Here is a 57671-nt window from a genome sequence, read left to right as displayed (position 1 = left end):
AATCGCCGCCATGGCCGCCGGTACGGCCAACATGCTCCCCTGGGGCGGCCCGACCCTGCGTGCGGCTTCCGCGCTCCACGTCCCCGTCACCGAAGTCTTCAACCCGATGATCACCGTTCAGATCATTGGCCTGGTTACCGTTTTCATCATCTCCTACATCCTCGGCCTGCGCGAAGAAAAGCGTCTTGGCGCCGAAGGTCACCTTGAAGGCATCGACCACACCGAAGTTCACACCCGCGAACTGACCGACGATGAAAAGGCCCTGCGTCGTCCGCACCTGTTCCTGGTCAACGTTGCCCTGACCCTCGCCGTTCTGGGCGCGATGATCTCCGGCTACCTGCCTGCGGCCGTGTCCTTCATGCTCGGCACCGTGGCTGCCCTGCTGATCAACTACCCCAAGCCCGCCGAACAGAAGACCCGCATCGACGCCCATGCCAAGGCAGCGCTGATGATGGCCACCATTCTCTTCGCGGCAGGCGCCTTCACCGGCATCATGCGTGAATCCGGCATGTTGTCCGCCATGGCCCAAACCGCTGCCGGTTTCGTGTCGGAAGACTTCGCCTCGCACATGCCCGTCATGGTTGGCGCTCTCTCCATGCCGCTCAGCCTGCTGTTCGATCCCGACAGCTACTACTTCGGCGTGATGCCCGTCATCGCGGAAGTCTACCAGACCTTCGGCGGAGATCCGGTTGCCATCGGTCAGGCTTCGATCATCGGCCAGATGACCACCGGCTTCCCCGTAAGCCCGCTGACGGCCTCCACCTTCCTGCTCATCGGTCTTTCCGGTGTCTCTCTCGGCGAACACCAGCGCTTCACCATTCCGCTGGCCCTTGCGGTCTCCCTGGTCATGACCGTGGGCGCCGTGATTGTCGGGGTCTTCCCATTCTAGGTGACCGACCGTTCGACTGAAAAACAGATTGAAAGCAGAAGACAAGAAAATGAAAACCATTCGTATTGGTGCAGGTGCCGGCTACTCCGGCGACCGTATCGAGCCCGCAGTTGAAGTTGCCGAAAAAGGCAACATTGACTACCTCGTCTTCGAATGTCTGGCAGAACGCACGATTGCTATCGCGCAGAAGGCCAAACTGAACAACCCGGAAGCGGGTTACGACGCACTCCTGGAAGCGCGGATGCGCGCTGTCCTGCCCGCCTGCAAGCAGAAGGGCATCAAGCTCATCACGAACATGGGGGCGGCCAATCCTTTGGCCGCCGCCAAGAAGACCGCCGAAATCGCCGCCGAGCTTGGCATTACCGGCCTGAAGGTCGCCTGCGTGGGTGGGGATGACGTCCTCAAGGTTCTCACCGACAAGGACATCAAGATCACCGAGACAGGCTCCCCGGCCTCTTCGATGGGTGACACGCTTCTCTCCGCCAACGCCTATCTGGGCGCAGGCCCGCTGGTGGAAGCTCTGGAGAACGGCGCGGACGTCGTGATCACGGGCCGCGTTGCCGACCCGGCCCTGTTCCTCGCCCCGCAGATCTTCGAATTCGGCTGGTCGTTCGATGACTGGGACAGGCTCGCCAAGGGCACGGCCGTTGGCCACCTGCTGGAATGCGGCGGTCAGGTCACCGGCGGCTACTACGCAGAACCCGGCCTCAAGGATGTCGCGGGCCTCGCCCGTCTCGGCTTCCCGATCGCCGAAGTCACCGAAGATGGCGAGTTCGTCATCACCAAGGTTGCCGAAGCCGGTGGCAAGGTGACGACAGACACCTGCAAGGAGCAGATCCTGTACGAAGTGCACGATCCCGCCAGCTATCTGACGCCGGATGTGATCGCTGACTTCTCGCAGATCACCTTCACCGAAGAAGCGCCTGACCGCGTCCGCGTGGGCGGTGTCAAGGGACGGGAGCGTCCGGCGACCCTCAAGGCTTCCGTTGGCTATGTCGACGGCTATATCGGCGAAGGCGAGATGTCTTATGCCGGTCCGGGGGCACTCGCCCGCGGCAGGCTTGCCCTCTACATCGTCAAGGAACGTCTGTCGATCATCGGCCTGGAAGCCAGCGAGCTGAAATTCGACCTGATCGGCTACAACGCCATTCACGGCGATGTGCTCGCCCCCCAGCCGGAACCGACCGAAGTGCGCATCCGCGTCGCCGGGCGCACCGCGTCCATGGCGGAAGCCGTTCGCATCGGCAACGAAGTGGAAACACTCTACACGAACGGACCGGCCAGCGGCGGCGGCTCCACCAAGACTGCCAAGCAGGTCGTGGCCATGCTCTCCGCTCTTCTCCCGCGTGAAGATGTGACCCCCACCGTTCAGTTCGTCGAGGCCTGAAAACAATGAAACTCTATGAATGTGCCCATTCTCGCACCGGTGACAAAGGCGACATTTCGAACATCTCGCTGATCGCCAATGATGCGAAGGACTTCGACCATCTCGCCCGCCACGTGACGGCGGACAAGGTGCGCGCCCACTTCAAGGGCATCGTCCACGGCGAAGTCGTTCGTTACGAGATCCCGAGCATCGGAGCGCTGAATTTCGTCATGCAGCAGGCCCTCGGCGGCGGCGTGACCCGGTCTCTGGCTCTGGACCCCCACGGGAAGTGCCTGGCCTCTGCCCTTCTGGCCATGGAAATCCCCGAAAGGTCCTAGGACCGACCTGATCCGGAGCGGGCACACACCTCCCAGTTGTCGCTCGCTCCGGTTCTCCTGCGTATCCCAAGGAAGGATCCGATGTCTGATATCATTTCCGCTGCGGACGCTGTCGCACGGATTCAGGACGGTGCCGTTCTGATGATCGGCGGCTTCATGGGCGTCGGCACTCCCCCGCGCCTCATCGACGAACTCGTTCGCCAGGGCCAGAAGAACCTCACCGTCATCGCCAATGACACCGCCCGTCCAGGCTTCGGCATCGGCAAGCTGATCGAGGCCGGCCAGGTCTCCAAGCTCATCACGAGCCACATCGGCACCAACCCGATGACCCAGAAGCAGATGATCGACGGCGACATCGAGGTTCAACTCGTTCCCCAAGGCACGCTTGCCGAGCGCATTCGCGCGGGCGGCTACGGCCTCGGTGCCGTTGTGACCCCGACCGGCGTCGGCACGATCGCCGCCGAAGGCCGCCAGACCATCGAGCTGGAAGGCAAGACCTACCTGATCGAACTCCCGATCAAGGCCGATTTCGCTCTCGTGAACGCCAAGCTCAGCGACTATCAGGGCAACCTGATGTACGCGCTGACTGCGCGCAACTTCAATCCGCTGATGGCGATGGCCGCCGAGACGGTGATCGCGGAAGCGGAATCCATCGTCCCTGTCGGCGTCATCTCTCCCGACATGATCGTCACCCCGCACGTCGTGGTCGACTACCTGGTCGCAAAGGAGACGCGCAATGGATAGCAAGATCCTTATCGCCACCCGCGTCGCCCAAGAACTGAAGACGGGCAACCTGGCGAATCTTGGCATTGGCCTGCCGACCCTTGTCGCTTCGTATCTTCCGAAGGGCGTGGAAGTGTCGTTCCAGTCGGAGAACGGCATCATCGGCATGAGCACGCTGCCCCATCCGGGCCTCTTCGACGCGGATCTGACCGATGCCGGCGGCACGCCGATCGGCTCCGTTCCCGGCGCTTCGGCCTTTGACTCCAGCTTCTCCTTCGGCCTGATCCGCGGCGGTCATCTCGACGTGACCGTTCTGGGCGGGCTGCAGGTTGACGAGCGCGGCTTGCTCGCCAACTGGATGGTGCCGGGCAAGATGGTGCCGGGCATGGGCGGTGCGATGGACCTTGTGGCCGGTGCCAAGCGGGTGATCGTCGCGATGACCCACACCGCCAAGGGGGCTCCGAAGATCGTGAAGGAATGCTGCCTTCCGCTGACCGCTGTGCGTCGCGTCGACCTCATCGTCACGGATCTGGCTGTTATCGAACCGACCGATGAGGGTCTCGTGCTGCGTGAACTCGCCCCCGGCGTCTCCGTCAAAGACGTCCTTGAGGCGACCGAAGCAACGCTGATCGTACCGGACAACGTCCCTGAAATGGCTCTGTGAGCCTGATCTGATTGGATTGATCCAATGTTAGCTGAACAAAAAGACACATCAGTGACCGCGCAGGTCACCGTCACGCTGGAAGTATCGCTTGAATCCCTGCCGGGCCAGGAACCTCTGACCCCGGACCAGGCCCGCGACTTTGCGCGCCAGGCGGCGGAGAGCTTCACCAGCGTGAGCCGCGAACGCCTGAACGCCTTCAACCAGATCACGCAGCTGCGTCGCGCCGCGACCAGCCACGTGACCGCAGTTGAAGCAACCTGCGCCAATATCTCCATGCCGCAATTCGAAGGAAGCGCAGCCAATGACTGACGTCGTCATCACCTCCGCAGTCCGCACCGCCATCGGAACCTTCAACGGGGGCCTGTCCAGCGTTCCCGCCGCTGATCTCGGCGCGACCGTCATTCTTGAGCTGCTGAAGCGCTCCAAGCTGGAAACCGCTGACGTCGAAGATGTCATTCTGGGCAATGTGCTGACGGCCGGGCTCGGCCAGAACCCGGCCCGTCAGGCCGCACTCAAGGCGGGCCTGCCCTCCTCCTCCACCGCCATCACCATCAACCAGGTGTGCGGATCGGGCCTGCGTGCCGTGGGAATGGGCTTGCAGTCGATTGCATGTGGCGACGCCTCCGTCGTCATTGCCGGTGGCCAGGAGAACATGAGCCTCGCCCCCCATGCCATACATGTGCGCAACGGCATCAAGATGGGCCCCGGCACCATGGTCGACACCATGATCAAGGACGGCCTGTGGGACGCCTTCAACGACTATCATATGGGCATGACGGCGGAAAACGTCGCCAAGATGAGCGACATCAGCCGCGAAGCCCAGGATGAGCTGGCCGCCCGTTCGCAAGAGCGCGCCGCAAAAGCGCGCGAGAACGGCCATTTCGTCAATGAAATTGTGCCGGTCACCGTGCATAGCCGCAAGGGCGACACCGTTGTGACGGAAGACGAATTCATCCGTCCCGGCACCACCGCGGAAAAGCTCGCGGGTCTGCGCCCGGCCTTCACCAAGACCGGCACCGTGACCGCAGGCAACGCCTCCGGCATCAATGACGGCGCCGCAGCTGTCGTGATGATGAGCGCGGAAGAGGCGAAAAAGCGCGGCCTCAAGCCGATGGCCCGCGTGGCCGGCTGGGCGACCGCGGGCGTCGATCCCGCCATCATGGGCACCGGCCCCATTGCGGCCTCGCGCAAGCTGCTGGCCAAGCTCGGCTGGAAGTCCTCCGACCTCGACCTGATCGAGGCCAACGAGGCTTTTGCCGCCCAGGCAGCCGCCGTGAACAACGAAATGGGCTGGGATGCGGCCAAGGTCAACGTGAATGGCGGCGCGATCGCGCTGGGCCATCCGATCGGCGCATCGGGCGCCCGCATTCTGGTGACCCTGCTGCACGAGATGGAGCGTCGCGACGCGAAGAAGGGCCTCGCCACGCTTTGCATCGGTGGTGGCATGGGCATCGCGCTCTGCGTTGAACGCGACTGAGCGTTGGCCTTTCCAAGCTGACGCTCACGACGGCGCCGCTCCTGCCCGCGGCGCCGTCAATCTCGATTGAAACCTGCGAACTTTGGCCCTGGACCTGCCCTCAACCTGAGGAACAGGCATGGTTCGACGAGCATACGGGACCGAACGCTTCAATGAACGCACGAAACCTGCCTTCCGGGAACGATGTGGAACTGACGAGCCTCACCTTTGACGAGCTTGAGGTGGGACAGAGCGCGAGCGTGTCGCGCGACCTGACCTCGACCGACATCACTCTTTTCGCCACCGTTTCGGGGAATGTGGATCCGCTTCATTTCTCCGGAGGCAGCGCCGCCTCGCGCTTCCGCCAGCCCGTCGGGCATGGCATGTGGGCAGGCTCGCTGTTTTCCGGTCTTCTGGGCACCAAACTGCCCGGCCCCGGCACCATTTATCTGAAGCAGGAACTTGAGTTCCTCGCGCCCATGTTCCCCGGTGACACGATCACGGCGAGCGTGCGCATCGCCGACAAGATCCGGGACGAAAAGGGGCGCGAGCGCGTCACCCTCGCGTGCGAATGCACCAACCAGAAGGGCGAGCGCGTGATCGAGGGCGTCGCGGTGGTCATTCCGCCGTCCGAACATGTCAGCCAGGCGGGCGTTGGCCTGCCGGATCTGCATCTGGTCGCCCATGACCAGCTCGACAAGCTGACCGCCCAATGCGCCTCCTTCCCGCCCCTGCCGACGGCCATCGTCTACCCTTGCGACGAAACCTCGCTGCGTGGCGCCTGTATTGGCGCGCAGATGGGCCTGATCGAGCCGGTTCTTGTCGGGCCTGAAGGCACGGTGCAGGCGCTGGCGGACGAACTCGACCTCGATATCAGCTCTCTGCGCATCGTCGATGCGCAAAATGCCATCGATGCCGCCGCGAAGGGCGTGGACCTTGCCAAACAGGGCGAGGTCGGCGCGATCATGAAGGGCGCGCTTCACACCGATGAACTGATGAGCGCGGTGGTTCGCCGCGACAGGGGCCTGCGCACCACGCGGCGCATCAGCCATGTCTTCGTCATGTCGGTGCCGACCTATCCCAAGCCGCTGCTGATCACCGATGCCGTCGTCAACATCTCACCCAATGCCGACGACAAGGCGCACATCATCAACAACGCCGTCGAGCTTGCGAATGTTCTGGGGGTTGAAACCCCGCGGGTGGCGATCCTGTCCGCGGTTGAGACCATCAATCCGAAGATCCAGTCCACGCTCGATGCGGCGGCGCTGTGCAAGATGGCGGATCGCGGACAGATTACCGGCGCCATCGTTGACGGCCCGCTGGCCTTCGACAACGCCATATCGGCTGAAGCCGCGCGCACCAAGGGCATTCGCTCCGAGGTCGCCGGTCAGCCCGATATTCTGCTTGTGCCGGAACTGGCCGCCGGCAACATGCTTGTCAAACAACTCTCCTTCCTGGCGCATGCCGATGCGGCTGGAATCGTACTCGGGGCCTCTGTCCCCGTCATGCTGACGAGCCGCGCCGACAGCTTGCCTGCGCGACTGGCTTCCTGTGCCCTTGCCGTTCTGCTAGCAAACAAGAACGGCGCTCGCTGATCCACTTTATTGAGAGGGAATTCTCCTGTGACTGCATTCCAATCGCTTGAGAAAGGAGCGCTGCTTGTCCTCAACAGTGGCTCCTCTTCCGTCAAATTCACCGTCTTCGCCGTTGAGCCGGCGCAAAACAAGATCGCTCCGTTCTTTGCCGGTCAGCTGTGCGAGATCGGCACCGACGCCAAACTGACCGCCAAGACCGAGGCGGGGGAGAAGATGGCTGAGGAATCCTGGGCCGATCGCGACAAGGGTGGCGTGGCACCGCTGTTGCCGCACCTGATCTCCTGGATCGAGTCGCGCCTGCCGGAGGGCATGCCGCTGCTGGCCGCCGGTCACCGCGTGGTCCATGGCGGTTCCGGGCTGCATCATCCGGTGATGATCAACGAGCATCTGATGAAGGAGCTGGAATCTCTCATTCCGCTGGCTCCGCTGCACCAGCCTCAGAACACGGCAGCGATCCGCGTGTTATCGGAAAGCCGGTCCGAGCTGCCGCAGGTGGCCTGTTTCGACACCGCCTTTCACCACACACAGCCCTCCACCTCCACCACCTACGCCATCCCGCGCGAGCTGACGGAGGCGGGCATTCGCCGCTATGGCTTCCATGGCCTGTCCTACGAGTACATTTCCCGTCATCTCAGAGAGGAAATGCCGGACCTGGCCGAGGGTCGCGTCGTCGTTGCCCATCTGGGGAACGGGTCCAGCCTGTGCGCCCTGAAGAATGGTCGCAGCTACGACACCACGATGGGCTTTTCCGTGCTGGAGGGTGTGCCTATGGGCACGCGCTGCGGCAACCTCGATCCGGGCGTCATCATTCATCTGATGCGCGAATACAAGATGAACGTGAACGATCTGGAGCAGCTGCTCTATCACAAGTCGGGCCTGCTCGGCATGTCGGGTATCTCCAACGACATGCGTGCGCTTCTGTCGAGTGATGATCCGAGGGCGAAGGAAGCCGTCGATATCTTCTGCTCACGCGTCGCCAAGGAAATCGCACGCCTGGCCTGCGCCATGGGCGGGTTCGATGCGCTTATCTTCACGGCGGGTATCGGCGAACACTCCGCGCCGATCCGTTCCATGGTGTGCAAGCACCTCAAGTGGCTCGGTATCGAGCTTTGCGAGGAAAGCAACGCCAATCGTCAGTCGCGGATTTCGGCGGAAAATTCTCTCCCGGTTCACGTGATCCCGACGAATGAAGAGCTGATGATCGCCCAGCATACGGTCGACCTTCTGACCATGCGAAACGCCGCCTGAGGCTGTCTGCGTCGCCTGCTACGTGAGATCCGGTGGCTTTCGTGCCACCGGGTAGCAACCGTCACGGCGACATCCCCGGTGGAGCCTGGTTCCTTCAGGCGGATTGACCGCCCGTCTCTTCCACCGCCAGCAGGGCGGAGGCGGGTGTGGACATCCAGCCATGAAGCGACTGGCGCTCGCCGGGGACAAAACGAAGCTTCAGGTCATGAGGAAGGAGCGCGGCAGCATCCTGGTGCCGCCGCGCCGACATAAGCCAGCCCTGCGAACAGGGCCAAGCGCCCCTATTTCGAGGCGCGCACCAGTGCCTCCAGCAGCGAGAAATCGCCGGTGTCGAGGAAGGTGTTCAAGGCTTCGCGATAGGGCTCGATATCGAACTCGTTCCTAGCGAGCCAATCGGCATTGTAATAGGTATCCTCGTAGCGCGCGCCGCTGTCGCAGATGACCGAGACCAGCGAGCCATCGCGCTTTTCGCGCATCATCTGCCCCGCAACCCAGCACAGGCCGAAGAAGTTCGTGCCCGTTGATCCGCCGACACGGCGGAAGATGCGTTCCGACAGAACATGCATGGCGGCAAGCGAAGCGGCATCGGGGATCTTGATCATGTGATCGATCACCGAGGGCAGGAAGGAAGGCTCCACGCGGGGACGCCCGATGCCTTCGATGCGCGAGCCCTTTTCGCAGGTCTTGTTGCGGTCGCCGGTGCGGAAGCCGTCATAGAAGACGGAATTCTCGACATCCACCACGCACAGCCGCGTGTGCAGGCTGCGATAGCGCAGATAACGCCCGATGGTCGCCGACGTGCCGCCCGTGCCGGCGCACATCACCACCCATTCGGGAACCGGATGCACCTCACGCTCCATCTGCTTGAAGATGCTCTCGGCAATGTTGTTGTTGCCGCGCCAGTCGGTCGCCCGCTCGGCATAGGTGAACTGGTCGAGATAGTGCCCGCCCGTCTCCGCAGCCACCGTGCGCGCCGCGTCATAGATCTCGCAGGCGCGGTCGACGAAATGGCATTTGCCGCCGAAACGCTCGATCTCGGCGACCTTCTGGCGCGAGGTATCCTTCGTCATGACCGCAACAAAGGGCAGGTCGAGCAGATGCGCGAAATAGGCCTCTGAAACGGCGGTGGAGCCGGAAGACGCCTCAACCAGCGTCGTGCCCTGCCGGATCAGGCCGTTACAGATGCCATAGAGCACCAGCGAGCGGGCCAGGCGATGCTTCAGACTGCCGGTGGGATGCGTGCTTTCGTCCTTCAGATAGAAGGAGATTCCGCTCAGCCCGGGAAATACCGGATTGATCAGATGCGTATCGGCGGAGCGTCGCGCATCGCCTTCAAGCAGGTTCACGGCGTCGCGCGCCCAGGCACGTTCGGCACAATCGGGAAGAGGAAGGCATTCGGGAGAGAGCGGTTTCATGTCAGTTCTTTCTGGTTGGATGCCCGTCTCCTCCAGGCGAGCCGGATCAGTCCATTATCTTGGCCAGACAGCGCCGCGCACAGGTTGCGCGTGACGTTGCCTGCACCGCAGTCACAAGCATGTGTTGCCCCGAAACGCATTGAGGTTTTTCAACCTCCGCCGGATCGGGTGAGATCAATACGTCCCGGGATAGCTGCCACCGTCTATCAGCAGGCTTTGGCCGGTGATGAAACCTGCATTCTCGCCACACAGGAACGCGAAATAGGCCCCGATCTCTTCCGGTCGGCCATAACGCCCCGCCGGATTGGCAGCCGCACGCGCCGCCCAGATTTCGTCGAATGTCTGCGTTGCCCCGTCCTTGATCATGCCTTCGATGTGCTCACGTTGGGCGTCACTGTCGAAGATGCCGGGAAGCAGGTTGTTGATCGTCACATTGTGGCGCACTGTCTGGCGGGCGAGGCCTGCCGTGAACCCGACAAGCCCCGAGCGTGCGCCGTTGGAAAGACCCAGTTCGTTTTGCGGGATCTTCACGCTGCGCGAGACGATGTTGACGATGCGCCCGAAGCCACGCTCCATCATGCCGTCCACCACCGCACGCATCATCATGATCGGCGGCAACATCATCAGGTCGATCGCCTCGATCCATTCCTTGCGGTCCCAGTCGCGGAAATCGCCGGGAAGTTTGCCGCCCGCATTGTTGAGCACGATATCGGGATCCGGGCAGGCCTGCAGGACCTCCGCACGACCTTCCTCGGTGGAAATATCGGCGACAACGCTCTGCACCTTGACGCCGGTCTCGGCGCGGATTTCTTCCGCCGTCGCCAGAAGCGTCGTCCGGTTGCGCGCCACCAGCGTGACATCGACGCCCTCACGCGCCACGGCGAACGCGCAGGCCCGTCCCATGCCCTTGCTCGAACCGGTCAACAACGCCTTGCGGCCACGAATTCCAAGATCCATCAGTGTTCCTTTCGCGAGACCCTCTCAGGCCTCATTTAGGTTCGCCCGCAGCCTCGATCCGCACCAGTGCGCTCAGCGCCGCGCAGGCCTGGGCGAGTTGCGACGTGCGCCGATCCGCCGTCAGCACATTCGGATTTCCGTTCTGCTCGGTCCCGTCCGCACCGGGCTCAAACCACGCCCCCGTGGGCATGACGAGAACCCCGGGCCTGAGGCTCTCGTCGATATGGGCAATGGCGAGGCAGCTCCCGCGCGCGTTCCACAACCGGACCCGCTGGCCTTCGCATAGCCCGCGTGTGCGGGCATCCTCAGGCGCGATGCGCACCCGCGCGGGGCCATCTTGTTCGTGCGCCTGATAAAGCTGGCTGTGAAGCTGCCTGGCGGGCTGGTTGGTCACGAGATGGAACTCGTCTTCCCCCGCACTGCCCAGCCATTCCTTCGGCTCCAGCCACGCGGCATGGGGCGGGCAATCGTCATAGGCAAAGCCCGCGATCGTTTCCGAATAAAGCTCGATGCGGCCAGACGGCGTCGCAAGCGGATGGGCGTCGGGATCGGCTCGGAAGTCCGACAACAGAACCTCAGGCTCCTCAGGCAGCGGCACACGCCACAGGCCTTGCGCCCACAACGCCTCAAGATCGGGGACGGCAACGCCTTCGCGCACACCGCGTTCCTCAGACGCCCACCACAGCCGCGCAAGCCAGCCCGCCTCGTCCAGGCCTTCGTCATAGGCGGCCCGGCACCCGAGGCGGTCGGCCAGCGCGCAGAAGATATCGAAATCGTTGCGCGCCTCGCCCACTGGCTCGATCAGCTTCGGCATCGCAAAGACATGCGGATCGCGGGAGGTGCCGCCGATGTCGTTGCGCTCCATACTCGTGGTCGCGGGCAAAACGATATCGGCACGGCGCGCCGTGGGCGTCCACCACGGTTCATGCACGATGACGGTTTCAGGGCGCTGCCACGCCTCCTCCACCCGCCCCAGATCCTGTGCGTGATGGAAGGGATTGCCGCCCGCCCAATAGACGAGCCGCACATCCGGATAGCGCACCATGCGCCCATTGAAGGCGATTTCCTTGCCCGGATTGAGAAAGGCGTCGGCGAAGGAAGCAACCGGAATCGCCATGCCGCCGGTATTGGGAAGGCCCGGCATGGACGGCACGTAGCCGGAGCGCGCAGTGGCGCCGACCGAATTCATCGAGCCATAGCCGAAGCAGAACCCGCCGCCGGGGAGCCCGATCTGACCGAGCATCGCGGCCAAGGCGATCAGCGCCCAGAACGGCTGTTCGCCATGATCGGCGCGCTGCAGCGACCAGGCCGACGACAGCATCACCCGACCCTGCCGGATCGTCTCCCAAAGGGTCTGCAGTTCCGCAAGATCGAGCCCGGAAATCTCCGCCGCCCATTCAAGCGTTTTCGGCTGACCGTCGCTCTTGCCGGTCAGATAGTCGATGAAGATATCCGCCCCGACGGTGAACCGGTCGAGGAAGGCGCGATCGGCACGGCCCGTGCGCACCGCCTCATGCGCCAACGCCAGAATGATCGCGGTGTCAGAATTGGGCCGAGGCCGGATCAATGTTGCATCGAGCCCCGGCGGCACGTCGTCGGCCAAAGGCGAGACGATGACGAACTTCACCCCGCGCGCCTGTGCCTTTTCGATCTCTTGCGGGATGTGATGATGCCCGGCTCCGCCCGACGTCACCCGCCAGTTCTTCGGGTTGAGACCGCCAAAGGCGACGACGGCATCGCCGTCGCTGGCAATCGTGGACCATGCGGTGGCGGCCTTTGAGACGGCATCCGCGGAGCCCACCACATGGGGCAGGATCATGTGCGCCGCGCCCCAGCTGTAATTGCTGATCTGGTCGGTGAAGCCTCCGGCAGCCGACAGGAAGCGCCGGATCTGCGTGCGCGCATGGTGGAAACGCCCCGCGCTCGACCAACCATAGGAGCCGCCAAAAACCGAGGTCGGACCATGATCGCGATAGACGCGGGACAGCTCCCCGGAGACAAGATCAAGCGCGGTCTGCCAATCCACCGGCACGAAGTCCTCGCGCCCACGCCCCTGCCCGCCTGCCGCGATCCCGTGTTGGAGATAGGAGCGGCGGACATGCGGACGGTCGATCCGCTTATCGGAATGAACCATTTCTGGCAGGGCGCCGATCATGTCGGGATCGGCGCCGCTGCCGGGCAGCGGGACCGCCCTCGTCAGACGGCCATCCGCAACCGTCGCCCGGAACGGGCCCCAATGGGTGAGTGAGATACGGTCTTCGCGTGTCATGGGATCAGGCCGCCGCCGCCGTGGCAGAAACCTTGAAGCCGTATTTCTTGTCCAGCCCCAGATCCTTGACGGCCTTCAGACCGGCATTGAGGATTTCCGGCGATGCGGGCTGAAGCGGCTTGCGCAGCGGGCCTGCGGGAAGGCCAACCGCCTGCATCAGCGTCTTCATGGAGACCGGATTGATCGTGGAATAGGCGTAATGCAGCATCGGCAGGTTGGTGAGCCACGCCTCGCGGCAGGCAAACGCATCCTCGCCCGTCTCCCACGGCTTGGAGATGACGGCCATTTCCTGCGGAATGATGTTGCCGGTCATGTTGGCCGTGCCGTGGCCGCCCAGCGCCATTGTCGGGATGACGAGGCCGAGATTGGGCGAGCAGCAGCACATGATCGACATGTCGGGCTTTGCCGCACAGACCTGCGCCACCTGGCCCACGCGCGTGGTGGATTCCTTCAGCACCACCATGTTCGGATGCTCGGCGAGCTTCAGGAGGTTCGTCCAGTGCAGGTCGGTCTTCACCCGCGGCGGGTTGTTGTAGAAGCCCATCGCCAGATCGGTGCTGTCCAGCACTTCCATCGCATAATCGGTGATGGCCTCGTTGTCCGCGCAGATATAGGCGGGCGCGGCCAGGATCGCGCCATCGGCGCCTTCCGCCTTGGCGTAGCGCGCATACTCGATGGAGGTCGCGGTGTTATTGCCGGTAATGCCGTAATACATCAGCATGTTGCCCGGCTTCATCTTCGCGGTCTCGGTGATGATCGCCTTGCGCTCATCGGCCGACAACATGGAAACCTCGCCCGTGGAGCCCATGATCAGGACCGCCTCGGTGCCGTTTTCCGCATGCCAGTTCAGCAGGGTGCGGAAGCCTTCGAAATCGATGCTTCCATCTTCGTTCATCGGCGTCACAAGCGCCACGAACGAGCCTTTGGGTTTGATATGTGCCATGGAAATCAGCCTCCGGAAGGAATGAGGTCGGGCACCAGAAGCTTCGGCAGCCCGAGGATGATGTCAGGGAAGACGAGAGACAGCAGGCCAACCAGAATGGTCAGCGCGCAAATGGGAGCGGCCGCGATCATGGAGCGCCCGAGAGACGCCCCGCCGATCTGGTTGGCGACCAGCAGGCAGATGCCATAGGGCGGGGTCACCAGGCCGACAGACAGGATGATGGTGCTGAGAACCCCCATGTGAATGGGGTTCATGCCGGCCGTGTCGCCCAGCGCCTGAATGATCGGCAGGAAGATCAGCGTCGCCGAAATCGGGTTGAGGACCATGCCCACCAGCAACAGGAAGCCGATCAGCAAGAACATGATCATGTAGCTGTTGTCGGTGACGCCCAGGATGAAGTTCACAACGATCTGCGAGGCCCCGAGATAGGCGATGAGCCAGCCGAAAATACCCGCACCCGCCACCGTGAACATCGGGATCGCGAAGTCGATCACGGCGGAGGAGAGCATGTTCGGAAGATCGCGGAGCTTGATGTCGCGATAGATGAAAAGCGACAGGAACAGCGCCCACAGCACGGCCCCGATCGCGCCTTCGGTTGGCGTGAAGAGACCGGCGATGATGCCGCCCAGAACGATGATCGGGATCATCAGCGGTGGTGCGCCGCGCACCAGCACCCGCGCCAGCTTGCGCGCACCCGGAAAGGGATTGGCCGGAAAGCCGTAGCGCACCGCGAGGATGTAGGTGTAGAGCATCATGAACAGCCCCACGAGGATGCCCGGCACCACGCCGCCGACAAAGAGCGCCCCGATGGAGACATTCCCGAACGCGCCATAGACGATCAGGATGATCGACGGCGGAATGATCACGCCGAGCGTGGAGGACGCCGCCGTCAGCGCCACGGCGAAGGGCGCGGGATACCCCGCCTTTTTCATGGCCGGGATCAGGATGGAGCCGACGCTCGCCGTGTCGGCAGCCGCAGAGCCCGACAGGCTCGCAAAGACCATCGAGACGAAGACATTCACATGCCCCAGCCCGCCGCGAATGTGGCCGACCGCGCCGTCGGCCACTTCCAGAAGCCGCGTGGTGATGGAGCCCGCATTCAGGATGCGACCCAGCAGCATGAAGAAGGGAACGGCCAGCAGCGTGAAGCTGTCGATCCCCGCGAACATCTGGTTGACCACCGAGACGAGCGGCAGGTCCTGCAGCACGATCACGAAGGCCGAGGACAGGATCAGCGCGAAACCGATATTCACCCGGATCGCGATCAGGACGAAAAAGGAGAGCAGCAGAACGACAAGCGGGTTCATGCGTCCCTCCGAATGATCAGGTCCTTGGCGATTTCGGCAAGAAACAGAAGCATGACCGCTCCGCACAGAGGAATGGGAAGGTACATCCAGAAGCGCGAGATCCCCACCGTCTGAATGGGGGCCGAGGAACGGATGACGGCCAGCTCCCAGCCATGGATCAGCATGATAAGCGCGACAAGGACGCCGCCGATCAGGCCCGTCCAGCCGGTAAACGCCTTGACCAGAGGCTTGTCCATCGGGAGCAGGTCGACCGTGTAATGGGACCCGGAACGAAGCCCCGCCCCGGCCCCGAGGAAGATCAGCCAGGTGAAGAGAAGCTGAGCGACATCGCCCGTCCAGATCATGGGTTCATGCAGAATGTTGCGCGCCAGAACCTGAAGGCCGACGGTCGTGATGAGGGCGGCGAACGCGACCCACGCAAAGACGCGCAAGATCGCTGCCATCCAGTCGCAGAGACGATGGAGATACATTGTCATCTTCCATTGAAGGCCCGCTCCGGGATGGAGCGGGCCCTTGGAGGCATCACTTCTTCAGGAGGGCGTATTCTTCGGCCAGGCCGAGTTCATCGGCCAGCTCGACCTGGATCGGGGCGATCTTCTCGATGAAGGGAGCGCGGTCCGGACGGGTCACTTTCACGCCATGCTCATTCGCCAGCTTCTCCACGAGGCTGGTGTCATAGGCGATGGCCTTTTCCACGCCATAGGCATTCGCGGAGATCGCCGCATCCTCGACAACCTTCTGCAGGTCTTCGGGAAGCTTGCCCCAGGTACGCTGCGAGATCGACGTGTGGTTGATCTGGATCGTGTGTGCGGTCAGGGCCAGGTTCGGCGCGACTTCGTAAAGCTTGGAGCCGGTATAGCCCGGCAGCGAGCTTTCCATCGCGTCCGCAACCCCCGTCTGCATGGCGGCATAAAGCTCCCCCCACGCAACGGTGACAGGCAGCATGCCGAAGGCCGACCAGGTCTTGGCATCCATCGGGGACGGCGGTGTGCGCATCTTCAGGCCCGACAGATCATCCGGCGCATTTACCGCGACCTTGGCGGTGGACATGTTGCGCGTGCCCGAAGCGCCCAGCGCCAGCAGCTTCATGCCTGCGCCATTGCTCTCGAAGATCTTGGCGAAATGCGCATGCACCGGCGTGCCGGGGCCAACCTTGTCAAGCACGGTGTCCATGCTGTCGAACAGGTACGGCATGGTGAAGATGGAGAATTGCGGGATGACCGGCACGGCATTGGAAACCGTGGAGATCATGACGTCGATTGTGCCAAAGCCCATTTCGCCGATGACGGCAGGGTCCTGACCGAGCTGACCGGAATCGAAGATCTGAACCGCGATGCGGCCCGCACTCTTCTCTTCAACCTCCTTTTTGAAGGCATCGGCCATGTCGTTATAGGGATGCGGCGACTTCACCAGCGTGTGGACGCGAAGGGTGTAATCCGCCGCAAATGACGCTGCGTTAGTAAAAGCCAGACCGACGATTGCGGCCGACATGGACAGGAGCGTACGACGTGCAATTTTCATTGGTTTTCCCCGGGTGGTGCCCTTGTTTATGGAAAGATCATCCAAAGAGAGAGCGATAGAATCAAATATAAAAACCACAGGGCATTATGCGCAAATGTTATGGATGGTTATCCCATAGTCAGTTCGTGCCTTTATAGTCGCCACAAATTCTGAAACGAAACGTTCCCCTACCCGCGAAAGTGGAACGTCTGATGGTTTTAAAACTTGGAAATCAAAAGGGATTTTCGGCTCGAAGGGCACCGCGGTGACTGCTGCGCCGAAAATGCCGGGAGAGATCGGATCGACGATCGCAATCCCAATTCCCTGTGCAGCAAGACCGCATGCGGCATAGGAAGGGCGGGTTTCCGACACGATTTTCGGCGCAATCCCGGCTTCCGCGAACTTCTGGCTCATGTAGCTCCATGTCACCGTTCGGTAGTTGAGCGCGATCAGCGGCTCATCCTTGAGGTCTTGCGGACGTAGCGCGGAACGTGTCGCGAGCGGATGATCCGGCGCCATCACGCAGACGCAGTCGGTCCGAAACGCCGCCAGCACATCGAGATTGGGCGTGTTGGAGTAGCACTGGCCGATCCCCAGATCGATCTGGTGCGAGGCGAGTAGATCCAGAATGCGCGGCGAGGTGTGCACATCATGGTTGATGGAGAACCCGCGCGAGGCATCGCTCAGCCGCCGGATCACCCGCGGCAGGATCTCGAAACTGACCATCGGCATGGAGGCGACCTTGAAGGAGACGCGCTTCAGGTCGCGGATCTGTTCGGCGACGCTTGTCAGACGGTCCAAGCCGTAAAACATGCGCTCCACTTCCTGAAAGAAGTCATGCGCCTCCGGCGTCGGCTGAGCCTTGCCGCCCAGCCGCATCAGCAACGCAAAGCCGACCGAGCGTTCAAGATCCGCCACCAGACGGCTGACCGCCGGTTGCGAGACATTGAGCGCATTGGCCGCCGCGGTGATGGAGCCATAGCGCATCACCATCCGGAAGGCATTTATCTGTTTCTGGTTCACGTCGTCATCCAGACCTGGGCGAGCCGCATCGCATTACGACACGGACTGGAGAGCGCGCGCAAGCGCGCAGCAACGTCCAAAGGCAAGATAGATAAGGCCGCGGCAAGCAATTCTGAATGCACAAGACGCAGAAGCCCCCAAGCTTGACGGGAAGATTCTCAACGAGAGGGTGTGATCACGAAAACCACACTCGCGAATAGTCATAACTTGGTATTTTTGCCATGAAACAGCGTTTCGGGATGCCCCGAGCAGAACCGAGCGCATGCCCTGCTTCCATGAAAAAGCAGTGCGTTAAAACACCCCCATGCGACTTAATACCGTGTTACGCCTTCTTCACGCTGGGAAATACGGTTTAGTCTGCGAGAGTCGGTCTGGCTAAGGGAGATGAATGTGAAACGACTTTATATCATTGGCACTTTCGATACGAAGGCGCCAGAACTGCAGTTCGCAGCCGACTCCGCCCGGGAGGCAGGTGTTGAGGTCGTCCTTGTCGACGTCAGCACCCAGAAGACGCTGGGAGGCGCGGATGTGACCGCCGCCACCGTCGCCTCGTTCCACCCCGAAGGCGAAAAGGCAGTGCTCGGCCTGACGGATCGCGGCGTCGCGGTTGCAGGCATGGCGGATGCGCTGTCCGCCTTCCTCAAGACCCGCGACGACATTGGCGGCGTCTTTGGTCTGGGAGGCAGCGGAAACACCGATCTGGTGACCCACGCGATGCGCACCTTGCCGATCGGCACGCCGAAGCTGATGCTGTCGACCGTCGCCTCCGGCAACACAGCGCCCTATGTCGGCCCCAATGACATCGCGATGATGTATTCCGTCGTCGACATTGCCGGTCTCAATGCCATCTCGCGGCGCGTCATTGCCAATGCGGCCAACGCGGCCGCCGGAATGGTGAAGGGCAAGGTCCCTTCTCACGAGGCGGACAAGCCCGCCATCGGCATGACCATGTTCGGCGTCACGACCGATTCCGTGACCCAGGCCCGCAAGCATCTCGAAGACCGCTTTGACGTCGCCGTCTTCCACGCCACCGGCATCGGCGGCCAGTCGATGGAAAAGCTGGCCGAAAGCGGGTTTCTGCAGGGCATGCTCGACGTCACGACGACCGAAGTGCCCGATCATCTTGTTGGCGGCGTCTTTCCCTGCACCGACGACCGTTTCGGTGCGGCCATCCGCACCAAGCTTCCTTGCGTGATCTCGGTCGGCGCGGTCGACATGGTCAATTTCGGCGCGATGGACACGGTGCCGAAGGAGTTCCGCGACCGCAACCTCTATGTCCACAACGCGCAGGTGACCTTGATGCGCACCACGCCGGAGGAAAACCGCGCCATCGGCAAGTTCATCGTCGAACGTGTGAACCAGATGGAAGGTCCGGTGCGCTTCTTCCTGCCGCTGAAGGGCGTTTCCGCCATCGACGCGCCGGGCATGCCCTTCCATGACCCGGAAGCCGATGCGGCCCTGTTTGACGCGATCCGCGAAGGCTGGGTGGATGCGCCCAACCGCCAGCTGATCGAACTCGACAACAATATTAATGACAGCGCGTTCTCCGACGCGCTCGCCAACGCGTTCCTCGAACTGATCAAGTAGGATCAAGCCATGACAGAGATGTCCAGAACCGCCATTCTCGCCAAGCTGAGAAAGAAGATTGCCGACGGCCTGCCGATCATCGGCGGCGGCGCGGGAACCGGTCTTTCCGCGAAATGCGAGGAAGCCGGCGGAATCGACCTGATCGTGATCTACAATTCCGGCCGCTATCGCATGGCCGGACGCGGCTCGCTCGCCGGTCTGCTCGCCTACGGAAACGCCAACGACATCGTCAAGGAAATGGCGATCGAGGTACTGCCGGTCGTCAAGCACACGCCCGTTCTGGCGGGTGTGAACGGCACCGACCCCTTCATGATCACCGACCACTTCCTCGATGAGCTGAAGCAGCTCGGTTTCGCAGGCGTCCAGAACTTCCCGACCGTCGGCCTGATCGACGGCACCTTCCGCGCCAACCTGGAAGAAACCGGCATGGGCTATGCGCTGGAGGTCGATATCATCGGCGCCGCGCACAAGAAGGACATGCTGACCACGCCCTACATCTTCTCAGCCGAGGATGCCCGGGCGATGACGGAAGCGGGCGCGGATATCGTCGTGTGCCACATGGGCCTGACCACCGGCGGCGCCATCGGCGCGGAAACGGCCGTCACGCTTGAGGATTGCGCGGAAAAGATCGCCACCTGGGCGGATGCCGCCCGCAGCGTGCGCGACGACGTCATCGTGCTGTGCCACGGCGGCCCGATCTCCATGCCGGACGATGCGGCCTACATCATCAAGAACGTGCCGGGCGTCGACGGCTTCTACGGGGCAAGCTCCATGGAGCGCCTGCCGACGGAAGTCGCCATCAAGGAGCAGATCGTCAAGTTTGGCGAAATCCGCCGCTGACACGCGTCTGAACCGAAGACCGACAAGGCCGCCGGGATATCTCCCGGCGGCTTTTTCTTTTCTCAGGCCGATCAGTTCTCCCCCAGACGCCGGTTCAACCCCAGCGCGATCAGCGTGCACAACGCGCCCGACAACAGATAAAGCCCCGCCATCGCGATCCCGAAGGTGCTCGCCAGATAGAGCGCGGCAAAGGGCGCAAAGCCCGCTCCGAACAGCCAGGCGAGATCGGAGGTCAGCGCCGCACCCGTGTAGCGATAGGCGGCCGAAAACCGCGAGGTCACGACGCCCGAGCACTGGCCGAAGGTCAGGCCCAGCAGCCCGAACCCCACCACCATGAAGATCACGTCGCCCGGCCCCGCAAGGTCCAGCAGCCCGGGCGCAAGTGCGCTGAAAAGCGCGATACCCAGCGCGCAAAGCCCCAGAAGCCGCCGCCGTCCGATGCGGTCGGCGATCCAGCCGGAAGCCAGCGTCGTCGCAAGCCCGACAAGGGCGGCGGTCGCCTCCACCGAAAGGAAGGCCGCCGTGTCATGGCTGGAATAGAGATGGATCCAGGAAAGCGGGAATACCGTCACCATGTGAAACAGCGCGAAGCTTGCAAGCGGCGCGAAGGCCCCGACGACGATGAAACCACCCTCGCGCCGCACCGTCTCCACCACCGGCCTGGGCTGAAGCGCCCGCAATTCGTAGAGACGACGAAACGCATCGGTGTCGACGATCCTGAGCCGCGCAAACAGCGCCACCACATTCAGCGCGAAAGCCACAAAGAACGGAAAGCGCCAGCCCCATGCGTAGAAGTCGGCGGGCGAGAGCTGACTGAGGAGATAGGCGAAAAGCCCGCTCGCCACGATCAGACCCAGCGGCGCGCCCAGTTGCGGCACCATCGCATACCAGCCGCGCTGGCCCTTCGGTGCGCTAAGCGACAGGAGCGAGGCAAGCCCGTCCCAGCTCCCGCCGAGCGCCACGCCCTGCCCGATGCGCAACAAGGCCAGCGCTAGGATCGCGAAACCGCCCGTCGTGGCATAGCTCGGCAGAAAGGCGATGCCCACCGTAGAGGAACCAAGCACCAGAAGCGCAAGCGTCAGCTTGGTCACCCGGCCATGGGCCCTGTCGAGCGCCATGAACAGCGCCGACCCGAGCGGCCTTGCAACAAAGGCAACTGCAAACAGGGCAAATGAAAACAGCGTGCCCGTCAGAGAGTCGACGAAGGGAAACACGTATTGCGGGAAAACAACAACCGAAGCGATTGCATAGACGAAGAAATCGAAGAATTCGCAGGTGCGACCTATCACCACACCCACCGCAATGTCGCCCGGTGACACAGAACCGGGCTGTCCTGCCCCCTGATGGGGCGTTATCGCATTGTCCCGCATAGGGATTTCTAGTGTCATGCCCCGTTCTCCCTCCCGGTATTCCATTGCCGCCCCTCATGGACGCGACCAGTATCGAACGCTGCGTGAGGGCATGCAACCATCTGTTTGGGCCCTTCTCGGGGCATTTAAGCGGCCCTATAACAGCGCGACAAACCGTCACGATTGAGATTTGTCAAAGACGGCCCGCACCAGCCCTGCCTGCCCGCCGCCTGACCTGTCGCCAGATCCGCCCTCCCGACGGATCTCCCGATACGTCAAGAGCGACCCGCCCGCCGGACATGCCTGCCGCCTTCTCAAAACCGAACAGCGAGTAACGTCTTGAGCCGGTTTCGCGCCCTTCTCGTCCTGCCCGTCCTCTCACTTTTGGGCGGCTGCAATCTCGTCATCCTTGATCCCGCAGGCGACATGGCCATGCAGCAGCGCGATCTGATCGTGCTCGCCACCGTCTTGATGCTGGTGATCGTCCTGCCGGTCATGGCCCTGACAGTCTGGTTCGCCTGGCGCTACCGGAAGGGCAACGACGCCCCCTACGAGCCCGACTGGGATCATTCGATGAAAATCGAACTTGTGGTGTGGGCGGCCCCGCTCGCCATCATCATCGCGCTCGGCTCCGTCACCTGGGTCGCCACCCATATGCTGGATCCCTACCGTCCGCTTGACCGCATCGCCGCCGGAAAACCGGTGCCGGAGGAGTCCAAGCCTTTGGAAGTGGAGGTCGTGGCGCTGGATTGGAAGTGGTTGTTTTTCTATCCCGAATACGGCGTGGCCACCGTCAACGAGCTGGCGGCCCCCGTGGACCGGCCGATCACCTTCCGCATCACCGCATCCTCGGTGATGAACTCCTTCTTCATCCCCGCGCTGGCGGGGCAGATCTACGCCATGCCCGGCATGGAGACGAAGCTGCACGCGGTGGTCAACCGCGCGGGCGTCTATGACGGGCTTTCGGCGAACTACTCCGGTGCGGGCTTCTCCGGCATGCGCTTCAAGTTCCATGGCATGAGCGACGAGGCCTTTGCGGACTGGATCGCGAATGTGCGCGAAAAAGGCTCCGATCTGACCCGACCGGTCTATGAGCAACTGGAACGCCCGAGCGAAAACGTGGCGCCGATCTACTACGCCGGCTTCCCGGACGATCTCTACAACCGCATCCTGAACATGTGCGTCGACCCGGCCAAGATGTGCATGGGCGAGATGATGGCGATCGACCGCGAAGGCGGGCTCGGCCTTGCCGGCATCCACAATGTCCTGCCGCATGACAAGGGCAGCGCCGATGCCGAAAAGCCCAGCGCCATCCTGGCCCCGCGCCCCGGATATCTCGCCAGCCTGTGCACGGATGACGACCCCTTCGGCCTCACCGCTGGCTTTGCCGGCTCAGCCTCGCCGGAGGCACCCAACCTTCCGGCCACCCCGATCTCCGCGAACTCGGTCCCCGTTACGGCCAAGCCCGCCAATATCTGAGCCCAGCCCCGGTTTCACGATCAAAGAATGCAGGCAAGCATGATTGACCAACCAGTCCAGACATCGTTCCTCCTCGGGCGCTTGGGCCTCCACTCCCTGCCGCTTCACGAGCCCATCGTCGTGGCGACATTCGCCGTCGTCGCCCTTGGCGGGCTGACGGTGCTGGCGGCGATCACACGCTTCCGGCTTTGGGGCTATCTGTGGCGCGAATGGTTCACCACCGTGGATCACAAGCGCATAGGCATCATGTACATGATCCTCGGCCTGATCATGCTGCTGCGCGGCTTCGCCGACGCCATCATGATGCGGCTGCAGCAGGCCATCGCCTTCAACGGCTCGGAGGGCTATCTCAACGCCCATCACTACGATCAGATCTTCACCGCCCACGGTGTGATCATGATCTTTTTCGTGGCGATGCCCTTTGTCACCGGCCTGATGAATTACATCGTTCCCCTGCAGATCGGGGCCCGCGACGTTTCCTTTCCCTTCCTGAACAATTTCAGCTTCTGGATGACGGCGGGCGGCGCGGTTACGGTGATGGCCTCGCTCTTTGTCGGCGCATTCGCACGCACCGGCTGGCTCGCCTATCCGCCGCTTTCCAATATCGGCTACAGCCCGGATGTCGGCGTCGACTATTACATCTGGGCGCTCCAGATCGCGGGCGTGGGGACGTTGCTGTCGGGTGTGAACCTGGTCGCGACCATCGTGAAGATGCGCGCACCGGGCATGAAGCTGATGCAGATGCCGATCTTCACGTGGACGGCGCTTTGCACCAACGTGCTCATCGTCGCCGCCTTCCCGGTCCTCACCGCCGTTCTTGGCCTTCTCACGCTCGACCGTTATGTCGGCACCAACTTCTTCACGAACGATTTCGGCGGCAACCCGATGATGTACGTGAACCTGATCTGGATCTGGGGCCACCCGGAGGTCTACATCCTAATCCTGCCGATGTTCGGCGTCTTCTCCGAGGTCACCGCCACCTTCTGCGGCAAGCGGCTTTTCGGCTACACTTCCATGGTCTACGCCACCATCGTCATCACGGTGCTGTCCTATCTCGTCTGGCTGCACCACTTCTTCACGATGGGGTCGGGGGCCAGCGTCAACGCCTTCTTCGGCATCACCACCATGATCATCTCCATCCCGACAGGGGCGAAGATGTTCAACTGGCTCTTCACCATGTACAAGGGCCGCATCCGCTACGAATTGCCGATGATGTGGACGGTCGCCTTCATGCTGACCTTCGTCCTCGGCGGCATGTCGGGCGTCATGCTGGCGGTGCCGCCTGCCGACTTCTCCCTCCACAACAGCCTGTTCCTGATTGCCCACTTCCACAACGTGATCATCGGAGGTGTGCTCTTCGGCGCCTTCGCCGCGATCAGCTACTGGTTCCCCAAGGCCTTCGGCTTCAAGCTCGATCCCTTCTGGGGCAAGCTCTCCTTCTGGTTCTGGGTGGTCGGCTTCTATTTCGCCTTCGTGCCGCTCTATGTGCTGGGCCTGATGGGCGTCACCCGCCGCATGCGCGTCTTCGACGATCCCTCGCTGCAGATCTGGTTCGTCATCGCAGGCATCGGCGCGATCATGATCGCCATCGGCATCGCCTGCTTCCTCATCCAGATCGCAGTCTCGGTGATGCGCCGCAAGGAGCTTGCGGACACGACCGGCGACCCTTGGCAGGGCCGCACGCTGGAATGGGCGACCTCTTCGCCCCCGCCGGATTACAACTTCGCCTTCACCCCCGTCGTCCATGACCACGACGCGTGGTGGGACATGAAGAAACACGGCTACCAGCGCCCGCTCACCGGCTACAAGCCGATCCACATGCCCGCCAATACCGGTGCCGGGATCGTTCTGGCGGGCCTGAGCGTCGTCACCGGCTTTGCCCTCATCTGGTACATCTGGTGGCTCGCGGCGCTCGGCTTTGTGGCGCTGCTTGCCACCGCCATCGCCCATACCTTCAACTACAAGCGCGATTTCCACATCGACGCCGAAACGGTGACGAAGACGGAAAACGACCGCACGCGCCTTCTCGCGCAACAGGGGTAATGACATGAACGCAATGCAAAGCGTCGCGCAGAACGCCCCCGCGCGCGCCTACCATCTGGAGCATGAGCCGGTTCATCCCGAAGGCAGCTCCACGCTTCTGGGCTTCTGGATCTACCTGATGAGCGACTGCCTGATCTTCGCAGTCCTCTTCGCAACCTATGGCGTGTTGGGCACTGCCTATGCCGCAGGCCCCGCGCCCAAGGATCTGTTCGATCTCCACCTCGTGGCGATCAACACCTCCATGCTGCTGTTTTCCTCCATCACCTACGGCTTTGCCGTGATCGCGATGCAGAACCGGGCCCACCGCAGCACGCTTTTCTGGCTCGGCCTGACCGCCCTCTTCGGCCTCGCCTTTCTCTCCATCGAGCTCTACGAGTTTTCCGAGCTGATCCATCTGGGCGCAACGCCCCAGCGCAGCGCCTTCCTGTCGTCCTTCTTCGCGCTGGTCGGCACCCACGGCCTGCACGTCGCCTTCGGCCTGATCTGGCTCTTCACCCTGATGACCCAGATCACGCGCCACGGCCTGATCGAGGCCAATCGCCGACGCCTCATGTGCCTGAGCATGTTCTGGCACTTCCTCGACGTCGTCTGGATCGGCGTCTTCACCTTCGTCTACCTGATGGGAATGCTGCGATGAGCGCCGATCCGCACGCCATGGAACACCACGGCCACAGCCCCGATCACGGGCCTCACGACACCGCCCCCTCCCATGCCACCACCCGCGGCTACATGACGGGGTTTGTCGCGTCGCTCATCCTGACGGCGATCCCGTTCTGGCTGGTGATGAGCGGGATGCTGGACAAACAGGCGACGATCTTCGTCATCATGGGCATGGCCGTCATCCAGATCTGCGTCCACATGGTCTTCTTCCTCCATATGGACGCAAAATCGGAAGGCGGCTGGAACCTGCTGGCGCTCGCCTTCACGATCATCATCGTGGCGATCACGCTCGCGGGCTCGCTGTGGGTGATGTACCACCTCAACACCAACATGATGCCGACGCACGACATGAGGCAGTTGCCGTGAGCATGGCCGGGGCTGCCGATCGGCGCGCGCGTGAGGCGACGGGGCCGCACCGGCGGTCCCGCGCAACGCTTGCGCTTGTGGGAAGCCTCATCGTTCTCGGCATGGTCGCAGGCGCCGCGCTCGGCGTCTGGCAGGTCAAGCGGCTTGGCTGGAAACTGGCCCTGATCGAACGGGTGGAGGCCCGCATCCATGCCCCCGCCGTGCCCGCACCAGGTCCGAAAGACTGGCCGGCAATCACCCGCGACACGGCCGAGTACCGCCACATCTCCGTGACAGGGTACTTCGACGATGCCCGTGAGACGCTGGTGCGCGCCACCACGGATCTGGGCTCCGGCTATTGGGTCGTCACACCCTTTGAAACGGAACGCGGCTTCACCGTTCTCGTCAACCGCGGCTTTGTCCCGCCGGACAGAAAAGCCCCAGCCTCACGCCCTGCCCCGGCAGGCAACGGCCTCACCACGCTTTCCGGCCTCCTGCGCATGAGCGAGCCGGGCGGCGCCTTCCTGCGCGAGAACGCACCCGATGACGAGCGCTGGTATTCCCGCGACGTGGGCGCGATCGCCAAGGCACGCGGCCTTGGACACATCGCGCCCTATTTTCTGGATGCCGACGCCGTCGCCTCGCCGCCCGGGACTTACCCCATCGGCGGCCTGACCATCGTGCGCTTTCACAACAACCATCTCGTCTATGCGATCACCTGGTTTTCGCTGGCGTTGATGTCGCTGGGCGCGGGCCTCTATATCCTGCGCGAGGAGCGCCGCGCCGCACGGCGCTGACGCGTTACAGCGGCAGGCGCTTTTCAACGATGCGCGCCATCACCGAAGCCCCGACCGGCAGCATGTCGTCATCGACGATAAAGCCGGAATTGTGCAGCGGCACACCGCCCTTGTGGCCGATCCGGCAATAGGCGCCGGGCACCACGGCGAGCATGTCAGAGAAATCCTCGCTGCCGGTGATCAGCTTGTCCGAAACCGTAACCCTGTCCTCGCCCAGAATATCGCGCGCCGCATCCACATAGGCGTGCGAAAGGGCCTCATCGTTCTTCAAGACCGAGAATAACGGCGTGACCTTCGCGTCGATCTCGACGTCGAAGCTGCGGGCGAGACCGGCGCAGATGTCTTCCACCCGCGCGTGCATCATGTCCCGCACCTCCTCGGAGAAACAGCGGATCGTGCCGGCAATCGTGGCCTTGTCCGGCACCACGTTGAAGGCGGAGCCCGCATGGATCTGGGTCACGGAAAGAACCGCCGGATCGGTCGGCCGCACGTTCCGGCTGACCACCGATTGCAGGGCCTGCACAAGCTGGGTCGCGACCATGACCGGGTCATGTGACTGGTGCGGATGGGCGGCGTGGCTGCCAACGCCATTGATGGTGATCTCGAAGATACTCGCCCCGGCCATTTCCACGCCCGGCTTGATCGCGAAGGTGTTTTCATCCGCCATCGGATCGTTGTGCATGCCGTAGATCTCGTCGCAGGGAAACTTCTCGAAAAGCCCGTCCGCGATCATGGCCTTGGCCCCGCCGCGCCCCTCTTCCGCAGGCTGGAAGATGAACACCACCCGACCGTCGAAATCCCGCGTTTCGGCCAGATAGCGCGCCGCGCCCAGCAACATGGTGGTATGGGCATCATGGCCGCACCCATGGAAGCGACCGGGATTTTGCGAGGCGTAGGGAAGGTTCGTCAGTTCATCCATCGCCAGCGCATCCATGTCGGCGCGCAGGCCGATGGAACGCGTGCCGCCGCCCTTGCCCTGCAAAACGCCCACGACCCCGGTCTTGCCGATGCCACGATGGACCTCGATGCCCCATGAGGTGAGCATTTCCGCGACAATTGACGAGGTGCGCTCTTCCTCGAAGCCGAGTTCAGGATGGGCATGGATATCGCGGCGCACCGCGGTCAGTTCATCGGCATAGGTCTCTATCAGCGGCAGAACGGGCATGTCTTTACTCCATGGAAGGTGAAGGTCGCGCCTCCTGCTCTTCGGCAGGTTGAAGCGCACGAAAATTGGCGAAGTCCCATCCCCGGCCCGGGGCGGCTTCGATCAGTTGACGCGTATAGGGGTTGCGGGGCCGCGCCAGAACATTGGCCGCCGTATCATGCTCCACGATGACCCCCTTTTGCATCACAATTACTTCGTCGCAGATTTGCGCGGCAACGCGAAGATCATGCGTGATGAAGACAATGGCGAGGCCGAGCTTCTTCTGAAGCTGATCCAGCAGATCGAGCACCTGCGCCTGAACGGAGACATCGAGCGCGGAGACCGCCTCGTCCGCCACCAGCACATCAGGCTCCATGGCGATGGCGCGGGCAATCGCGATGCGCTGGCGCTGGCCACCGGAAAACTGGTGAGGATAGCGATCCGCCGCATCCTCCGGCAGACCGACCAGAGCCAGCAGCTCGCCCGCCCGCGCCAGGGCTGCCCCCTTGTCCATGCCGCAATTGAGCAGCCCCTCCATGAGGCTCTGCCCGACGCTCCAGCGTGGATTGAGCGAGCGGAACGGATCCTGAAAGACGATCTGGATGTGTTTGCGATGTGGCCTCAGCCTGCGCCGCGAAAGCCGGGCGATCTCGGTTCCCGCAACCCGGACCGAGCCCTCGCTCGGATCGATCAGCCGCAGGATGCAGCGCGCGACTGTGGACTTGCCCGAGCCGCTTTCGCCGACAATGCCGAGCGTACGCCCGCGCGCGATGGAAAAACGCACATCGCGCGCCGCCTGTGTCGCCGCCTTTGCCGAAAACCAGCGTCCCCGACCATAGAGCTTTCCAAGACCGTCCACCTCCAGAACCGGCGGGCCTTCGGCTGCGGCGCGCGCAGGACGCGGCGCAAGGCTTGGCACGGCTTTCAGCAACGTGCGGGTATAGTCTTGCTCCGGGGCGCGCAGGAGTTGGCCCGCGGGCGCGCTTTCCACGATCGCGCCGTCGCGCATCACATGCACCGTGTCGGCGATCTCCGCCACCACGCCCATGTCGTGAGTGATGAACAGAACCGCGGTGTCGTGCTTTTCCTGCAGTTCCGCGATCAGGCTCAGGATCTGCTTCTGCGTCGTCACGTCGAGCGCGGTTGTCGGCTCGTCGGCAATGAGGAGCCGCGGCTTCAGGATCAGCGCCATGGCGATCATGATGCGCTGGCGCTGGCCACCGGAAAGCTGGTGCGGATAGGAGGCATATATGCGCTCCACCTCCGGCAGATGCACCTGATGGAGAATGTCGTGAACCCGCCGCGTCTTCTCCCGCTTCGGCAAACGCATATGCGCGTCGAGCACTTCCTCGATCTGCGCGCCCACGCGCATGACCGGATTGAGCGCGGTTCTGGGTTCCTGAAAGACCATCGAGACCAGACTGGCCCGCACATCGCGCATGGCCTGCGGCCCGAGCCCCAGCAGGTTCCGCCCCTGAAGCAGGATCCGCCCGTCGCTCGCTTCAAGGGTCTCCTTCGGCAACAACCCCATGGTGGCGAGCGCGGTGACCGACTTTCCCGATCCGCTTTCGCCCACCAGACAAGCCGTCTCGCCCGCCCGGATCGTCATCGAAACCCTGTCGAGGATGGGGCGCGCACTCGCATCGCCCGCAAGCCGTACGCTCAGATCCGCGATTTCCAGAACCACCGGCCGGTCGTGGAGAGTGCGGGACTTGAACACCATCGTCACGCCTCCCGCTGTCTGAGCCGCGGATCGATCAGATCGCGCGCGGTGTCGCCAAGAAGATTGATCGCGAGAATACAGACCGACAGCATCAGCCCCGGCCAGAAGATCAGCATCGGCTTGATCTGAAAATAGAGCCGCCCCTCCGCCATGATGTTGCCCCAGGTCGGGATTTCGCTCGAAACGCCCGCCCCCAGAAAGGACAGGATCGCCTCCACAAGGATGGCGGAGGCACAGATATAGGTGCCCTGCACGATGAGCGGGGCCAGCGTGTTGGGCAGCAGGTGCTGGATCAGGATCTTCGGCATGGAGGATCCAAGCGCGATCGCCGCTTCCACATAGGGCTCCTCGCGCGCCGAAAGCACCACGGATCTGACCAGCCTGACCACGCGCGGTATCTCGGAAATCGTGATCGCGGCAATCACCGACCACAGGCTCGGCCCGTTCAGCGCGACGAAGGCGATGGCCAGCAGGATGGAGGGGATCGCCATGAGGCTGTCCATGATCCGCATGATGATCGCGTCGGCCAAACGGAAGAAGCCAGAGACAAGCCCGATGGCGAGCCCCAGCATCACGCTGACCAAGGCTGCCCCGACGCCGATGAAAAGCGACACCCGCCCCCCCATCATGACGCGGGAAAAGAGGTCGCGACCGAAATTGTCCGTGCCCAGAAGGTGCGCCGGGCTTGGCCCCTTGAGCCGGTGCAGCGCGTCTATGGCAAGCGGATCATGCGGAATATAGAGCGGCGCGCTCACCGAGGCCGCGATGATCAGCACCAGCACGCCCGCCGCGATCAGCGGCGCGGCGCCAAGGCGCGAAGCCCTCGGCAGCGACAGGGCGCCGAGCACGATCTGCATGCCGGAAGCGGGCTTGGGGGCGGCGCCCATCAGTATCGGATTCTCGGATCAACAAGGCTGTAGGAGAGGTCGATCAGCAGATTGACCAGCACATAGAGCGCGCTCATCAGCAGGATGATGCCCTGAATGACCGGATAGTCGCGCGCCAGAACCGCATCGACGGTGAGACGCCCGAGGCCGGGAATGTTGAAGACGGTTTCCGTCACCACCACACCGCCGATGAGCAGCGCGAAGCCGGAGCCGATGACGGTGAGGATCGGCACCGCCGCGTTTCTCAGGCCATGGCGGAAGAGGACATGCCTCTCGCTCACCCCCTTGGCGCGCGCGGTGCGGATATAATCCTCGCCCAGAACCTCCAGCAGGCTCGCCCGCGTCATCCGGGCGATCAGCGCCACATAGATGGCGGCCAGCGTCAGGCAGGGCAGGATCGCGTGGGCGAGAAACTTGCCGAAATCCGTGCCCGGCGCGGTGTAGCCCTGCACCGGCAACCAGCGCAATTGGATGGAAAAGGTCTGGATCAGCACATAGCCGATGACGAAAACCGGCACGGAAAAGCCCAGCACCGAAAGGCTCATCACCGTGTGATCCACCCAGGAACGATGCCGCCACGCCGCCACCACGCCCATCGGCACCGCGATCACGACGGAGAGAACGATCGTCAGGAGGGCGATGTTGAGGGTTGGCCAGATACGTTGGCCGATCATCTGCGTCACGGGGGTGTTGGAAATGAGCGAGATGCCCAGATCCCCCTGCAACAACTGCCCCACCCATGTGGCGAATTGCTCAGGAAGCGGCTCGTTGAGCCCCAGCGAGGCGCGGATCCGTCCAAGCTGGGCGGGGGTCGCCGCATCGCCCGCGAGAATCGCCGCCGGATCGCCCGGCGTCAGCCGGAGCAACAGGAAGACGAACACCCCCACGATCGCCATGACCGGGATCACTGCAAGCACACGTCTCACGAAATAGCCAATCATCGACCTGAGGGTCCTCGGCAAGGCGCCAGCGCATGAGGGAACGGAAGAAGACTGCGCACTTCTGATCCTCTAACCAGAAAAGACCGCAGCGATAAAGGCCGGAACCGCGGGACGAGCCGGGCGATCCCCATGAGCCCCGCCCCCCCTCTGGCCAGAAGCACCCTCTTACTCCAGCTTGTCCATGCCCCAGAACACCGGCACCGGCGCGGGGATCATGTTGACGAGCTTGCTGCTGCGCCCCTGCGGCGAGAGCAACTGGCCAAGCGGGATGTAATTGACCACGTCCATCGCATGCGCCTGGATCTTGTGCGCGATCGCCTTCTGCTCTTCCGCGGTTTTCGCCGCGATATAGTCCTTGCGCAGAGCCTCCAGCGTCTCATCCGTGGGCCAGCCGAACCACGCATCCTCGCCACGCCCGTTCAGCATGGGATTGATCAGGGGCGTGCCGATCTCCGGCACCGACCAGTTGGTGAAAAACAGGTTCCAGCCCCCTTCCGAGGGCTTCGCCCGGCTGGCGCGGCGCGCCACCAGCGTCTGCCAGTCCATTGCCTGCATGTCGACGGTGAACCCCGCCTCGCGCAGAGCCTGCGCCGCCACGATGGGCTGCGCGGCGATCATCGGGATATTCGTCGGCTGCATCAGCACGACCGGTGTGCCGTCATACCCGCTTTCCGCCAGCAGCTTCTTCGCACCCTCGATATCGCCGCCGGTGATCAGTGTCTTTGCCCCGGCCTCGTCTTCCAGCGGCATGCCGCAGCCGAAGATCGCGCCGCAGATGCGGTAATAGGCCGGATCGCCGATCAGCGTACCCATGATATCCTGCTGGCTCAGCGCCATCATCGCCGCCTTGCGGATCTTCACGTCATTGAAGGGCGGGTAGAGAAAGTTCATCCGGCCAATGGCCTGAAAGCCCAGGGTGTCGCGCACCTCCACGGCGACCGCGTCATGGCCTTGGACGAGCGGCAGAAGGTCCACGGGGATCTGTTCCACATAATCCACCTCGCCCGCCAGCAGCGCGTTGATGGAGGTCAGGGCGTCGGGCATGGTCACCCAGGTCACCTTGTCGACGTGAACGACCTTGCCGCCCGCCATCCAGCTTGCAGGCTCCGGACGCGGCACATAGCCATCGAATTTCTCGTAACTGACCCGGACGCCCGGCTGGTATTCGCTTTCAACGAACCGGAACGGGCCGGAACCGATGAAGTCGGTAATCGCCTGGTCCGCCGGGGTCGCGGCCACGCGCGCGGGCATGATGAAGGGCGGGATCGCCGATTGTTTGGCCAGCGTGTCGATCAGTGGCGCGTAAGGTTCTTTCAGCGTCCACACGATCGTCCTGTCGTCGCGCGCCTCAAGGCTCACGGTGACATCGAAAATCAGCTGCCCGCCGGAATCGCGCTGTCCCCAGCGCTCCAGCGAGGCGACCGCGTCGCCGGCCGTAACCGGGGCCCCGTCATGGAACATGAGGCCGTCGCGCAGGGTGAAGGTATAGACGAGCCCGTCGGGCGAAATGGTCCAGTCCGCCATCTGCGGGCGGGCGGTGAAGGTGTCGTCCTGCGCCACCAGCACGTCATAGATCATGTAGGCATGATCGCGCACGATATGCGCGGTGGTGATGATCGGATCCAGTGTGCGAAGGCCGGAATTCATCACCGCGGTGACGACTTTTTCCTCCGCGCGGGCAGCCTGAGTGCAAACCGCGCCCAGCATGGTCGCTGCGAGCACCCCGGCCGCGACCTTGCGCGCCATTCGCCGCAGTGAAGGCCTCCCGACCGGACCCGCCTTTGTCTGACACATGTCCATTATACCCACCATTCATGTCTGCATCCGAAAGGAGACGGCTTGCGCCGTTCTTGCGAGAATTACCAGCCCCTTGCCACTTACGGCAACCAAAGTGCCGGTATTTGGCCGATCCCGAGCCGGTCAAGACAGGTCACGAAACCCTGCCGACCGCAAGGGCCTGGCCAATCGAATCGAACTGCCGCAACAAAACGGAGCCGACAGAACATATTCGGCGTGTACCGCCCATCGCAGCCGGCGAGACGATCGTGCACAGGGTCGGCACCAAAGGCCCGCAAGACAGCCGCCCGTCTCACCGGCTATGTTCGCACCTTCTTGAAGCCTTACGGGCACCCCGTCCCCGTGCTGAGACCCGCCAGGAGGGAGCATTTGGCCCCATGATCGACAAGCTTGAGATGTTCATCGCCCTGGCGAAACAAAAGCACTTTGGCCATGCGGCGGAGGAATGCCGCGTCACCCAACCGACCCTGTCCGCCGCTATCAAGCAACTGGAAGACCAACTCGGCGTCAAGCTCGTCCAGCGCGGATCGCGTTTTCAGGGTCTGACGCCGGAAGGCATGCGGGTGCTGGAATGGGCCCGCCGCATCGTCGCCGACAGCCGTGCCATGCAGGAGGAGATGCAGGCCGCCCGCTTCGGGCTCACCGGCTCGGTACGCATCGCCGTGGTTCCGACCGCGCTTTCCATGGTCAGGGACCTGACCGCCCCATTCTGCACGCGCCACCCGGATGTCCGCGTCACCGTTCTGGCGCGCTCTTCGGTGGAGATCCTGTCGCTTGTCGTCAATCTGGAGGTCGATGCCGGGATCACCTATCTCGACAACGAGCCGCTGGGCCGGATGACCTCCGTCCCCCTCTACAAGGAGCACTATTCCTTCGTCAGCACGAAAGGCGGCCCGTTCGCCGACCGCGAAAGCATTACATGGTCAGAGGCCTCCCGTGCTCCTTTGTGCCTCTTGACCGAAAGCATGCAGAACCGGCGGATCATCGAGAAACACCTCAGTGACGCTGGGGTAGAAGCCGCTCCGACACTTGAATCGGACAGCATCATTGCCCTTTTTACCCACATCCAGACGGGCAAATGGTCGAGCATCATGCCATCCAGACTGGCGGAGACCTTCTCCCATATGCCCAACCTGCGCGCCCTGCCGATCAGCGATCCAAATTCCTCTCATATAATTGGAATTGTTGCCAATTTCCGCGAACCGCACACCCCTGCGATCTCGGCATTGCTGCAACAGGCGCGGGCGATCTCGGCCGTGTGAGGCGGCGCTTGATAGATATGTGCAATCGCTCAACGGCACAGCTTTATTGAACGAGGGTGCAGCGCACCGGCATAGTCAGCGAAATATTACATAATTGACGACCACCGGAGACGCCCCATGCTGCATCAGCCCCCGACGGATCGGGTCACTGAACGTGTGACCCAAATCGTTGCTGAGCACGCAGATCGAGAGGGTCCGCTGCTGCCGATCCTGCATGATGTGCAGGAAGAACTCGGCCATGTTCCGGAAGAAGCCGTCGCCGCGATCGCCGCCGCCTTGAACCTCTCGCGCGCCGAGGTGCACGGAGTGGTGAGCTTCTATCATGATTTCCGTGCCCGCCCGGCGGGCCGCCACGTCATCAAGATCTGCCGCGCGGAGGCCTGCCAGTCCATGGGAGGAGACGCCCTGTCGGAACGCGCCCACGCCCTGCTCGGCATCGGCTGGAACGAGACGTCCGCCGACGGCTCGGTGACGCTCGAAGCCGTCTACTGCCTCGGCCTGTGCGCCTGCGCGCCTGCCGCAACCGTTGACGGCAAGCTTGTCGCCAGGCTCGACGAGAAACGGCTCGACGCCATCGTCGAGGAGGTGCGCGCATGACAACCCGGATCTTTGTCCCCCTTGATTCCGCCGCCATTGCGCTGGGCGCCGACGATGTCGCCGCAGCCATCGCCCTTGAGGCCCAAAAGCGCGGCCTCGATATCGAGATTGTGCGCAACGGCTCGCGCGGCCTGTTCTGGCTGGAACCGATGGTGGAGACGGAAGCCGATGGCGTGCGCATCGCCTACGGCCCGGTGCAGCCCGACGATGTAGCAGGCCTCTTCGATGCGGGCTTTGAGACCGGCGGCGACCATCCGCTCAGCCAGGGTCCCACCGAAGAAATCCCCTATCTTGCGCGACAGACCCGCCTCACCTTTGCCCGCTGCGGGATTATCGACCCCCATTCACTGCGCGACTACGAGGTCCATGGCGGGCTGAGGGGCCTTCGCAAGGCCGTCAAGATGAAGCCGGAAGAGATCGTGGAGACGGTCACCCGCTCGGGCCTGCGCGGGCGCGGCGGCGCCGGGTTCCCGACCGGCATCAAGTGGAACACGGTGCTTCAGGCGCCCGCGGATCAGAAATACATCGCCTGCAACGCCGATGAAGGCGACAGCGGCACCTTCGCCGATCGCATGATCATGGAGGGCGACCCCTTCATTCTCATCGAGGGCATGGCGATTGCTGGCCTCGCCATCGGCGCAACCAAGGGCTTTCTCTACACCCGCTCGGAATACCCTGATGCCATCCGCATCATGAACGAGGCGGTGGAGATCGCGCGCAAGGCGGGCATGCTGGGCCCGGATGTGCTGGGGTCCGGGCGCGCTTTCGACATGGAAATCCGCATGGGTGCGGGCGCCTATGTCTGCGGTGAAGAAACCTCCATGCTCAACTCGCTGGAAGGCAAGCGCGGCATCGTGCGCGCCAAGCCGCCGCTTCCCGCAATCGAGGGCTTCCTCGGCAAGCCCACCGCCGTCAACAACGTGATGACGCTGGCCAGCGTGCCCATCATCCTGGATGAGGGCGCGGAGTTCTACCGCGATTTCGGCGTCGGCAAATCCCACGGCACCATCGCCGTCCAGATCACGGGCAATGTGCGCCATGGCGGGCTGTTCGAGACCGCGTTCGGCCTGCCGCTGCGCGAGCTGGTCGAGGATATCGGCGGCGGCACGGCAACGGGTCGCCCGGTCCGCGCAGTGCAGGTTGGCGGGCCGCTGGGCGCCTATTTCCCGACCTCCAAGTTCGACACGATTTTCGATTATGAATCCTTCACCGAGGCCGACGGCCTGATCGGGCATGCGGGCATCGTCGTCTTTGACGATACGGTCGACATGCTGAAACAGGCACGTTTCGCATTTGAATTCTGCGCCATCGAATCCTGCGGCAAGTGCACGCCCTGCCGCATCGGCCCCATTCGCGGCATGGAGGTTCTGGACCGCGTGGCCGCCGGGGAGGATGTCGAGGGCAATATCGAGCTGGCGCTGGAGCTTTGCCAGACGCTCAGGCTGGGCTCCCTCTGCGCTCTGGGAGGCTTCACGTCCTTCCCCGTGAAGAGCGCGATCAACGATTTCCCGGAGGACTTCCGTCCCCGTTCGATTCAGGAGGCGGCGGAATGAGCAAGACCATGGACCTCATCAAGGAAAAGAACTTCGGCACGCCCGAGGTCAAGTCCGACAAGACCGTCTCACTGACCGTCGACGGGTTCGAGATCACCGTTCCCGAGGGCACCTCCGTGATGCGCGCCGCCTCCGAGGCCGGCATCGAGATCCCGCGCCTTTGCGCCACCGACATGGTGCAGTCCTTCGGCTCCTGCCGCCTGTGCCTTGTCGAGATCGACGGGCGTCGCGGCACACCATCCTCCTGCACCACGCCCGTTTCCCCCGGCATGGTGGTTCATACCCAGACCGACAGGCTGAAGAAACTGCGCCGCTCGGTGATGGAGCTCTATATCTCCGATCATCCGCTCGACTGCCTGACCTGCGCCGCCAATGGCGATTGCGAATTGCAGGACATGGCGGGCGCGGTGGGGCTGCGCGACGTACGCTTCGGACAGAAAGGCGCAAACCATGTCTTTGCGCGCGAAAGCGACGGCAGCGACAATTTCCGCTGGATGCCGAAGGACGAGAGCAACCCCTATTTCACCTACGACCCGTCCAAGTGCATCGTGTGTTCGCGCTGCGTGCGGGCCTGCGAGGAGGTTCAGGGCACTTTCGCGCTGACCATTGAGGGCCGCGGCTTTGACTCCCGCGTTTCCCCCGGCATGCACGAGAGCTTCCTCGGCTCCGAATGCGTCTCCTGCGGCGCCTGCGTTCAGGCTTGCCCCACCGGGACCCTGCAGGAAAAATCGATCATCGAGATCGGCCAGCCGGAACACTCCGTCGTCACCACCTGCGCCTATTGCGGGGTGGGCTGCTCCTTCAAGGCGGAGATGCGTGGCGAGGAACTGGTGCGCATGGTTCCCTACAAGGCCGGCGAGGCCAATCGCGGACATTCCTGCGTGAAGGGCCGCTTCGCCTATGGCTACGCCAACCATGGCGACCGCATCCTCAACCCAATGATCCGCGAAAAGACTTCCGATCCCTGGCGCGAGGTCTCGTGGGAAGAAGCCCTCACCCACATGGCGAACGAGTTCCGCCGCCTGCAATACCAATATGGCCGCGAGAGCATCGGCGTGATCACCTCCTCGCGCTGTACCAACGAGGAGACCTACCTCGTGCAGAAGCTGGCGCGCGCGGTCTTCGGCAACAACAACACCGACACCTGCGCCCGTGTCTGCCATTCGCCCACCGGCTACGGCCTCGGCCAGACCTTCGGCACGTCGGCGGGCACACAGAATTTCGACAGCGTGGAACACTCCGACGTGGTGCTGGTGATCGGCGCCAACCCCACCGATGGTCACCCGGTCTTCGGCGCCCGGCTGAAAAAGCGGCTGCGCGCGGGCGCGAAGCTCATCGTCATCGATCCGCGCCGCATCGACCTGGTCAGAAGCCCTCATATCGAGGCGGCCCATCACCTGGCGTTGCGCCCGGGCACCAACGTGGCCGTGCTCACCTCGCTTGCCCATGTCATCGTCACCGAGAAGCTCTACGACGAGGCCTTTATCCGCGCGCGCTGCGACTGGGACGAGTTCCAGGACTGGGCGGATTTCGTCGCCGACCCGGCCCACAGCCCCGAAGAGGTGGCGAAGCTCTCCGGCGTTCCGGCTGAAGAAATCCGGGCCGCCGCACGGCTCTTTGCCACCGGCGGCAATGGCGCGATCTATTACGGCCTCGGCGTGACCGAGCACAGCCAGGGCTCCACCGCCGTGATGGCGATTGCGAACCTCGCCATGGCGACCGGCAATATCGGGCGGCCCGGTGTGGGCGTGAACCCGTTGCGCGGCCAGAACAACGTGCAGGGCTCCTGCGACATGGGCTCCTTCCCGCATGAATTGCCGGGCTATCGCCATGTCTCCATCGACGCCGTGCGCGAAACCTTCGAGGACGTATGGGGCGTCACTCTCGACAAGGAACCGGGGCTTCGCATCAACAACATGCTGGATGCGGCGGTCGATGGCTCCTTCAAGGGCATCTACATTCAGGGCGAGGACATTCTCCAGTCCGATCCCGATACCCACCATGTCGCGGCGGGGCTGGCGGCGATGGAATGCGTCGTCGTCCACGATCTCTTCTTGAACGAGACCGCAAACCACGCCCATGTCTTCCTGCCCGGCTCCACCTTCCTGGAAAAGAACGGCACCTTCACCAATGCGGAACGCCGCATCAATCGGGTGCGCAAGGTGATGAGCCCGAAGGCGGGCTATGCCGACTGGGAGGTGACCCAACTCGTCGCCAACGCCATGGGCGCGAACTGGTCCTACAGCCACCCCAGCGAGATCATGGCCGAGATCGCCGCGACCACGCCTGGCTTTGCCAATGTGACCTACGAGATGCTGGATGAACGCGGCTCGGTGCAATGGCCCTGCAACGACGCGGCCCCGGAAGGCACACCGGTCATGCATGTGGACGGGTTCGTGCGCGGCAAGGGCAAGTTCATCCGCACCGAATATGTGGCAACCGACGAGCGCACGGGCCCGCGCTTCCCGCTGCTTCTCACCACCGGACGCATTCTCTCCCAGTACAATGTCGGCGCGCAGACCCGACGCACGGAGAACGGGGTCTGGCACGACGAGGACCGGTTGGAGATCAATCCGATCGACGCGGAAATGCGCGGCGTGAAGGATGGCGACTGGGTGCGCATCGCGAGCCGCTCCGGCGAGACGAGCCTGCGCGCGCTCATCACCGACCGGGTCGCCGCGGGCGTGGTCTACACCACCTTCCATCACCCGGCCACACAGGCGAACGTGGTGACCACCGACTATTCCGACTGGGCCACCAACTGCCCGGAATACAAGGTCACAGCGGTGCAGATCTCGCTTTCCAACGGCCCGAGCGACTGGCAGGTGGAATATGAGGAGCAGGCCCGCAAGGCCCGCCGCATCACCCACACGCTGGATGCCGCCGAATAGGTGTGCTGACATGAACAGGCGTCGGGGCACCGTTCCGCCGCCTTTCATTTCCCGGAAATCGCGCCCCCGCCCAGCCAGGGCCGGGCATGCGGGTCCGGGATCATGACAAGACGCCCCATCGAGGGAGAAAGACCGGTATGTCGGCAACAAAGCTCGTCTATCAGGCCAACCAGATCGCCACCTTCTTCGAAACCCAGCCGAGCGAAGACCAGGCCGCGGGCGTCGCGGCCCATATCAACAAGTTCTGGGATCCGCGCATGCGCCGGCAGCTTGCCGAGATCCTCGCAGCCGACGACAGCACCCTCAATCCGCTCGTGATCCGCGCTGCCGCACAAATCCATTTCCCCCACGCCGCAAGCTGAGCCGCACCGCCCCTCCCCCCGCTTCTCCTGCTGCCCGATCGCGCGCTGCGGTCTGACGGCTGCGTCTTGCCGTCGGAAAGCCCCGAGCCCCCATGCCATCTGCATGGTCAGGGGCCATCTGCGCACCGTTGCCTTTTTTTTGACTTTTTTGGGAACCGGATGCCCGCTGAGGGCGTTTGGGCAATGAAGGCGAAAAGGATCCGGCAAATCACATCCGGTTTTCCCGACGCCTGAGCGCGCCCCTGTCAAAGGGGTGTGAGACAAGGCTGGGGCAAGAGAAAGAAATGCTGAAATATCGAATGCCACAGATCCTGACGGCTCTGTTGGCGTTCATGTGCGCATGTGCAGGCCAGGATTGTCAGCCGCGGGCCGCCGACACAGTATCCTTGCGGCAACACCGATCCTGTACTCGCCGGAGATACCGGGAAATGTTGCTTTGTACAATCGCACAAAACCGAAGCATCTGGCGCGCAAGGCAGGTCTTTGGAACGGGCGCTCGGCAGATCGCCTCCTGTTAAACATGCGGAATACGGTAACGGGTGCATTTTCTTGTTCGCAGCTCCACCCCAATGTGCATCAAGACACTCAGGAAGAAAGTAAAAATAATGAAAAAAACACCCTCCTCGATATTTCCAAAGATATACGAGACGATAAATCAGTATTTTCTCTTTCCCGACACGTATCACGCGGATTCACGGGGATTCAATCGCCATACAAGGCTCGACAGTCTGGCGATATGACACCGAATTTGCCGTCGAAGAAACCTTCTCTATGGTTTCAATTTCTGTTCAGGCAGGCTACTAAGATCACATGAGTGTAAAACTGATCGTCAAAAAACTCTCCAAGCTCTTCAACGACCCGAAGGGTGAGGGGTTAAAGCGCCTCCAACGCGGTGAATCGAAAGAACATATTTTTCGCGAAACCGGTGTTGTCGTTGGCGTCAACGATGTCAGCTTCGAGGTTCAGGAAGGCGAGATCTTCGTCATCATGGGCCTTTCGGGGTCAGGCAAGTCCACCCTGGTGCGCATGCTCAACGGCCTCATTCCGCCGACATCTGGTGAAATCTGGATCGACAAAGACGACATCGCGTCCTGCGGCAAATCCCGCCTTCGCGACATTCGTCGCCGCAAGATCACCATGGTCTTCCAGCATTTCGCCCTGTTTCCGCACAAGACCGTCGGCGAAAACGTCGCCTACGGGTTGAAGGTCAAGGGCGCCGGCAAGGACGAGCGTCGCCAGACGGCGATCAACGCGCTCGCCAAGGTCGGCCTTCAGGATCACGCCGACAGCCTGCCTTCGCAACTTTCCGGCGGCATGCAGCAGCGCGTGGGTCTGGCCCGCGGACTGGCAACCGATCCTGAGATCCTTCTCATGGACGAACCCTTCGGGGCGCTCGATCCGCTGATCCGCCGGGAGATGCAGGAAGAGCTGGTCGTTCTTCAGAAGGAACTCAAGAAGACCATCATCTTCATCACGCACGATCTCAACGAGGCGCTGCTTCTGGGGGATCGCATCGCGATCATGAAGGACGGCTCCTTCGTGCAGGTCGGCACCGCGCAGGATATCGTTTCCGAGCCCGCCGACGATTATGTCCGCGCCTTCGTGGCCGACATCGATCGCAGTCGCGTCTACACCGCCTCCGACATTCTGCAGGAAGCCTCCCAGGTTCCCTACACGGCGACCGCCGCAGATGTTCTGAAGGTCATGGATTCGAACGAGATCGAGACCATCCACGTGGTGCAGAAGGGCAAGGCCATCGGCTTCGTCACACGCCACGACGCAAGCTCGGTCGATCCGAATACCCCGGTCCGCAAACTGATGCAGGCCGAGCCGCCTTCGGTGAACGAGGACGTCTATCTGAACGAGCTGTTCTCCGCCGCCCAGAGCGGTGTGCCCGTTGCAGTGACCGACGAGAAGGGGCGCCTGCTGGGCGTGATCGCACCTGAATCCATCTTCGAGCACCTGATCCCCGATGAGGATCCGGCAGAAGAAGAAACGGACGATGCAGGATCCGCAGAGACTGCGGCTCCCCAAGCGACCACCCTCGCCGATGCAGGCGAAACCGAAAAAGAAGAAGGGAGGGCGTGATGATCAGTCCCCACGATCTCGTCACCATTCCGTTCGACGACTGGATGAACACGTTCGTGCGTGGCTTCCTGGTCCCGTACTTCCGCCCGTTCTTCCGCGCTCTTCAGGTGCCGGTCACCGAGGTTCTGAACACCCTCGACGCCTTTCTGTCGTGGGTGCCGATGGTCGTCGTCACCGCGGTCTTCGCCCTCCTGGCCTGGCGCATCGTCAGCCGCAACATGGCGATCCTCGCCATTATCGGCCTGGCCTTCGTCGACATGATCGGCCTGTGGCCGGAAACCATGACGACGCTTTCGATGATCATCACCTCAGTGCTGTTCTGTACGGTCATCGGCATTCCGGTGGGCATTCTGGTCGCGCGCAATGACCTTGCGTGGAAGATCGTGCGCCCGATCCTCGACGTCATGCAGACGGTCCCGAGTTTCGTCTATCTGGTGCCAATCGTCATGCTCTTCGGCGTCGGCATGACGCCGGGCATCATCGCGACCATCATCTTCGCCCTGCCGCCCATCATCCGCATGACCAATCTCGGCATCCGCAACGTGCGCGCCGACCTGATCGAGGCGGCGGAAGCCTTCGGATCCACCTCATGGCAGATGCTGTGGGAAGTGCAGATCCCGCTCGCCATGCGCACCATCATGGCCGGTCTCAACCAGACCCTCATGCTGGCGCTGTCCATGGTCGTCATTGCCGCGCTTATCGGCGCGGGCGGACTTGGCCTCGTCGTCAATACCGGCCTGGGCCGTCTGAATGTCGGACAGGCCATGTCCGGCGGCGTTGGCATCGTCATTCTGGCCATCATTCTGGACCGCATTACCCAGGGTTTGGCGGAACCGCGGACAGGCGGCTCGTCGCTGCGCGATGCGCTGATGTCCTTCTTCCGGGGCCAGAACACGGAAGCTGCACCTTCGGCGACAGCCGGGGCCGCGGCGCCACAGGACAAGGCGGCCTAAGGGCCGTCTTCCGCCGGGCCCTTGCGCCCGGCACACCGAGGGCCGTGTATCCGTGGGAGGGTCCGGCCCCGCATTCCCATTCCAAAGACGGAGAGACATATGCGTCATCTAATGCGTTCCCTGACAGCCGTGGCCGTGATCGCGGCCGGCCTTTCGCCGATGGCTGCCATGGCCGAAGAGCCCGGCGATGGTGTCACCGTGAAGATGTCTCAGGCGACCTGGGATACCGGCTGGTTCCACGCCGAGATCTACAGCCAGCTCCTTCAGAAGCTCGGCTACGACGTGAAGGGCCCGACCACGCTCGACGCGCCCGCCTTCTACCAGTCCGTCGCCCAGGGCGACATGGACCTGTGGGTGAACGGCTGGTTCCCGCTGCATGAGACCTACAAGGACACCATCGACCAGGGGGCCGAGATCGTCGGCGCGGTCGCCAAGGGCGGTGCTTTGCAGGGTTACCTCGTCGACAAGAAGGCGATCGACGAATTCGGCATCAAGTCGCTTGAGGACTTCAAGCGCGACGACGTCAAGAAGGCGTTCGACCGCAATGGCGACGGCAAGGCCGACCTCGTGGCCTGCCCCCCGGGCTGGGGCTGCGAGGTGCGTATCTCCGAGACGCTCGACAAGCTCAAGCTGACCGACGACATCAACCAGATCAAGGCCGGTTACTCCGCCTCCATGGCTGATGCCATCGCCGCCTATCAGGCCGGTGAGCACGTGCTGTTCTACACCTGGACGCCGAACTGGACGGTGAACGAGCTGTCCCCGGGCAAGGACGTGATGTGGATCGAGGCCACCACCGACGACAGCATCGAGATGCCGGAACCGGCTGTCGGCCTCGAAACCTGCGTCGCCGACCCCTGCACCATGGGCTTCCAGGCCAACGACATCGTGCCGGTCGCGAATTCCGAGTTCCTGAAGGCCAACCCGGCCGCGAAGAAGCTGCTTGAGGAAGTCAAGATTCCGCTCTCGGACATCTACGCGCAGAACTCCGCGATGAACGATGGCGACGACGACGTGAAGGCTCAGGCCGCCGCGTGGATCGAAGCCAACAAGGCTGCCGTCGACGGCTGGCTGGAAGCTGCGCGCGCCGCCGCGAAGTAAGCCGGACTTCGGCTGAGCCTTTTCAGGCAATGACAGGACCGGGCGCCCCGTGCGCCCGGTCTTTTTGTTTGGGAAGAGGTGTGCGGGAGGTCAAAAGCGGCGCGGGACAGGCCCTCCCTCCTGTAACCCTTCGCGTGGCGCGCGCAGGGCGCGTCGCGAAGGATCGGCTGGCCGCACCGCTTCCGCGCCCTGCCCTTTATCGGTCGATCACCACATCGGAGGTCGGGCGGGAACAGCACAGCAGGACCTGGCCCTGATCGATCTCGCGCTGGCGGATGCCGCCGCCATGCTTCATGTCCACCGAACCGGAGATCATGTGGCTCTTGCAGCTTCCACATAGCCCACGCGCGCAGGAGGATGGCAGCTTGAGGCCCGCCGCGCGCGCCGCGTTCAGGATGGTCATGTCCGGCGCGCATTCCAGCACATGGCCGCTGCGCGCAAGCTCCACGCGGAACGTATCGTGCTGCACCTCCTCCATCGCCTGAAACTCTTCCAGCGCGATGTCCTCGTCCTGTGCCGCAAAATCGAAGCTCTCCTGATGGTAGCGCTCCATGTCGAAGCCAAGCTCGCCCAGCATGATGCAGACCGCTTCCATGAAAGGAGCAGGCCCACAGCAATAGATGTCGCGCTCATCGAGATCGGGCGCGATGAGCTGGAGCATCACCGGCGACAGTCGCCCGGTCAGTCCTGGCCAGCTCTTTTCGGCGGAGAGGTTTTCGCAGATCAGCGCCAGCCGCATCCCGTCCTGCTGGCGCGCCATCATGTCGAGTTCCTGGCGAAAGATGATGTCGGCGGGACTGCGCGCTGCATGGACAAAGATCATGTCGCGATCCTCGCCCAGATCCGTGCTGGTGCGCGCCATGGACATGAGCGGCGTGATCCCGCTTCCCGCCGAAAGAAGCAGCCATTTGCGCGGCGAGGCGAGATCGGGCGTGAAATCACCCATCGGTCCCGTGGCGCTGATTTCCATGCCGGGTTTCAGATTGTCGTGCAGCCAGTTGGAGGCGATGCCTCCGGGCACACGCTTCACCGTGATGGAGGCCCGGAAAGGCCGCGCGGCAGACGCCGAGATCGTGTAGCAACGCTGGATCGTGCCGCTTGGGAGGGGAAGGTCGAGCGTCAGGAACTGGCCCGGCCTGAAGCGGAACTGGGCGGGTGTGCGCGGCGCAAAGACAAAGGTCTTCACGTCGTGGGTTTCCTCGCGCACCTGCCGACAGACGAGCACCTCGTCCACATCCGCGTCCCACACGGGCAGCACGGTTTCCATATCGCCTTTGAACGCTGGCGGGGTCTGCATGAGCATGACGGTCTGATCCTCATTTCCACGCGCGGGCCATGCCGGCCCTGTCGATTGCCCCGTCACTCTGCCGCCACCGTCTCATCGACGCGGGTCAGCGATTGTCCAAGCCCTGCAGCGATGCGCCCGGCGTACCACTGGCAGAAGCTCTCCACGAAACTTTCGGTGAATTGCGAATAGGGCCCAGCTTCATAGGCAGGCTGCGCGATGCCGCTATGGGCCAACGCCACCAGATCCGCATCCTGCTGGTTGGTCATGGTCCACACGCGGGTGAGGTTTTCCAGATCGTAATCGACCCCTTCCACCGCATCCTTGTGAACGAGCCACTTCGTGCGCACCAATGTACGGTCCGGACCGAGCGGCATGCACATGAAGGTGACCGCATGGTCGGCCATGAAGTGGTGCCAGGAATTGGGGTGCGTCCAGAAGGAAAGCCCGCCGAGCCGCCCATCTGTGAAGGAGCCGAGCAACTTCTTGCAGGCGCGGCGCGTATCGAGTGTGTGGGATTCGCCCGCCCCCATCAGCACAAGCCGCTGCGTGCGATAGCCCGTCACTGCGGCAAGGTTCTCAAGCTCCTGCGAGGGCAGCCCCATCTTCGCCCAGCGCGCATAGGCAACATCAAGCTCGGCCTGATATTTGGCGACATCCGCCTTGCGATAATCGTCGAGTTCATCGGGGGCGAAGCCGAAGCCGTATTCCTGCAAAGGCACCGTCAGCTCCGGATGGTTGCCCGCGCAGTGATAGCACTCGCGGTTGTTCTCCATCGTCAGCTTCCAGTTGCCGTATTCAATCAGGTCCCAGGAGTGGGCAACCTTCGAATTGGCAAGATCATGCGGCGCGATATAGGGCGAAATGTCTTGCGCCATGCGGTCGAAATCATCAGGAGCCTCATCGGCCAGACAGATGAAGATCAGCCCCGCCAGCGTGCGCAGGTGAACCGGCTTCAGCCCGTGGCAGGAGCGGTCGAAATCCGGCCCCATATGCTCGGCGAAAAGCAACTCGCCCGTCTCGCCATAGGTCCAGCCGTGATAGCGGCACACGATGTTGCCAACCGTGCCCTTCGGTCCACTCAGAAGCCGCGCGCCGCGGTGACGGCAGACATTGTGGAAGGCGCGGATTTCACCGTCCTCGCCGCGAATGACGAGAACCGAACTCGCCCCCACCTCCACGGTCATCACGTCGCCCGGTTCCGGCACATCGGGCGTCACGCCCACGAAGATCCAGTGACGGTAGAAAATCAGGTCCATGTCGAGATCATGCACCGCCTGGCTCTTATAGAGCGGCGCATCGAGACTGTAGCCGGGCATGCGCCGACGCAACATGTCCATGATCGCGTGTGCGTCCGTCATGACGATCATTCCCTCCCTGACAGGGCTTCCACGGCCACGGGCGGAACACATCCGGCGAGGCTGACCGGCGCATGGCTCGGGCCGCAGGAGAATCTGCAATCCGCTGATTGTCTGCTTCGCAGAAAGGCCCGGCGTACTGATTTGCGACAGAGAGTTTTCTCAAACCGACAAGATTACGCAGAACCCCGGAAGCCGCCGCGTCATTTTTTCGTGTCGGCGCTCCTGCTGTCCTCTTCGGGACCAAGAAAACGATGCGCGACGAGATAGTCATAAAGGGCGGCTGCGGCTTCATCGGGCGTGGGGCGAACCATCACCTGCCCATCGCCTGCGCGCGCCTCCGTCATCGCCTTCATGCGCTGCGCTGCCGAGGCGCCTGTGGGAAGTCCCATGCGCTTGGGGCGTGCGCGCCAGGGTTCCGTCTCGCACATGGTGAGGAAACCGTCCGCCACGCTTTCAACCGCATGGGGTTCGATGATCCCGCGCCGCGCCCGCGCAAAGGCAGGCGCACGCGGTTCCGGCGCGGCGGCATTGACCGGCAACACCGCGGGAAGGCGCAGTGTGACCTGCCTGCGCCGGCCGCGCGGCAGGGCCTGTAGGACGGTGACCTCATCGCCCAGGCTCACTATTCCGGCCACATCGGCAACGAGCGAAGCCCGCAGCGCTTCGGCCAAGAGATAGGGCACCATTCCGCTGCCCTCGCCCGCCTCTGCGCGCAGGCCAGTGAGAACGATATCCGGACGGATCGCCTCCAGATGGGCCTTGAGGGCAGGCACCGGATCGTCCCCGTGCGCCACATCCAGCACATGAAGCCTGTGCAGTCCCATGCCGAGATAGTCGCGCAAGGCATCCGCTGACGGATCGCCCGCGTGAACAGCATGGATTTCCGAAGGCCCCCAAGTAAGATCGACCGCTAGACCGAGCGCCAGTTCCAGCGCCTTCGCATCGAGCTCCGCGCGGCGCGCACGACCGTTTGCCGGATGCCGACCAAGGGAAAGAAAAACCGCGATCCTCATTCCGCTCTCCCCCGTTTTGACGTCAGAAGCCGGATAAGCGCGGGCATGACTTGTTGAGCATCCGCAACGATGGCGAGATCCGCGCGCTTGACCATGTCCGCATGAAGATCGGTGTTGACCGCCACGACGCGGCCCACCCTCTGAATGCCCTGCAGGTGCTGCGGCGCGCCCGATATGCCGAGCGCGAAATAGCAACCAGCGGTCACCAGCGTACCCGAGGCCCCGACCTGCCGCTCACGCGGGAGATGTCCCTGATCGCAGACAACCCGGCTCCCCGCGCGCGTTGCCCCCAGCAATCCGGCAAGTTCGGCGAAGGCGTCCCAGTCCGTCACACCATTGCCGCCACTCAGCAGAAAATCGGCCTCTGCCAGCGCAACCGTATCGGGATCCACCGGCACGGCGTTCGCCTCCACGATGCCCTTTTGAACGGCCTCACACTCCGGCCCCTCGATCTCGCGCGCCTCATGCGGCGCGCCTTCGTGACGGGCGAAGGCATCGACGGCAATCGTCAAGAGCCGGGGCACCTCGACGCTCAACGCATCACGTCCCCCATTGGCCCTGCGGATCGCGCGGCCCTCGCGGATATCCTCAACGCCTGCGAAGAGCCGCTCGCCCAGCCGCGCCGCGACACGGCGCGCGATATCGCCATCGTCCTGCGTCTCCGCAAAGAGCACATGGGCCGGCTTCAGCGAGGCGATGGCGGCAAGCACCGCGCCAGCGCGTGCTTCCGGGTCAAAAATCTCGGGCTCGGGCCCCGAAAGCGGCATCACCCGGTCCGCCCCGGCTTGCGCCCAATCCTCCGCCTTGAAGGGAGAAGCGACACAAACCGCCCCACCGCCCGCATCGGCGATCGCGCGCGCCGCACCGATCATCTGCCGGTCGATCTCACGAGCCCTGGCAATCACCAGGACATGAAAGACCGGGTCCGCGATGATGCGCGGTTCCGGCGCGACCTTGACGGCCAGATCCTCGACATGCCTTGCGCCGGTTCCCGGCAAACCACCGCCTTTCCGGGCGATGCGAAGCCGAGGGCTTTCCGCCACCGTCGCAGCCTTGCGCTCCGCCCGCGGATTTCGGCGCGGCCGCCCCTCGGGCCTTGCAGCCGTCAGCCCGTAACGCGGGCGGGCCTTTGCCGGCAGAAGCTTCGCCGCCCGCTCGGCCCTTGGGTCACGGCGCTTTCTCATGTCGCCGCCTCCAGCACCAGTTCCGCGATGTCGCGCACCTCCGGGCGTGGCTCCACCACCCCTTCCAGCATGGCGGTACAATTGGGACAGGCAACCGCCACGCAGTCTGCCCCTGTGGCGCGCGCCTGATCCATGCGCTGATCGGCGATGCGGAATTCGCCCTCGATATCGGTGACCGGGGCCCCGCCCCCGCCGCCGCAACAGCGCGAAAAGAGGCCGGAATGCTCCATTTCCCGCCGCTCCAGCCCCAGTGCATCCAGAAGCCTGCGCGGGGCCTCCGTCTCCCCGTTATAGCGGCCCAGATAGCAGGGATCGTGATAGGTCACCGTGCCGGAAAGCGGCTTCAGCACCAGCCGCCCGCACTCGACCAGATCCGCCAGAAAGGCTGTGTGATGAAGCACCGGGCGATCCAGTCCGAAGGCCGGATATTCGTTTCGCAGGCAATGGAGCGCATGTGGATCCATAGTCACGATACGGTTGAAATCGAGCCCCGCCAGTTGCGCGATGGTGCGGACAGCGAGCCCCTGGAACGTCGCCTCGTCCCCGAGCCTGCGGGCGAGGTCTCCACAATCAAGCTCATCCGCCCCCAGGACCGCGAAATCCACCTCAGCCAGCCGCAACAGCCGGATCAGCGCGCGGAGCGAACGTTGCCCGCGCAAGTCGAAGGCCGCATCGCCCAGCCACAGGAGCACGTCGAACGTCCCGGCTTTCGCAGCAAGCGGCAGGCGGAGATCGGACGCCCAGTCGATGCGGCGGGCGGCTTCAAGTCCGCCGGGATTGTCCGCATGGCGCAGCGCCTCCAGCACGTCAGATGCCTTGCCGGGAGCCGCACCCAGTTCCAGTGTCTGAAACCGGCGCAGATCGACGATCGCATCCACATGCTCGATCATCATCGGACAGGCCTCCACGCAGGCCCGACACGTGGTGCAGGCCCAAAGCGTATCGGGGTGGATTGCCGCGCCGTCGCCCACCAGCGCCTGGTCAGGGCCGCTCGTCCCGCGGGCCCGCCCCCCGGGATGGCCATGCCCCGCATAGTCCGGCGCCCCATGCGAAAGCGCGCCCGCAATATCCTGAATGAAGGCCTTCGGGTTCAGCGGCAGGCCCGCCGCATAGGCCGGGCACAAGGTCTCGCAGCGCCCGCACTGAACGCAAGCCTCAAAGCCAAGCAGCCGGTTCCAGGCAAAGTCGCGCGGCACCTCCGCCCCGAGCTTCTCCGCCTCCAGATCGAGCGGCAGCAGCGCACTCTGGCGCTCGCCACCCTGATCGGAAAACCGTGAAGGCCGCGGATGAACGACCAGATGCAGCGCGCCGTTGAGCGCATGTTTCAGCGGCCCGCGCCCGATGCCCAGGAGCAGATCCGCCGCACCGACAAGCCCGATGCCCGCGAAGAGGAGCGGCACAAATTTCGGCAGCCCCCCTCCAAACGTGACATTGAGCGCGACGACCAGAAACCCCAGGGAATAGGCCAGCAGCGCAATCGGCAACCAGGCGAAGCCGCCGCCGGAAAGCTCACCGGGTCGCAAGACCTGTCGCCGCCAGCCGACCATCGCCGCTCCGCAGGTCATGGCGCAAAGCGACACCGCCACGATCCCCCAAAGCCAAGCTCCGCCAACTCCCGGCACCCCGGCAAGACACATCAGACCGAGCGAGGCCAGAAAACCGCCTGCCGTAAGCGCATGAAAGCGCGCATTGAAGGGCTTTCGCGCCACCACATCATGCACATCCGTGAGATAGCGGCGCGGCAACGCCTTCAATCCGGCGGTAAGATCGACATGGGCAGCTGCGCCCGCCTGCCAGCGCCGCGAGGCATGAAGCGCCAGCATCGCCGCACAAGCCAGAACGATCAGAAGGCCAAAGCTGGCGAGCGCCGCCGCCATGCCTCAGAGGTCCTTGCAAAGGCGCGCCGCATCATAGATCGCGGCATGGATGTTGCGGCTGGCGACCGCATCGCCGAGCCGGAAAAGCGCATAACCGCCCGACCCGTTGAGCCCGGCAACCGCAGGCTGCGGCTTTCCCGCCAGAAGCGCATCGATATCCATCTCACCGCGATTGACGGAAGCCTCCTTCAATTCGTGATAGAGACCGTCTTCCGGCAGCGTCCCGTATTCAACGACGATCTGATCGACGAGCCGCTCCTCCTCCTCGTGCGTGAATTCGTTGCGTAGCACCGCAACGCGCTTGTTTCCTTCCGCGTAGATCTGCACGAGGTTGAGGTTCGGCGAGAGGATCACCCCCGCACGGTAAAGCTCGCGCAGGTGAATGGGCTGGTTGGTGCCGCCGATTTCCTCCCCCACCATGCGGTCCAGCGTGGCGATCTCGACAAGCGCGCCCTTCTTCGCCAGCACCTCCGCGCAGGACGGCGCCTGATGCTGGCCGGTGCCGTCATAAACGAGAATGCTCTCGGCAGGCTCCACCTCGCCGCTCAACATCTCCCACGTGGTCTGGGCAAGCTCAGCGCCCGGAATGGAACCGCGATTGGCCGTCCCGCCGGTGGCGATGAGCACCACATCCGGCGCGAATTCGGCGATTTGCGCGGCATTCGCCTCCGTGCCGAGACGAAGATCCACGCCCTTTTTCTCAACCTGCTGGGCGAGCCAGCGCGTGATCCCCGTCAGCGCCTCGCGCCATGTGGCCTTGGCCGCAATGGAGACCTGACCGCCCGGAGCGGCGTTCTTTTCAAACAGCACCACCTCATGCCCGCGATCCGCCGAGATGCGCGCCGCCTCAAGCCCGCCCGGACCGGCACCGACAATGGCAACCCGCAAGGGCTTTTGCGCCTTGGCGATCACATGCGGCATGAAGGCTTCGCGCCCCGTCGCCGCGTTCTGGAGGCACAACGCATCGTTGCCCGCATAGATCCGGTCGATGCAGTAGCCCGCGCCGACGCATTGGCGGATATCGTCGGCGCGCCCCTCCATCAGCTTCTTCACGATATGCGGGTCCGCGATATGGGCGCGCGTCATGGCGACCATGTCGATATGGCCCTCCTCGACGGCCCGCGCGGCTGTCGCAAGATCGGTAATGCGCTGGGCATGGAAAACAGGCACGCCCACCTCGCGCTTGATCGCGCTGGCGAGTGCCAGAAAAGGAGCAACGGGGAAGGACATGTTGGGCAGCGAGATTGCATGCGCAATGTGATCGCGCGCCTGCCCGCCGATGAGATTGACGAAATCCACCAGCCCGCGCTCCGCGAGCGTGCGGGCGATGGTCAGGCAATCCTCGTGGCTGAGGCCGTCATCGATCAGTTCATCGCCCGACATGCGAATGCCGATGATGTAATCCTCGCCCACCGCCTCGCGCGCCGCGCTCAGCGCCTCGATGGAAAAGCGCATCCGGTTCTCCAGGCTGCCGCCATACTTGTCGGTGCGCTTGTTGGTGGCCGGGCTCCAGAACTGGTCGATCAGATGGCCGTGGGCGGCGGAAAACTCGCACCCGTCGAGACCACCTTCCTTGCAGCGGCGCACGGCCTGGGCAAAGTCGGCGATGATGCGGGCGATATCGGTGTCTTCCATCTCCTTCGGCACGGAGCGGCTTGCCGGTTCGCGCTCGGTGGAGGGCGAGACCGTCGCCAGCCAGTTCTCCGTATCCCAACGGGTGCGCCGTCCCATATGGGTGAGCTGCACCATGAGCGCCGCACCATGGGCATGGATGCGGTCGGAGAATGTGCGGAAATGCTCGATCACGCTGTCATCGGCGACCGAGATCTGGTTCCAGGGTGTCGCCGGACTGTCGGGCGAGACGGAAGACGACCCGCCGAACATGGTGAGCCCGATGCCGCCGCGCGCCTTTTCCTCGTGATAGAGCTGGTAGCGCTCCTGCGGCTTGCCGTCCTTGCCGTAAGACGGCGCATGACTGGTGCTCATGACCCGGTTGCGGATCGTGAGCCCCTTGATGGTGAGCGGACGCAGCAAGGCGTCATGGGCAGCGGACATGAACGGTTCCCTCCTCCTCACACAAGAGTTTGAAAGCCCGACCGCGGCCCGTCACATCCCGTTGCGACAGTTCCTGCGCAAAATGCGACAGGATGACGTTCAGTCAGCGATATTCCGCCATCGCGTCTTGAAGCCAGTGCCACAGATATTCGGCAAAGGAGCGCCGGGGCATGAGATCGAATGTCGGGGCCTCATCCACCTGATGCAGGATCACGCCGGCCCTGACGACAAGCGTCTGTGCACACTGACCGGGCCCGAACTGCGAGGGATGCAGATCGAGGCTGCAGCCCTTGGCAAGAAGCAGCCGCGCGGGCACACCGGATAGCCGGAATTGCGCGCGGTTGCCGGTCACATCCGTCACCGCGCAATGAAAGGCGGAAAGCGCGCCGCGCAGCTTCGCGACCAGATCGCCTTCGCTGCCGGGTTTCCCCAGAACCAGCCATTCATCCGGCCCGAGCCAGAGAACGGTGATCTCCTCGCCCGTCACGCTGCGGTTGGGCTCCAGCGGCAAGGCACAGCCAAGCACCCCACGCACCGTGTCCAGAAAGGCCTTGTCCCCGGGATCTCCGCGAAGATTGATCTGCGCCGGAACGGGCATTTCCCACACTGTCAGCGGACCGGCCTCAAGGGCCGCTTCCGCCGCACCGAAAATCCGAGCCATCGCGCCTGCGCGCGGCAATGTTGCTGCATCAACCATCGAGGCGCGTTCCTTCCCTATCGAAGAAGACCGGATCCACAACCTTGCAAGTCACGGTCTTGTCGCCGAGCGGAGCATGGACGGTCTGATCGCTCCGGTTGCGCCCGTTCTTGATCAGGGCAAGCGCAATGGAGCGGCCAAGCGTGGCGCTGTAATAGCTCGACGTCACATGGCCCAGCATGGGAACCGGCGGTGTCCCATCGGCCAGCTCGGTGATCTGGGCGCCCTCCGGCAGAACTACCTTCGGGTCGTCCGTTAGGAGACCGACGAGGTGCTTGCGGTCGCTTCGCGCCGTATCTGGCCGCGCAAAGGATCGCTTGCCGATGAAATCGGGTTTCTTCTTGGAGACGATCCACTCCATGCCGAGATCGAAAGGCGTGACGGTTCCGTCCGTTTCCTGCCCCACGATGATGAAGCCCTTTTCCGCGCGCAGAACGTGCATCGTCTCCGTGCCATAAGGCGTCAGATCGTATTTCTCGCCAGCGGCAAAGATCGCCTCCCAAAGCGCCATGCCCATATGGGCAGGCACGTTGATTTCGAAGGACAACTCGCCGGTGAAGGAGATCCGGAAAATGCGGGCGGGAAGCCCCGCAACCGTCGCCTCTTTCATCGACATGAAGGGGAAGGCTTCCCTGGAGAGATCTAGATCCGGGGCCAGTTCGGCCACCAGATCGCGCGCCTTGGAGCCTGCGATGGAGGCGGTCGCCCACTGCTCGGTGACGCTGGTGAGATACACCTTCAGATCAGGCCATTCGGTCTGGAGATAATCCTCCAGCCGGTCCATCACCATCGCCGCATTGCCCGTGGTGGTGGTCATCAGGAAGTGGTTTTCGCCGATGCGGCTTGTCACGCCGTCATCGTAGATCATGCCGTCTTCCTTGCACATCAGGCCATACCGACACCGCCCGACACCGAGCTTCGACCAGGCGTTGGTGTAGACGCGATTGAGGAATTCCGCCGCATCCGGGCCCTGAATGTCGATCTTGCCGAGTGTGGAGGCATCGAGAATGCCGACCCCGTTTCGAACCGCGAGGCACTCCCGGTTCACCGCCTCGCGCAGGGTCTCGCCCCCGCGCGGATAGTACCAAGGGCGCTTCCACTGCCCCACATCCTCGAATTTCGCCCCTCTGGCCACGTGCCAGCCATGCATCGGCGTGACACGGGCGACATCGGAAAGATCGCCCACATCGCGCCCGGCCAGGGTGCCATAGGTCACCGGCGTATAGGGTGGGCGGAAGGTCGTGGTGCCAACCTGCGGGATCGGACTTGCAAGCTCCCTCGACAGGATCGCCAGCGCATTGACGTTCGACGTCTTGCCCTGATCGGTGCCCATGCCGGTTGCGGTATAGCGCTTCAGGTGCTCGACGGAGCGATAGCCCTCGCGCGAGGCGAGCTTCACATCCGTGACGGCGACATCGTTCTGAATATCAACGAAATGCTTGGCTTTGCCGAAGCCCACCGGCTTCAGACCCGGCACGATCCAGAGGGGATGGATCGGAGCCGCCTCCGGTTCCTCGGCAATGGCGGGCAACGGCGTCTCGTCCGCAGGCGAAAGCCCGACCGCTTCCACAGCGGCGCGCCCCGCCGCGCGGCCCTCGCTCAAGGCACCCGCAAGTGTGAACTCGCCGCGACATGCGCCGACGGAAACCTCCTCCTGCACGGAGCGATCCGGCACAAAGCAGGTCTTTTCCGCGTCATAGCGAACCTTGCCGCCCGACTGGGACATGAGATGCACCGAGGGTGTCCAGCCTCCGGAAACGGCGACGAAATCGCAGCCGATCCGCTTCACGGGCCCGCCGATGGTCTCGCCATCTGAGGAAAGCGCCGCAACATCGACGCCTTTCACCCGCTTGCGCCCCTGAACGCCCGCAATCACATGCCCCGCCAGGACCCGAAGCCCCGCGGCTTTTGCTTCCTCGACAATCGCGCCGGTGAGCCTTGCGCGCACATCGATCACCGCCGCGACCCGGCACCCTGCGCGCGCCAGATCGATGGCCGCGCGATAGCCGCTGTCATTGTTGGTGAAGACGACGCCGCAATCGCCCGGAAGCGCCCCGAAGCGGTTGGCATAGGTGCGCGCAGCGTTGGCGAGCATCACACCGGGGCGGTCATTGTCGGCAAAGATCAGCGGGCGCTCATGGGCACCGGTTGCGATCACCACGCGCTTGGCCCGAACCTTCCAGAGCCGCTGGCGCGCGCCCTTCGTGCCGCGCGCCAGATGGTCGGTCCGCCGCTCGCTCAGGATCAGATAATTGTGGTCGAAATAGCCGGTCACCGTGGTGCGTGGCAGAAGCTGCACGTCCGAATAGGAGGCGAGCTCGGCGCGGATCTTCTCAACCCATTCGGTAGCCTTCATGCCGTCGATCTGCGTGTGCTGGCCCAGAAGATCGCCGCCGAATTCGCCCTGCTCGTCGGCAAGGATCACCCGCGCGCCCGCCTTCGCCGCCTCAAGCGCCGCCATCAGTCCTGCCGGCCCCGCCCCCGCTATCAGCACATCGCAATGGGCGTGCATCTTGTCGTAAATGTCCGGGTCGGCCTCGGTGGGGGCAACGCCGTAGCCAGCCGCCTTGCGGATCATCGGCTCGTAGAAGCGCATCCAGAAGCTTCGAGGATGCATGAAGGTCTTGTAGTAGAAGCCCGCCACGAAGAGCTTGGAGAACAGCCCGTTCACCGCGCCGATATCGAACTCGACGCTCGGCCAGGCGTTCTGGCTGGAGGCGATCAGCCCGTCATAAAGCTCGATCTGGGTGGCGCGGATATTGGGTTCGGAAAAAGCCCCCGTCTCAAGCTGCACCAGCGCATTGGGCTCTTCGGACCCTGCGGAATAGATGCCGCGCGGGCGGTGATACTTGAAGCCGCGCGCAACCAGATGCACACCATTGGCGATGAGCGCGGAGGCCAGCGTGTCGCCCGCATAGCCCTGATAGCGCTTGCCGTTGAAGGTGAAGCTCATGGGGTGCGAACGGTCGATCCGCCCGCCTTCCGTCTTGCGGAACCGCGCCATCACTTGCCCTCCTGAACGGGCGTGCTATCGCAGTGATAGACCCGCTTGATCTGATAGGTGAGCGTGTCCCGCTCCACATTGAACCAGCGTCGGCATCCGTGGGCGTGGTTCCAGCGCTCCTTGTGCGCGCCCTTGGTGTTGGTGCGCATGAACAGGAACTCCGCCCATTCCGCATCGCTCAATTGCGACGGATCTTGCGGGCGCGCGATATGCGCCTCCCCGCCATAGGAAAACTCGATTTCATCGCGCGGCCCGCACCAGGGGCATTGGATCAGCAGCATGTCACGTCCCCTCAGTGCGCCACGGCGGCAGCGCCGTGTTCGTCGATCAGATAGCCGGTGGTGAAGCGGTCGAGCGCAAAGGGCGCGTTGATCTCATGCGGCTCATCGCGCGCGATCGTGTGGGCGAAGACCCAGCCCGATCCCGTTGTCGCCTTGAAGCCGCCGGTCCCCCAGCCGCAATTGATGTAGAGATTGTCGACCGGCGTCTTTGAGATGATCGGGCTTGCATCCGGACACACATCCACGATGCCGCCCCATTGGCGCATCATGCGAAGCCTTGAGAAGATCGGGAACAGCTCCAGAAGCGCGCCCATCTGGTGCTCGATCATGTGGAAGGAGCCACGCTGGCCGTAACCGGTATAGGCATCGATCCCCGCCCCGATAACCAGTTCGCCCTTGTCGGACTGGCTCACATAGACATGCACCGCATTCGACATGACCACGCAGTCGATGACCGGCTTGACCGGTTCGGAGACCAGCGCCTGAAGCGGATGGCTTTCAAGCGGCAGGCGAAATCCCGCCATCTCCGCCATCACGGACGAATTGCCCGCCGTGACGATGCCGACCTTCTTCGCCCCGATGAAACCCTTGGAGGTCTCCACACCGGTAACCTTGCCGCCCGCGCGGCGGATGCCGGTCACCTCGCAATTCTGGATGATGTCGACGCCGCGCGCGCTCGCCGCCCGCGCCAGCCCCCAGGCCACCGCATCATGGCGCGCGGTACCGCCGCGCCGCTGCAGGGTTCCGCCCATAATCGGGTAGCGCACATCCTGCGAGATGTTGATGACGGGGCAGAATTCCTTCACCTCGTTCGCATCCAGC

At 63.3% G+C, this 57671-nt stretch carries 49 protein-coding genes (2 of these 49 cut by a window edge); 24 read left to right on the top strand and 25 right to left on the bottom strand.

Features of this window, described 5'->3' with window-relative positions:
* The 9 genes from ABGM93_RS18050 to ABGM93_RS18010 all read left to right on the top strand — a co-directional run.
* Positions 1-889, top strand: partial view of a citrate:proton symporter gene (locus tag ABGM93_RS18050; RefSeq protein WP_321501823.1) — the 3' portion only. It extends 422 nt beyond the left edge of the window; 889 of the gene's 1311 nt are visible here — the last part of the coding sequence; the start codon falls outside the window, past its left edge; the stop codon is at positions 887-889.
* Positions 890-938: 49 nt separating this feature from the next.
* The gene (locus ABGM93_RS18045; RefSeq protein ID WP_321501821.1) at positions 939-2276 is read left to right on the top strand and encodes an acyclic terpene utilization AtuA family protein; all 1338 of its coding nucleotides are present in this window, start codon (positions 939-941) and stop codon (positions 2274-2276) included.
* Positions 2277-2281: 5 nt separating this feature from the next.
* Positions 2282-2593: a hypothetical protein gene (locus ABGM93_RS18040; protein ID WP_321501819.1), complete on the top strand. Its 312-nt coding sequence runs from the start codon at positions 2282-2284 to the stop codon at positions 2591-2593.
* Between the two features lie 81 nt (positions 2594-2674).
* The gene (locus ABGM93_RS18035; RefSeq protein WP_321501817.1) at positions 2675-3337 is read left to right on the top strand and encodes a 3-oxoacid CoA-transferase subunit A; all 663 of its coding nucleotides are present in this window, start codon (positions 2675-2677) and stop codon (positions 3335-3337) included.
* Complete coding sequence (locus tag ABGM93_RS18030; RefSeq protein WP_321501815.1) at positions 3330-3980, top strand: 3-oxoacid CoA-transferase subunit B; 651 nt, start codon at positions 3330-3332, stop codon at positions 3978-3980. Before ABGM93_RS18035 ends, ABGM93_RS18030 begins: the two co-directional genes overlap by 8 nt.
* A 51-nt stretch (positions 3981-4031) precedes the next feature.
* Positions 4032-4289, top strand: coding sequence for a hypothetical protein (locus ABGM93_RS18025; protein WP_321501813.1), 258 nt, complete (start codon positions 4032-4034; stop codon positions 4287-4289).
* Positions 4282-5457 carry an acetyl-CoA C-acetyltransferase gene (locus tag ABGM93_RS18020; protein ID WP_321501811.1) on the top strand — a complete coding sequence of 392 codons (1176 nt, stop codon included), beginning with the start codon at positions 4282-4284 and terminating at the stop codon, positions 5455-5457. Before ABGM93_RS18025 ends, ABGM93_RS18020 begins: the two co-directional genes overlap by 8 nt.
* A 152-nt stretch (positions 5458-5609) precedes the next feature.
* Complete coding sequence (locus ABGM93_RS18015; protein WP_321501809.1) at positions 5610-7031, top strand: bifunctional enoyl-CoA hydratase/phosphate acetyltransferase; 1422 nt, start codon at positions 5610-5612, stop codon at positions 7029-7031.
* Between the two features lie 27 nt (positions 7032-7058).
* A complete protein-coding gene (locus tag ABGM93_RS18010; RefSeq protein ID WP_319775252.1) occupies positions 7059-8279 on the top strand; it encodes an acetate/propionate family kinase in 1221 nt (406 codons plus the stop codon).
* 94 nt (positions 8280-8373) lie between these two features.
* Here ABGM93_RS18010 and ABGM93_RS18005 read toward each other — a convergent pair whose 3' ends face one another.
* The 9 genes from ABGM93_RS18005 to ABGM93_RS17965 all read right to left on the bottom strand — a co-directional run bounded on the left by ABGM93_RS18005 (position 8374) and on the right by ABGM93_RS17965 (position 17693).
* Entirely contained in the window at positions 8374-8529 is a 156-nt protein-coding gene (locus tag ABGM93_RS18005) for a hypothetical protein (RefSeq protein WP_321501807.1), read from the bottom strand.
* A 31-nt stretch (positions 8530-8560) separates the two neighbouring features.
* Positions 8561-9694, bottom strand: coding sequence for a PLP-dependent cysteine synthase family protein (locus ABGM93_RS18000; protein ID WP_319775251.1), 1134 nt, complete (start codon positions 9692-9694; stop codon positions 8561-8563).
* A 174-nt stretch (positions 9695-9868) separates the two neighbouring features.
* On the bottom strand, positions 9869-10651 hold the full coding sequence (locus ABGM93_RS17995) for an SDR family oxidoreductase (RefSeq protein WP_321501805.1): 783 nt from the start codon (positions 10649-10651) through the stop codon (positions 9869-9871).
* A 31-nt stretch (positions 10652-10682) separates the two neighbouring features.
* Positions 10683-12920, bottom strand: coding sequence for a molybdopterin-dependent oxidoreductase (locus tag ABGM93_RS17990; protein WP_321501802.1), 2238 nt, complete (start codon positions 12918-12920; stop codon positions 10683-10685).
* Between the two features lie 4 nt (positions 12921-12924).
* A complete protein-coding gene (locus ABGM93_RS17985; protein ID WP_319775248.1) occupies positions 12925-13863 on the bottom strand; it encodes a dihydrodipicolinate synthase family protein in 939 nt (312 codons plus the stop codon).
* A gap of 5 nt (positions 13864-13868) precedes the next feature.
* Positions 13869-15170, bottom strand: coding sequence for a TRAP transporter large permease (locus tag ABGM93_RS17980; RefSeq protein WP_321501800.1), 1302 nt, complete (start codon positions 15168-15170; stop codon positions 13869-13871).
* Entirely contained in the window at positions 15167-15640 is a 474-nt protein-coding gene (locus ABGM93_RS17975) for a TRAP transporter small permease (RefSeq protein ID WP_321501798.1), read from the bottom strand. The genes ABGM93_RS17980 and ABGM93_RS17975 overlap by 4 nt, the downstream gene beginning before the upstream one ends.
* A gap of 52 nt (positions 15641-15692) precedes the next feature.
* Positions 15693-16691 (bottom strand): TRAP transporter substrate-binding protein, encoded by a 999-nt coding sequence (locus tag ABGM93_RS17970; protein WP_321501796.1) that lies wholly within the window; start codon positions 16689-16691, stop codon positions 15693-15695.
* An 84-nt stretch (positions 16692-16775) separates the two neighbouring features.
* Entirely contained in the window at positions 16776-17693 is a 918-nt protein-coding gene (locus ABGM93_RS17965; RefSeq protein WP_321501793.1) for a LysR substrate-binding domain-containing protein, read from the bottom strand.
* A 390-nt stretch (positions 17694-18083) separates the two neighbouring features.
* On the opposite strand from ABGM93_RS17965, the gene ABGM93_RS17960 reads away from it, so the two are divergent.
* Together ABGM93_RS17960 and ABGM93_RS17955 are read left to right on the top strand one after the other, a co-directional pair.
* Positions 18084-19280: a Tm-1-like ATP-binding domain-containing protein gene (locus ABGM93_RS17960; protein ID WP_319775243.1), complete on the top strand. Its 1197-nt coding sequence runs from the start codon at positions 18084-18086 to the stop codon at positions 19278-19280.
* Between the two features lie 9 nt (positions 19281-19289).
* Positions 19290-20120 (top strand): phosphoenolpyruvate hydrolase family protein, encoded by an 831-nt coding sequence (locus ABGM93_RS17955; RefSeq protein WP_319775242.1) that lies wholly within the window; start codon positions 19290-19292, stop codon positions 20118-20120.
* A gap of 71 nt (positions 20121-20191) precedes the next feature.
* On the opposite strand, the gene ABGM93_RS17950 is transcribed toward ABGM93_RS17955, so the two are convergent.
* A complete protein-coding gene (locus ABGM93_RS17950; protein WP_321505998.1) occupies positions 20192-21490 on the bottom strand; it encodes an MFS transporter in 1299 nt (432 codons plus the stop codon).
* Positions 21491-21808: 318 nt separating this feature from the next.
* Between ABGM93_RS17950 and cyoA the strand changes: the two genes are divergently transcribed.
* The 5 genes from cyoA to ABGM93_RS17925 are packed head-to-tail and all read left to right on the top strand — an operon-like array spanning position 21809 to position 26793.
* Positions 21809-22948 (top strand): ubiquinol oxidase subunit II, encoded by a 1140-nt coding sequence (gene cyoA / locus ABGM93_RS17945; RefSeq protein ID WP_321501790.1) that lies wholly within the window; start codon positions 21809-21811, stop codon positions 22946-22948.
* A 39-nt stretch (positions 22949-22987) separates the two neighbouring features.
* On the top strand, positions 22988-24991 hold the full coding sequence (gene cyoB / locus ABGM93_RS17940) for a cytochrome o ubiquinol oxidase subunit I (RefSeq protein ID WP_321501788.1): 2004 nt from the start codon (positions 22988-22990) through the stop codon (positions 24989-24991).
* Between the two features lie 13 nt (positions 24992-25004).
* The gene (cyoC, locus tag ABGM93_RS17935) at positions 25005-25628 is read left to right on the top strand and encodes a cytochrome o ubiquinol oxidase subunit III (RefSeq protein ID WP_321505997.1); all 624 of its coding nucleotides are present in this window, start codon (positions 25005-25007) and stop codon (positions 25626-25628) included.
* Positions 25629-25645: 17 nt separating this feature from the next.
* Positions 25646-26017, top strand: coding sequence for a cytochrome o ubiquinol oxidase subunit IV (gene cyoD / locus ABGM93_RS17930; RefSeq protein ID WP_319775714.1), 372 nt, complete (start codon positions 25646-25648; stop codon positions 26015-26017).
* Between the two features lie 2 nt (positions 26018-26019).
* A complete protein-coding gene (locus tag ABGM93_RS17925; protein WP_321505996.1) occupies positions 26020-26793 on the top strand; it encodes an SURF1 family protein in 774 nt (257 codons plus the stop codon).
* Between the two features lie 4 nt (positions 26794-26797).
* Here ABGM93_RS17925 and ABGM93_RS17920 read toward each other — a convergent pair whose 3' ends face one another.
* The 5 genes from ABGM93_RS17920 to ABGM93_RS17900 form a co-directional block, all read right to left on the bottom strand.
* Entirely contained in the window at positions 26798-27958 is a 1161-nt protein-coding gene (locus ABGM93_RS17920; protein WP_321501786.1) for a M20 aminoacylase family protein, read from the bottom strand.
* 4 nt (positions 27959-27962) lie between these two features.
* Positions 27963-29660 carry an ABC transporter ATP-binding protein gene (locus ABGM93_RS17915; protein WP_321501784.1) on the bottom strand — a complete coding sequence of 566 codons (1698 nt, stop codon included), beginning with the start codon at positions 29658-29660 and terminating at the stop codon, positions 27963-27965.
* Between the two features lie 2 nt (positions 29661-29662).
* Positions 29663-30517, bottom strand: a complete 855-nt coding sequence (locus ABGM93_RS17910; RefSeq protein ID WP_321505995.1) for an ABC transporter permease — start codon at positions 30515-30517, stop codon at positions 29663-29665.
* Positions 30518-30546: 29 nt separating this feature from the next.
* Positions 30547-31488, bottom strand: coding sequence for an ABC transporter permease (locus ABGM93_RS17905; protein ID WP_321501781.1), 942 nt, complete (start codon positions 31486-31488; stop codon positions 30547-30549).
* 165 nt (positions 31489-31653) lie between these two features.
* The gene (locus ABGM93_RS17900; RefSeq protein ID WP_321501779.1) at positions 31654-33234 is read right to left on the bottom strand and encodes an ABC transporter substrate-binding protein; all 1581 of its coding nucleotides are present in this window, start codon (positions 33232-33234) and stop codon (positions 31654-31656) included.
* Positions 33235-33662: 428 nt separating this feature from the next.
* Here ABGM93_RS17900 and ABGM93_RS17895 point away from each other — a divergent pair, with 428 nt between their 5' ends.
* The 8 genes from ABGM93_RS17895 (at position 33663) to proX (ending at position 44092) form a co-directional block, all read left to right on the top strand.
* A complete protein-coding gene (locus tag ABGM93_RS17895) occupies positions 33663-34547 on the top strand; it encodes a LysR family transcriptional regulator (RefSeq protein ID WP_321501777.1) in 885 nt (294 codons plus the stop codon).
* Between the two features lie 117 nt (positions 34548-34664).
* A complete protein-coding gene (locus tag ABGM93_RS17890; RefSeq protein ID WP_321501776.1) occupies positions 34665-35144 on the top strand; it encodes a formate dehydrogenase subunit gamma in 480 nt (159 codons plus the stop codon).
* Positions 35141-36697 carry an NADH-quinone oxidoreductase subunit NuoF gene (locus ABGM93_RS17885; RefSeq protein WP_321501774.1) on the top strand — a complete coding sequence of 519 codons (1557 nt, stop codon included), beginning with the start codon at positions 35141-35143 and terminating at the stop codon, positions 36695-36697. Before ABGM93_RS17890 ends, ABGM93_RS17885 begins: the two co-directional genes overlap by 4 nt.
* Before the next feature lie 8 nt (positions 36698-36705).
* Positions 36706-39588, top strand: coding sequence for a formate dehydrogenase subunit alpha (fdhF, locus tag ABGM93_RS17880; protein WP_321505994.1), 2883 nt, complete (start codon positions 36706-36708; stop codon positions 39586-39588).
* Between the two features lie 137 nt (positions 39589-39725).
* Positions 39726-39950: a formate dehydrogenase subunit delta gene (locus ABGM93_RS17875; protein ID WP_321501773.1), complete on the top strand. Its 225-nt coding sequence runs from the start codon at positions 39726-39728 to the stop codon at positions 39948-39950.
* 810 nt (positions 39951-40760) lie between these two features.
* Positions 40761-42038: a glycine betaine/L-proline ABC transporter ATP-binding protein gene (locus ABGM93_RS17870; protein WP_321501771.1), complete on the top strand. Its 1278-nt coding sequence runs from the start codon at positions 40761-40763 to the stop codon at positions 42036-42038.
* Complete coding sequence (locus ABGM93_RS17865) at positions 42038-42991, top strand: proline/glycine betaine ABC transporter permease (protein ID WP_321501768.1); 954 nt, start codon at positions 42038-42040, stop codon at positions 42989-42991. Before ABGM93_RS17870 ends, ABGM93_RS17865 begins: the two co-directional genes overlap by 1 nt.
* 99 nt (positions 42992-43090) lie before the next feature.
* Entirely contained in the window at positions 43091-44092 is a 1002-nt protein-coding gene (proX, locus tag ABGM93_RS17860; RefSeq protein ID WP_321501766.1) for a glycine betaine/L-proline ABC transporter substrate-binding protein ProX, read from the top strand.
* A 196-nt stretch (positions 44093-44288) separates the two neighbouring features.
* Here the strand turns inward: proX and ABGM93_RS17855 are convergent, their stop codons facing one another.
* The 10 genes from ABGM93_RS17855 to ABGM93_RS17810 form a co-directional block, all read right to left on the bottom strand.
* Positions 44289-45395 carry a 2Fe-2S iron-sulfur cluster-binding protein gene (locus ABGM93_RS17855; RefSeq protein ID WP_321501764.1) on the bottom strand — a complete coding sequence of 369 codons (1107 nt, stop codon included), beginning with the start codon at positions 45393-45395 and terminating at the stop codon, positions 44289-44291.
* 56 nt (positions 45396-45451) lie between these two features.
* Positions 45452-46747 (bottom strand): aromatic ring-hydroxylating dioxygenase subunit alpha, encoded by a 1296-nt coding sequence (locus tag ABGM93_RS17850; protein ID WP_321501758.1) that lies wholly within the window; start codon positions 46745-46747, stop codon positions 45452-45454.
* Positions 46748-46938: 191 nt separating this feature from the next.
* Positions 46939-47751 carry an electron transfer flavoprotein subunit beta gene (locus ABGM93_RS17845; protein ID WP_321501757.1) on the bottom strand — a complete coding sequence of 271 codons (813 nt, stop codon included), beginning with the start codon at positions 47749-47751 and terminating at the stop codon, positions 46939-46941.
* Positions 47748-48935, bottom strand: coding sequence for an electron transfer flavoprotein subunit alpha/FixB family protein (locus ABGM93_RS17840; RefSeq protein WP_321501755.1), 1188 nt, complete (start codon positions 48933-48935; stop codon positions 47748-47750). Before ABGM93_RS17840 ends, ABGM93_RS17845 begins: the two co-directional genes overlap by 4 nt.
* A complete protein-coding gene (locus tag ABGM93_RS17835; RefSeq protein WP_321501754.1) occupies positions 48932-50812 on the bottom strand; it encodes a DUF3483 domain-containing protein in 1881 nt (626 codons plus the stop codon). Before ABGM93_RS17835 ends, ABGM93_RS17840 begins: the two co-directional genes overlap by 4 nt.
* A 3-nt stretch (positions 50813-50815) precedes the next feature.
* Positions 50816-52867, bottom strand: a complete 2052-nt coding sequence (locus tag ABGM93_RS17830; protein ID WP_321501752.1) for an NADH:flavin oxidoreductase — start codon at positions 52865-52867, stop codon at positions 50816-50818.
* A gap of 103 nt (positions 52868-52970) precedes the next feature.
* Positions 52971-53564, bottom strand: a complete 594-nt coding sequence (locus ABGM93_RS17825; protein ID WP_321501750.1) for a sarcosine oxidase subunit gamma family protein — start codon at positions 53562-53564, stop codon at positions 52971-52973.
* Positions 53557-56568, bottom strand: a complete 3012-nt coding sequence (locus ABGM93_RS17820) for a sarcosine oxidase subunit alpha (RefSeq protein WP_321501748.1) — start codon at positions 56566-56568, stop codon at positions 53557-53559. Before ABGM93_RS17820 ends, ABGM93_RS17825 begins: the two co-directional genes overlap by 8 nt.
* Complete coding sequence (locus tag ABGM93_RS17815) at positions 56568-56849, bottom strand: sarcosine oxidase subunit delta (protein ID WP_319775220.1); 282 nt, start codon at positions 56847-56849, stop codon at positions 56568-56570. Before ABGM93_RS17815 ends, ABGM93_RS17820 begins: the two co-directional genes overlap by 1 nt.
* An 11-nt stretch (positions 56850-56860) precedes the next feature.
* Positions 56861-57671, bottom strand: the 3' portion of a protein-coding gene (locus tag ABGM93_RS17810) for a sarcosine oxidase subunit beta family protein (protein WP_321501746.1). 440 nt of this gene lie beyond the right edge of the window; 811 of the gene's 1251 nt are visible here — the last part of the coding sequence; its start codon lies beyond the right edge, outside the window — the gene reads right to left on this strand; it ends in the stop codon at positions 56861-56863.

The sequence above is a fragment of the Breoghania sp. genome (assembly GCF_963674635.1).
Classification (GTDB): Bacteria; Pseudomonadota; Alphaproteobacteria; order Rhizobiales; family Stappiaceae; genus Breoghania.
The sequence above is the reverse complement of the archived record's forward strand: the minus strand, read 5'-3'. Positions and strand labels throughout refer to the sequence as shown.

Excerpts from the sequence above, each read along its gene's own strand:
- cyoB (WP_321501788.1), top strand. The coding sequence starts at position 22,988 with ATGATTGACCAACCAGTCCAGACATCGTTCCTCCTCGGGCGCTTGGGC.
- ABGM93_RS17890 (WP_321501776.1), top strand. The coding sequence starts at position 34,665 with ATGCTGCATCAGCCCCCGACGGATCGGGTCACTGAACGTGTGACCCAA.
- ABGM93_RS17870 (WP_321501771.1), top strand. The coding sequence starts at position 40,761 with ATGAGTGTAAAACTGATCGTCAAAAAACTCTCCAAGCTCTTCAACGAC.
- ABGM93_RS17905 (WP_321501781.1), bottom strand. The coding sequence starts at position 31,488 with ATGATTGGCTATTTCGTGAGACGTGTGCTTGCAGTGATCCCGGTCATG.
- ABGM93_RS18015 (WP_321501809.1), top strand. The coding sequence starts at position 5,610 with ATGAACGCACGAAACCTGCCTTCCGGGAACGATGTGGAACTGACGAGC.
- ABGM93_RS18040 (WP_321501819.1), top strand. The coding sequence starts at position 2,282 with ATGAAACTCTATGAATGTGCCCATTCTCGCACCGGTGACAAAGGCGAC.
- ABGM93_RS17925 (WP_321505996.1), top strand. The coding sequence starts at position 26,020 with ATGGCCGGGGCTGCCGATCGGCGCGCGCGTGAGGCGACGGGGCCGCAC.
- proX (WP_321501766.1), top strand. The coding sequence starts at position 43,091 with ATGCGTCATCTAATGCGTTCCCTGACAGCCGTGGCCGTGATCGCGGCC.
- ABGM93_RS18030 (WP_321501815.1), top strand. The coding sequence starts at position 3,330 with ATGGATAGCAAGATCCTTATCGCCACCCGCGTCGCCCAAGAACTGAAG.
- ABGM93_RS17815 (WP_319775220.1), bottom strand. The coding sequence starts at position 56,849 with ATGCTGCTGATCCAATGCCCCTGGTGCGGGCCGCGCGATGAAATCGAG.
- ABGM93_RS18045 (WP_321501821.1), top strand. The coding sequence starts at position 939 with ATGAAAACCATTCGTATTGGTGCAGGTGCCGGCTACTCCGGCGACCGT.
- ABGM93_RS17955 (WP_319775242.1), top strand. The coding sequence starts at position 19,290 with ATGACAGAGATGTCCAGAACCGCCATTCTCGCCAAGCTGAGAAAGAAG.
- ABGM93_RS17875 (WP_321501773.1), top strand. The coding sequence starts at position 39,726 with ATGTCGGCAACAAAGCTCGTCTATCAGGCCAACCAGATCGCCACCTTC.
- ABGM93_RS17950 (WP_321505998.1), bottom strand. The coding sequence starts at position 21,490 with ATGCGGGACAATGCGATAACGCCCCATCAGGGGGCAGGACAGCCCGGT.
- cyoD (WP_319775714.1), top strand. The coding sequence starts at position 25,646 with ATGGAACACCACGGCCACAGCCCCGATCACGGGCCTCACGACACCGCC.
- ABGM93_RS17820 (WP_321501748.1), bottom strand. The coding sequence starts at position 56,568 with ATGGCGCGGTTCCGCAAGACGGAAGGCGGGCGGATCGACCGTTCGCAC.
- ABGM93_RS17855 (WP_321501764.1), bottom strand. The coding sequence starts at position 45,395 with ATGCTCATGCAGACCCCGCCAGCGTTCAAAGGCGATATGGAAACCGTG.
- ABGM93_RS18000 (WP_319775251.1), bottom strand. The coding sequence starts at position 9,694 with ATGAAACCGCTCTCTCCCGAATGCCTTCCTCTTCCCGATTGTGCCGAA.
- ABGM93_RS17985 (WP_319775248.1), bottom strand. The coding sequence starts at position 13,863 with ATGGCACATATCAAACCCAAAGGCTCGTTCGTGGCGCTTGTGACGCCG.
- ABGM93_RS17915 (WP_321501784.1), bottom strand. The coding sequence starts at position 29,660 with ATGGTGTTCAAGTCCCGCACTCTCCACGACCGGCCGGTGGTTCTGGAA.
- ABGM93_RS18035 (WP_321501817.1), top strand. The coding sequence starts at position 2,675 with ATGTCTGATATCATTTCCGCTGCGGACGCTGTCGCACGGATTCAGGAC.
- ABGM93_RS17885 (WP_321501774.1), top strand. The coding sequence starts at position 35,141 with ATGACAACCCGGATCTTTGTCCCCCTTGATTCCGCCGCCATTGCGCTG.
- ABGM93_RS17830 (WP_321501752.1), bottom strand. The coding sequence starts at position 52,867 with ATGTCCGCTGCCCATGACGCCTTGCTGCGTCCGCTCACCATCAAGGGG.
- ABGM93_RS17995 (WP_321501805.1), bottom strand. The coding sequence starts at position 10,651 with ATGGATCTTGGAATTCGTGGCCGCAAGGCGTTGTTGACCGGTTCGAGC.
- ABGM93_RS18020 (WP_321501811.1), top strand. The coding sequence starts at position 4,282 with ATGACTGACGTCGTCATCACCTCCGCAGTCCGCACCGCCATCGGAACC.
- ABGM93_RS17835 (WP_321501754.1), bottom strand. The coding sequence starts at position 50,812 with ATGGCGGCGGCGCTCGCCAGCTTTGGCCTTCTGATCGTTCTGGCTTGT.
- ABGM93_RS17910 (WP_321505995.1), bottom strand. The coding sequence starts at position 30,517 with ATGCAGATCGTGCTCGGCGCCCTGTCGCTGCCGAGGGCTTCGCGCCTT.
- ABGM93_RS17840 (WP_321501755.1), bottom strand. The coding sequence starts at position 48,935 with ATGAGAAAGCGCCGTGACCCAAGGGCCGAGCGGGCGGCGAAGCTTCTG.
- ABGM93_RS17845 (WP_321501757.1), bottom strand. The coding sequence starts at position 47,751 with ATGAGGATCGCGGTTTTTCTTTCCCTTGGTCGGCATCCGGCAAACGGT.
- fdhF (WP_321505994.1), top strand. The coding sequence starts at position 36,706 with ATGGACCTCATCAAGGAAAAGAACTTCGGCACGCCCGAGGTCAAGTCC.
- ABGM93_RS17980 (WP_321501800.1), bottom strand. The coding sequence starts at position 15,170 with ATGAACCCGCTTGTCGTTCTGCTGCTCTCCTTTTTCGTCCTGATCGCG.
- ABGM93_RS18005 (WP_321501807.1), bottom strand. The coding sequence starts at position 8,529 with ATGTCGGCGCGGCGGCACCAGGATGCTGCCGCGCTCCTTCCTCATGAC.
- ABGM93_RS17975 (WP_321501798.1), bottom strand. The coding sequence starts at position 15,640 with ATGTATCTCCATCGTCTCTGCGACTGGATGGCAGCGATCTTGCGCGTC.
- ABGM93_RS17990 (WP_321501802.1), bottom strand. The coding sequence starts at position 12,920 with ATGACACGCGAAGACCGTATCTCACTCACCCATTGGGGCCCGTTCCGG.
- ABGM93_RS17920 (WP_321501786.1), bottom strand. The coding sequence starts at position 27,958 with ATGCCCGTTCTGCCGCTGATAGAGACCTATGCCGATGAACTGACCGCG.
- ABGM93_RS17895 (WP_321501777.1), top strand. The coding sequence starts at position 33,663 with ATGATCGACAAGCTTGAGATGTTCATCGCCCTGGCGAAACAAAAGCAC.
- ABGM93_RS17850 (WP_321501758.1), bottom strand. The coding sequence starts at position 46,747 with ATGATCGTCATGACGGACGCACACGCGATCATGGACATGTTGCGTCGG.
- ABGM93_RS17865 (WP_321501768.1), top strand. The coding sequence starts at position 42,038 with ATGATCAGTCCCCACGATCTCGTCACCATTCCGTTCGACGACTGGATG.
- ABGM93_RS17970 (WP_321501796.1), bottom strand. The coding sequence starts at position 16,691 with ATGAAAATTGCACGTCGTACGCTCCTGTCCATGTCGGCCGCAATCGTC.
- cyoC (WP_321505997.1), top strand. The coding sequence starts at position 25,005 with ATGCAAAGCGTCGCGCAGAACGCCCCCGCGCGCGCCTACCATCTGGAG.
- ABGM93_RS17900 (WP_321501779.1), bottom strand. The coding sequence starts at position 33,234 with ATGGCGCGCAAGGTCGCGGCCGGGGTGCTCGCAGCGACCATGCTGGGC.
- ABGM93_RS17825 (WP_321501750.1), bottom strand. The coding sequence starts at position 53,564 with ATGGTTGATGCAGCAACATTGCCGCGCGCAGGCGCGATGGCTCGGATT.